The sequence below is a fragment of the Marinobacter fuscus genome (assembly GCF_003007675.1).
GTDB classification, from domain to species: domain Bacteria; phylum Pseudomonadota; class Gammaproteobacteria; order Pseudomonadales; family Oleiphilaceae; genus Marinobacter; species Marinobacter fuscus.
Map to the genome: position 1 here is coordinate 114,376 of NZ_PXNP01000104.1, position 55,767 is coordinate 170,142.

Annotated in this window: 54 protein-coding genes and 1 pseudogene; 30 read left to right on the forward strand and 25 right to left on the reverse strand. The window is 57.8% G+C overall.

Annotated elements, in window-relative coordinates; all coding sequences use genetic code 11:
- Positions 1-77: 77 nt before the first annotated feature.
- Complete coding sequence (gene mnmH, locus C7H09_RS16220; RefSeq protein ID WP_106764638.1) at positions 78-1,181, reverse strand: tRNA 2-selenouridine(34) synthase MnmH; 1,104 nt, start codon at positions 1,179-1,181, stop codon at positions 78-80.
- A 113-nt stretch (positions 1,182-1,294) separates the two neighbouring features.
- Here mnmH and C7H09_RS16225 point away from each other — a divergent pair, with 113 nt between their 5' ends.
- Positions 1,295-1,948, forward strand: coding sequence for a class I SAM-dependent methyltransferase (locus tag C7H09_RS16225; RefSeq protein ID WP_106764641.1), 654 nt, complete (start codon positions 1,295-1,297; stop codon positions 1,946-1,948).
- A 452-nt stretch (positions 1,949-2,400) separates the two neighbouring features.
- Here C7H09_RS16225 and C7H09_RS16230 read toward each other — a convergent pair whose 3' ends face one another.
- Positions 2,401-2,805 (reverse strand): VanZ family protein, encoded by a 405-nt coding sequence (locus C7H09_RS16230; RefSeq protein ID WP_106764644.1) that lies wholly within the window; start codon positions 2,803-2,805, stop codon positions 2,401-2,403.
- A gap of 94 nt (positions 2,806-2,899) precedes the next feature.
- Here C7H09_RS16230 and cysZ point away from each other — a divergent pair, with 94 nt between their 5' ends.
- The 5 genes from cysZ (at position 2,900) to C7H09_RS16255 (ending at position 9,986) form a co-directional block, all read left to right on the forward strand.
- A complete protein-coding gene (gene cysZ / locus C7H09_RS16235) occupies positions 2,900-3,667 on the forward strand; it encodes a sulfate transporter CysZ (RefSeq protein WP_106764647.1) in 768 nt (255 codons plus the stop codon).
- 18 nt (positions 3,668-3,685) lie between these two features.
- Positions 3,686-6,547 carry an RNA polymerase-associated protein RapA gene (gene rapA / locus C7H09_RS16240; protein WP_106764649.1) on the forward strand — a complete coding sequence of 954 codons (2,862 nt, stop codon included), beginning with the start codon at positions 3,686-3,688 and terminating at the stop codon, positions 6,545-6,547.
- Positions 6,548-6,680: 133 nt separating this feature from the next.
- Positions 6,681-9,128, forward strand: coding sequence for an acyl-CoA dehydrogenase (locus C7H09_RS16245; protein ID WP_106764651.1), 2,448 nt, complete (start codon positions 6,681-6,683; stop codon positions 9,126-9,128).
- A gap of 13 nt (positions 9,129-9,141) precedes the next feature.
- A complete protein-coding gene (gene crcB, locus C7H09_RS16250; RefSeq protein ID WP_106764653.1) occupies positions 9,142-9,522 on the forward strand; it encodes a fluoride efflux transporter CrcB in 381 nt (126 codons plus the stop codon).
- Positions 9,523-9,779: 257 nt separating this feature from the next.
- The gene (locus tag C7H09_RS16255; protein WP_008172950.1) at positions 9,780-9,986 is read left to right on the forward strand and encodes a cold-shock protein; all 207 of its coding nucleotides are present in this window, start codon (positions 9,780-9,782) and stop codon (positions 9,984-9,986) included.
- 64 nt (positions 9,987-10,050) lie between these two features.
- On the opposite strand, the gene C7H09_RS16260 is transcribed toward C7H09_RS16255, so the two are convergent.
- Complete coding sequence (locus C7H09_RS16260; RefSeq protein WP_106764655.1) at positions 10,051-10,857, reverse strand: dienelactone hydrolase family protein; 807 nt, start codon at positions 10,855-10,857, stop codon at positions 10,051-10,053.
- Between C7H09_RS16260 and C7H09_RS19910 the strand changes: the two genes are divergently transcribed.
- From C7H09_RS19910 to C7H09_RS16270, 3 genes are all read left to right on the forward strand, one after another.
- The gene (locus C7H09_RS19910) at positions 10,820-10,972 is read left to right on the forward strand and encodes a hypothetical protein (RefSeq protein ID WP_165794839.1); all 153 of its coding nucleotides are present in this window, start codon (positions 10,820-10,822) and stop codon (positions 10,970-10,972) included. The two genes, C7H09_RS16260 and C7H09_RS19910, sit on opposite strands and share 38 nt — an antisense overlap.
- Positions 10,973-11,101: 129 nt before the next feature.
- Positions 11,102-11,713, forward strand: a complete 612-nt coding sequence (locus C7H09_RS16265; RefSeq protein ID WP_106764658.1) for a Yip1 family protein — start codon at positions 11,102-11,104, stop codon at positions 11,711-11,713.
- A gap of 239 nt (positions 11,714-11,952) precedes the next feature.
- Positions 11,953-13,683, forward strand: coding sequence for an alkaline phosphatase D family protein (locus C7H09_RS16270; protein ID WP_106764661.1), 1,731 nt, complete (start codon positions 11,953-11,955; stop codon positions 13,681-13,683).
- Positions 13,684-13,689: 6 nt separating this feature from the next.
- On the opposite strand, the gene C7H09_RS16275 is transcribed toward C7H09_RS16270, so the two are convergent.
- A complete protein-coding gene (locus C7H09_RS16275) occupies positions 13,690-16,110 on the reverse strand; it encodes a phosphoketolase family protein (RefSeq protein ID WP_106764664.1) in 2,421 nt (806 codons plus the stop codon).
- A 192-nt stretch (positions 16,111-16,302) separates the two neighbouring features.
- Between C7H09_RS16275 and pbpG the strand changes: the two genes are divergently transcribed.
- Positions 16,303-17,223: a D-alanyl-D-alanine endopeptidase gene (gene pbpG, locus C7H09_RS16280; protein ID WP_106764667.1), complete on the forward strand. Its 921-nt coding sequence runs from the start codon at positions 16,303-16,305 to the stop codon at positions 17,221-17,223.
- A 17-nt stretch (positions 17,224-17,240) separates the two neighbouring features.
- Positions 17,241-17,720, forward strand: a complete 480-nt coding sequence (locus tag C7H09_RS16285) for an asparaginase domain-containing protein (protein WP_106764670.1) — start codon at positions 17,241-17,243, stop codon at positions 17,718-17,720.
- A gap of 14 nt (positions 17,721-17,734) precedes the next feature.
- Here C7H09_RS16285 and C7H09_RS16290 read toward each other — a convergent pair whose 3' ends face one another.
- The 4 genes from C7H09_RS16290 to C7H09_RS16305 form a co-directional block, all read right to left on the reverse strand.
- Entirely contained in the window at positions 17,735-18,463 is a 729-nt protein-coding gene (locus tag C7H09_RS16290; RefSeq protein WP_106764672.1) for a pseudouridine synthase, read from the reverse strand.
- Positions 18,463-19,491: a metal-dependent hydrolase gene (locus C7H09_RS16295; RefSeq protein WP_106764675.1), complete on the reverse strand. Its 1,029-nt coding sequence runs from the start codon at positions 19,489-19,491 to the stop codon at positions 18,463-18,465. Before C7H09_RS16295 ends, C7H09_RS16290 begins: the two co-directional genes overlap by 1 nt.
- A gap of 195 nt (positions 19,492-19,686) precedes the next feature.
- Positions 19,687-20,394 carry a THxN family PEP-CTERM protein gene (locus C7H09_RS16300; RefSeq protein ID WP_106764677.1) on the reverse strand — a complete coding sequence of 236 codons (708 nt, stop codon included), beginning with the start codon at positions 20,392-20,394 and terminating at the stop codon, positions 19,687-19,689.
- Between the two features lie 153 nt (positions 20,395-20,547).
- Positions 20,548-21,774, reverse strand: a complete 1,227-nt coding sequence (locus C7H09_RS16305; RefSeq protein ID WP_420844197.1) for a lytic murein transglycosylase — start codon at positions 21,772-21,774, stop codon at positions 20,548-20,550.
- 194 nt (positions 21,775-21,968) lie between these two features.
- Here C7H09_RS16305 and C7H09_RS16310 point away from each other — a divergent pair, with 194 nt between their 5' ends.
- A complete protein-coding gene (locus tag C7H09_RS16310; RefSeq protein WP_106764682.1) occupies positions 21,969-22,880 on the forward strand; it encodes a response regulator in 912 nt (303 codons plus the stop codon).
- Between the two features lie 3 nt (positions 22,881-22,883).
- On the opposite strand, the gene phoR is transcribed toward C7H09_RS16310, so the two are convergent.
- From phoR to C7H09_RS16335, 5 genes are all read right to left on the reverse strand, one after another.
- A complete protein-coding gene (gene phoR / locus C7H09_RS16315; RefSeq protein WP_106764684.1) occupies positions 22,884-24,188 on the reverse strand; it encodes a phosphate regulon sensor histidine kinase PhoR in 1,305 nt (434 codons plus the stop codon).
- Positions 24,188-24,880 carry a phosphate regulon transcriptional regulator PhoB gene (gene phoB / locus C7H09_RS16320; RefSeq protein WP_106764686.1) on the reverse strand — a complete coding sequence of 231 codons (693 nt, stop codon included), beginning with the start codon at positions 24,878-24,880 and terminating at the stop codon, positions 24,188-24,190. Before phoB ends, phoR begins: the two co-directional genes overlap by 1 nt.
- 85 nt (positions 24,881-24,965) lie before the next feature.
- On the reverse strand, positions 24,966-25,850 hold the full coding sequence (gene ubiA / locus C7H09_RS16325) for a 4-hydroxybenzoate octaprenyltransferase (protein WP_106764689.1): 885 nt from the start codon (positions 25,848-25,850) through the stop codon (positions 24,966-24,968).
- 78 nt (positions 25,851-25,928) lie between these two features.
- Positions 25,929-26,498: a chorismate--pyruvate lyase family protein gene (locus C7H09_RS16330; protein WP_420844198.1), complete on the reverse strand. Its 570-nt coding sequence runs from the start codon at positions 26,496-26,498 to the stop codon at positions 25,929-25,931.
- Positions 26,464-27,021, reverse strand: coding sequence for a hypoxanthine-guanine phosphoribosyltransferase (locus tag C7H09_RS16335; protein ID WP_106764694.1), 558 nt, complete (start codon positions 27,019-27,021; stop codon positions 26,464-26,466). The genes C7H09_RS16330 and C7H09_RS16335 overlap by 35 nt, the downstream gene beginning before the upstream one ends.
- Positions 27,022-27,300: 279 nt before the next feature.
- Between C7H09_RS16335 and C7H09_RS16340 the strand changes: the two genes are divergently transcribed.
- From C7H09_RS16340 to tesB, 3 genes are all read left to right on the forward strand, one after another.
- Positions 27,301-27,468, forward strand: coding sequence for a rubredoxin (locus tag C7H09_RS16340; protein WP_106764696.1), 168 nt, complete (start codon positions 27,301-27,303; stop codon positions 27,466-27,468).
- A gap of 12 nt (positions 27,469-27,480) precedes the next feature.
- Positions 27,481-28,638: an NAD(P)/FAD-dependent oxidoreductase gene (locus tag C7H09_RS16345; RefSeq protein WP_106764698.1), complete on the forward strand. Its 1,158-nt coding sequence runs from the start codon at positions 27,481-27,483 to the stop codon at positions 28,636-28,638.
- A 111-nt stretch (positions 28,639-28,749) separates the two neighbouring features.
- On the forward strand, positions 28,750-29,604 hold the full coding sequence (gene tesB / locus C7H09_RS16350; RefSeq protein ID WP_106764701.1) for an acyl-CoA thioesterase II: 855 nt from the start codon (positions 28,750-28,752) through the stop codon (positions 29,602-29,604).
- Between the two features lie 4 nt (positions 29,605-29,608).
- Here tesB and C7H09_RS16355 read toward each other — a convergent pair whose 3' ends face one another.
- The 3 genes from C7H09_RS16355 to C7H09_RS16365 form a co-directional block, all read right to left on the reverse strand.
- Entirely contained in the window at positions 29,609-32,203 is a 2,595-nt protein-coding gene (locus C7H09_RS16355; protein ID WP_106764703.1) for an EAL domain-containing protein, read from the reverse strand.
- 103 nt (positions 32,204-32,306) lie between these two features.
- Entirely contained in the window at positions 32,307-32,756 is a 450-nt protein-coding gene (locus C7H09_RS16360; protein WP_106764706.1) for a flavodoxin, read from the reverse strand.
- A 67-nt stretch (positions 32,757-32,823) separates the two neighbouring features.
- Positions 32,824-33,870, reverse strand: coding sequence for a GGDEF domain-containing protein (locus tag C7H09_RS16365; protein ID WP_240616625.1), 1,047 nt, complete (start codon positions 33,868-33,870; stop codon positions 32,824-32,826).
- Positions 33,871-34,122: 252 nt separating this feature from the next.
- Here C7H09_RS16365 and C7H09_RS16370 point away from each other — a divergent pair, with 252 nt between their 5' ends.
- Positions 34,123-35,688 carry an inorganic phosphate transporter gene (locus C7H09_RS16370; RefSeq protein WP_106764711.1) on the forward strand — a complete coding sequence of 522 codons (1,566 nt, stop codon included), beginning with the start codon at positions 34,123-34,125 and terminating at the stop codon, positions 35,686-35,688.
- A gap of 99 nt (positions 35,689-35,787) precedes the next feature.
- Complete coding sequence (locus C7H09_RS16375) at positions 35,788-36,054, forward strand: hypothetical protein (protein ID WP_106764714.1); 267 nt, start codon at positions 35,788-35,790, stop codon at positions 36,052-36,054.
- Positions 36,055-36,116: 62 nt separating this feature from the next.
- On the opposite strand, the gene panP is transcribed toward C7H09_RS16375, so the two are convergent.
- Positions 36,117-37,793 carry a pyridoxal-dependent aspartate 1-decarboxylase PanP gene (gene panP, locus C7H09_RS16380; RefSeq protein WP_106764717.1) on the reverse strand — a complete coding sequence of 559 codons (1,677 nt, stop codon included), beginning with the start codon at positions 37,791-37,793 and terminating at the stop codon, positions 36,117-36,119.
- Positions 37,794-38,196: 403 nt separating this feature from the next.
- On the opposite strand from panP, the gene C7H09_RS16385 reads away from it, so the two are divergent.
- From C7H09_RS16385 to C7H09_RS16405, 5 genes and pseudogenes are all read left to right on the forward strand, one after another.
- Positions 38,197-38,379: a hypothetical protein gene (locus C7H09_RS16385; protein WP_133166244.1), complete on the forward strand. Its 183-nt coding sequence runs from the start codon at positions 38,197-38,199 to the stop codon at positions 38,377-38,379.
- Between the two features lie 161 nt (positions 38,380-38,540).
- A pseudogene (locus C7H09_RS16390) lies at positions 38,541-38,765 on the forward strand (transposase); the annotation flags it as partial.
- A 25-nt stretch (positions 38,766-38,790) separates the two neighbouring features.
- Positions 38,791-39,441, forward strand: coding sequence for a hypothetical protein (locus C7H09_RS16395; protein ID WP_106764723.1), 651 nt, complete (start codon positions 38,791-38,793; stop codon positions 39,439-39,441).
- A gap of 3 nt (positions 39,442-39,444) precedes the next feature.
- Positions 39,445-39,930 (forward strand): hypothetical protein, encoded by a 486-nt coding sequence (locus C7H09_RS16400; RefSeq protein ID WP_106764725.1) that lies wholly within the window; start codon positions 39,445-39,447, stop codon positions 39,928-39,930.
- Between the two features lie 131 nt (positions 39,931-40,061).
- Positions 40,062-40,550 (forward strand): hypothetical protein, encoded by a 489-nt coding sequence (locus C7H09_RS16405; protein ID WP_106764727.1) that lies wholly within the window; start codon positions 40,062-40,064, stop codon positions 40,548-40,550.
- Positions 40,551-40,702: 152 nt separating this feature from the next.
- On the opposite strand, the gene C7H09_RS16410 is transcribed toward C7H09_RS16405, so the two are convergent.
- From C7H09_RS16410 to C7H09_RS16420, 3 genes are read right to left on the reverse strand one after another with little or no spacing between them, the layout of a single operon-like run.
- The gene (locus C7H09_RS16410; RefSeq protein ID WP_106764729.1) at positions 40,703-41,050 is read right to left on the reverse strand and encodes a DUF503 domain-containing protein; all 348 of its coding nucleotides are present in this window, start codon (positions 41,048-41,050) and stop codon (positions 40,703-40,705) included.
- 42 nt (positions 41,051-41,092) lie between these two features.
- A complete protein-coding gene (locus C7H09_RS16415; protein ID WP_106764731.1) occupies positions 41,093-42,787 on the reverse strand; it encodes an isovaleryl-CoA dehydrogenase in 1,695 nt (564 codons plus the stop codon).
- Between the two features lie 2 nt (positions 42,788-42,789).
- Positions 42,790-43,419 carry a TetR/AcrR family transcriptional regulator gene (locus C7H09_RS16420; protein ID WP_106764733.1) on the reverse strand — a complete coding sequence of 210 codons (630 nt, stop codon included), beginning with the start codon at positions 43,417-43,419 and terminating at the stop codon, positions 42,790-42,792.
- Positions 43,420-43,690: 271 nt separating this feature from the next.
- On the opposite strand from C7H09_RS16420, the gene C7H09_RS16425 reads away from it, so the two are divergent.
- The 4 genes from C7H09_RS16425 (at position 43,691) to C7H09_RS16440 (ending at position 48,637) form a co-directional block, all read left to right on the forward strand.
- A complete protein-coding gene (locus tag C7H09_RS16425; RefSeq protein WP_106764735.1) occupies positions 43,691-43,912 on the forward strand; it encodes a hypothetical protein in 222 nt (73 codons plus the stop codon).
- A 136-nt stretch (positions 43,913-44,048) separates the two neighbouring features.
- Complete coding sequence (hemB, locus tag C7H09_RS16430; protein WP_106764738.1) at positions 44,049-45,080, forward strand: porphobilinogen synthase; 1,032 nt, start codon at positions 44,049-44,051, stop codon at positions 45,078-45,080.
- Positions 45,081-45,130: 50 nt separating this feature from the next.
- Positions 45,131-47,269, forward strand: a complete 2,139-nt coding sequence (gene ppk1 / locus C7H09_RS16435; RefSeq protein WP_106764740.1) for a polyphosphate kinase 1 — start codon at positions 45,131-45,133, stop codon at positions 47,267-47,269.
- A gap of 69 nt (positions 47,270-47,338) precedes the next feature.
- Positions 47,339-48,637, forward strand: coding sequence for a DUF945 family protein (locus C7H09_RS16440; RefSeq protein WP_106764742.1), 1,299 nt, complete (start codon positions 47,339-47,341; stop codon positions 48,635-48,637).
- Between the two features lie 44 nt (positions 48,638-48,681).
- Here C7H09_RS16440 and coaD read toward each other — a convergent pair whose 3' ends face one another.
- Together coaD and C7H09_RS16450 are read right to left on the reverse strand one after the other, a co-directional pair.
- Positions 48,682-49,167, reverse strand: coding sequence for a pantetheine-phosphate adenylyltransferase (coaD, locus tag C7H09_RS16445; RefSeq protein ID WP_106764744.1), 486 nt, complete (start codon positions 49,165-49,167; stop codon positions 48,682-48,684).
- Positions 49,168-49,306: 139 nt separating this feature from the next.
- The gene (locus tag C7H09_RS16450; protein WP_106764746.1) at positions 49,307-50,752 is read right to left on the reverse strand and encodes a coniferyl aldehyde dehydrogenase; all 1,446 of its coding nucleotides are present in this window, start codon (positions 50,750-50,752) and stop codon (positions 49,307-49,309) included.
- 191 nt (positions 50,753-50,943) lie between these two features.
- Between C7H09_RS16450 and C7H09_RS16455 the strand changes: the two genes are divergently transcribed.
- The gene (locus C7H09_RS16455; protein ID WP_106764748.1) at positions 50,944-51,603 is read left to right on the forward strand and encodes a TetR/AcrR family transcriptional regulator; all 660 of its coding nucleotides are present in this window, start codon (positions 50,944-50,946) and stop codon (positions 51,601-51,603) included.
- 205 nt (positions 51,604-51,808) lie between these two features.
- On the opposite strand, the gene yihA is transcribed toward C7H09_RS16455, so the two are convergent.
- Positions 51,809-52,438, reverse strand: a complete 630-nt coding sequence (yihA, locus tag C7H09_RS16460; protein WP_106764750.1) for a ribosome biogenesis GTP-binding protein YihA/YsxC — start codon at positions 52,436-52,438, stop codon at positions 51,809-51,811.
- Positions 52,439-52,621: 183 nt separating this feature from the next.
- Here yihA and C7H09_RS16465 point away from each other — a divergent pair, with 183 nt between their 5' ends.
- The 3 genes from C7H09_RS16465 to C7H09_RS16475 all read left to right on the forward strand — a co-directional run bounded on the left by C7H09_RS16465 (position 52,622) and on the right by C7H09_RS16475 (position 54,935).
- Positions 52,622-53,230 (forward strand): c-type cytochrome, encoded by a 609-nt coding sequence (locus C7H09_RS16465; protein ID WP_106764753.1) that lies wholly within the window; start codon positions 52,622-52,624, stop codon positions 53,228-53,230.
- A 159-nt stretch (positions 53,231-53,389) separates the two neighbouring features.
- Positions 53,390-54,022 (forward strand): thiol:disulfide interchange protein DsbA/DsbL, encoded by a 633-nt coding sequence (locus C7H09_RS16470; RefSeq protein ID WP_106764755.1) that lies wholly within the window; start codon positions 53,390-53,392, stop codon positions 54,020-54,022.
- A 52-nt stretch (positions 54,023-54,074) separates the two neighbouring features.
- Positions 54,075-54,935, forward strand: coding sequence for an endonuclease/exonuclease/phosphatase family protein (locus tag C7H09_RS16475; protein ID WP_106764757.1), 861 nt, complete (start codon positions 54,075-54,077; stop codon positions 54,933-54,935).
- A 279-nt stretch (positions 54,936-55,214) separates the two neighbouring features.
- Here C7H09_RS16475 and rpmG read toward each other — a convergent pair whose 3' ends face one another.
- Complete coding sequence (gene rpmG / locus C7H09_RS16480) at positions 55,215-55,370, reverse strand: 50S ribosomal protein L33 (RefSeq protein ID WP_106764759.1); 156 nt, start codon at positions 55,368-55,370, stop codon at positions 55,215-55,217.
- 11 nt (positions 55,371-55,381) lie between these two features.
- Positions 55,382-55,618, reverse strand: coding sequence for a 50S ribosomal protein L28 (gene rpmB, locus C7H09_RS16485; protein WP_106764761.1), 237 nt, complete (start codon positions 55,616-55,618; stop codon positions 55,382-55,384).
- Positions 55,619-55,767 lie beyond the last annotated feature (149 nt).

Here is a 55,767-nt window from a genome sequence, read left to right on the forward strand (position 1 = left end):
TGATATAAGTCAGGTGGCAGCGGATGCGGCCTGACACCCTGTTATAGCAGAGATTGCCATGGGTTGTATTGTCGGGATCAGGTTGCGGTGTGTACTCTGGCCCATTGCAGAATGGCGCCCGGCTCGCCCCGAACCAGAATCCGGCCCTGTTTCTGGCTGAGTTGATAATCATACATCGGGTCGTAGTAGTCGTTGAGAAGTGCTTCAATCCAGAGGTGGTGTCCCGCCAGGCTACCTTTTGCTTCCTGTTCATCCAGGGCGTCGAGCATTTTTTGCCGGAGTTGCCTGTAGCGATCGCCGCCCAGGCGTTTGCGAATGCGGTCGACCGCGCTGAGAAGGTAGTCCCGGAAGTTCAGCCAGCCCGCAGATTCGCCATCGCGGGCCACATAACTGGCCAGCATGTCTTCAACGTAGTCGGCCCGAATGATGGCAATGCGCTCTGCCATGGGCCGCTCAAGAATCATCAGGGGCGCTTGCGCCATTTTCTCCTTCATGGCTTCCGGCAGAGCACAGCGGCCGATCAGCCGGCTCTCGTCTTCCAGATACACCGGCCCGCCAACCTGATGGTGGGCTTTGAGCATGGCCACTGCCAGGCGGTTCTCGAAGTCTATCTGAGAGGGCTGCGGCGTTACCTGGCGGCCAAAGCTGGAGCCCCGATGGTTTGCAAGGCCTTCGAGATCCACAGGGTTGGGAAGCTCCAGCAATACCCGGGTTTTTCCGGTGCCGGTTCGGCCGCTGAGAATCCGGAAATGCCCGCTTTCGATCTGTTGATCCAGGCTGTCGATCAGAAATCGGCGAAGGGCCTTGTAACCACCCTTTACCAGCGGATAGTCGATGCCGGATTCTTTTATCCACTGTTGCGTGAGGTGGGAGCGCAAACCGCCGCGAAAACAGTACAGGTAGCCGCTGGGATGCCGGGTGGTAAACCGTTTCCAGGCTTCGATGCGCTGGGCTTTGATGTCACCCGAGACCAGTTGGTGGCCCAGTTCGATGGCCTTTTCCTGACCCTTTTCCTTGTAACAGATACCGATCCGGTGGCGCTCTTCGTCGTTCATCAGGGGCGCATTTTCTGCCGTGGGAAAGCTGCCTTTGGCAAACTCCACCGGAGCGCGCACGTCCATGAGCGGGGTGTCGTTCAGGAACAGATCAAGGTAGTTGTCTGTGTCGGGTCTGCTGGCCATGCTATCGGGTCGCTGTCGTTCCGGATGTGCGGGCAGTATACCGGACGGGCGATACCGCGACATCCTGAAGGCAGGTACAATGCCGCCGGATTTTGCAACCGTAAGGAACCCCCATGTCTTCTGACAATCTGGATCGCCACTTGCAGAAAACCCTGAGTCGCGGGCGAGTGGCGGTATCGAGGCCAGCCGGATGTCCGGGGTTGGCGCTGTACCTGTTTGATCCGGGTGTGCTGGAGGGGCCGTTGAGCCATGATGAGGCCCAGGCTGTGGTGGCGGAGCCTGCATACTGGTCCTTCTGCTGGGCCAGTGGCCAGGTACTGGCCCAGTGGATACTGGATCATCCGGAGCAGGTGGCGGGCAAAACGGTGTTCGATTTTGGCAGCGGCTCCGGTGTCGTGGCGGTGGCCTCGGCGCTGGCCGGTGCCGCCCGCTCTATTGCCTGCGATAGTGATCCGGCGGCGCTGGATGCTGTGTCTGCAAATGCCCGGCTGAACGGGGTGGCGGTGGAACTTTGCGAGGACTGGCATCAACGGCCACCGGAGATTGACCTGATTACCGCAGCAGATGTGCTCTACGATCCGGAGAACAGGTCGCTGCTGGGGGTATTCCGGTCTGCAGCACGGCAGGTGTTGCTGGCGGATTCCCGGGTAAGAGATCTGGGCAATCCGGATTACCGACTGCAGGGCAGAATCGAGGCCAGAACCTGGCCGGATTTGCACGAATTCGAGGAGTTTAATCAGGTGCGGATTTATCGGGCGGGCGCCTGAAAAGCAGAAAAAATAAAGGGCAGCCCGCAGGCCGCCCTCAAGTACTGATCCGCCGTCCTGAGCAGATCAGATTCGGAACAGGTAGGCGCCTCCATGCGCAAAGGGCAACAGCCATGTTACCAGTCCATGCTGCCATTCCCTGGTGCCAGCATCCTGGCCGGCGATCCGATTCGTTATCCCTTAAGCCAGAAATCCATCTATCCCTGCTTCTCCCCGCTGTCCTTGCCGGGGTGCATCCGGTGCGTCGTCCTTTTCCCTGTCATCCTTGACGACAAATATAATACCAATAACTTTGTTGCTGGCGTGTGACCTGATCACGCCAGTGATCACGGATTTTTATCGCATCAATAGAAATTCTTTAAGAATCAGAAGAATACTCGGGGTTAATGCGTGTTTTTCGTGTTTGCGCACGGGACGATACCGCGAGTTCTCACGATCTTGTGCGATATTTCCTACACGTTGTCTGGCGATTTTCGCAAGTGGGCGTCGACTACGGTTTTGATGCCCGGCCAAGGCAGCAGGCCCAGCCCGATGCCGAGAGCATCTGCGGCCACGTCGCTAAGGGCGAAATCCCTGTAGGGCAGGGTTGCCTGCACCACTTCAAGGCTGAAGCCAAACGCGAGCAAAGCAGGTGCATACCAGAGCGCAGGGAGTCTGGGCCAGGCCAGTCGTGTTACCAGGGTCAGCTCCAGAAAGGCAATCACGTGATTGATTTTGTCGTTGGCCGACGCCGGAACAGGGTAGGTGTTGCTGGTGGTGGCCAGGAACAGCACAGCAGCGACGGAGACCAGCACCATGGCCTGCCAGAGCCTGCGCTTGGCCAGCAGGTTGATGATCAGGTCTCGGATACGGGGCATGGTGAAATCCGGCGATCCTTGTGGGCTGTGGGAATCATCCGGTCATGATATGCTTTGCGCCCCGTATTTGTCATGGCACGGAGGATCACCGGTAATGCTCAAGGGTAACTTTTTTCGAGGGCTGGGCTATCTGGGTGATGGTTTCGGGCTGATACGCCAGCCCGGTCTCCGGCTGTTTGTGGTTATTCCGCTGGTTATTAACGTTCTGCTGTTTGGCCTGCTGTTCTATTTCCTTGCCGAAGGTTTCACCGTAATGATCGCCACTGCCATGGCCTGGCTGCCAGACTGGGCCTGGTTGCAGGCGCTGGACTGGTTGTTCTGGCTGCTCTATGGCGTGTTTATTCTGCTTCTGCTGGCTTACGGCTTTGTGATTGTTGCCAACCTGATCGGCTCGCCTTTTTATGGCTATCTGGCGGAATTGACTGAAAAGCATCTGACCGGGCAGGAGGTGACGACCGATGACAGCTGGGCGGCGATCCTCAAAGATATCCCCCGGGCGTTCTGGCGCGAGGTGCAGAAAATTCTGTATTACCTGCCCAGGGCTTTGGTGCTGGTTGTCATCGGGTTGATTCCTGTGGTCAATCTGATCGCTGCGGTGCTGTGGTTCGGCTTTAACAGTTGGATGATGGCGCTGCAATATGTGGACTATCCAGCGGACAACCACAAGGTCAGTTTTCCCGCGTTGCGCCAACTGCTGGCGGATACCCGGCTCTCGGCGCTGGGATTCGGGCTGCCGGTGGCACTGGCAGCCATGGTGCCCATATTGAATCTGGTGGTGGTGCCTGCGGCGGTCTGCGGGGCCACGGTCTACTGGGTTCGGGAGAACCGGTCTGCAATACAGTCACCTGCTTTAACACGCTAAACACTCACTGGAGGTTTCTTGGAAACATCGGAATTTGTCATCGGCCAGCGTTGGGTCAGCCACAGCGATACCTCTCTGGGCCTGGGGATTGTTACGGATATCTCCGGCCGCAGAGTGACCCTTGGGTTCCCGGCCGCTGACGAGGAACGCACTTACGCCATTGATAACGCGCCCTTGTCGCGGATCATCTATCAGCAGGGAGAGGAAATCGAGACCTTTGATGGCGAGACGTATATCGTGCGTGCGGTCGAGGATATCGATGGCGTTTTGATGTACCACGCGGATGACGGGGAAAACCTGCATCCGGTGTCAGAGGTCAAGCTGGCGGGGTCGGTCAACTTTTCGGCGCCTCATCAGCGCCTGTTCGCCGGTCAGTTTGACCGCAACGGCGCGTTTCGTTTGCGGGTTGCAACGCTGGAACATCTGGATCGGTTGCGGGCATCCCCGGCCCAGGGACTGATTGGCGCCCGAACCCAGCATTTGCCGCACCAGCTGTACATCGCCCATGAGGTGGCACGCCGCCATGCGCCCCGGGTACTGCTGGCAGATGAAGTTGGCCTGGGCAAAACTATTGAAGCCGGGCTGATCCTGCACTACCAGTTACAGACTGGCCGGGCACGCCGCGCCCTGATTGTGGTGCCGGATTCGCTGGTTCACCAGTGGCTGGTGGAAATGCTCAGGCGGTTCAATTTGCGCTTTTCCATTATCGATCAGATCCGGTACGACGATCTGAAGGCCGATGAAGGCGATGTCGATGCACTGGTGAATCATATTTTCGGAGACGACAGCGCGATCAACCCATTCGAGTCTGAGCAGCTGGTGCTGTGCAGCCTTGATTTTCTGATGGCCAGCAAGCAGGCCCGGAAAGACGCGTTCGCTGCTGGCTGGGATCTGATGGTGGTGGATGAGGCTCACCATCTTGCCTGGTCGCCGGAGCAGGCCAGTGAGGAATATCAGGTGGTGGAGCAGTTGTCAGCCGCCAGCCAGGGCCTGCTGTTGCTGACCGCTACGCCGGAACAGATTGGTGTAGCCAGTCACTTCGCCCGTCTGCGCTTGCTTGATCCCGCCCGTTTCCACGATCTGGAGGCGTTCAGGCAGGAAGAGCAGCATTACGAAGCCATCAACACCGTGGTTCGCCGCCTGCCTGCAGACCCTGCCAGCCTGTCCTCAGAGGATCGCGGAGCGCTGGAAAACTGGTTGGGAGACCAGTTGCCAGAGTTACTGGCCAGAGACGATGCCCGTCAGGCCGTTATCGATGCCTTGCTGGATCGCCACGGTACCGGCCGGGTGCTGTTCCGTAATACCCGGGCGGCAATCCAAGGCTTCCCGGAGCGGCAGCCGCTGCCGGTGCCTCTGCCGTGTCCGGATCTCTATCAGGATGTCTGTCGGGGCTTGCCTGGCCTGGCACCGGAAGTGTCGGTGCCCGAGGAAGACTGGCTGGCCGGTGACCCCCGTGTGGCCTGGCTGGAGAAGACTCTGGCCAGCCTGCGCCCGGCGAAGGTGGTGGTGATTTGCGCCAGTGCCAGCACCGCCATGGCGCTGGAACATTATCTTCAGCTGCGGGCGGGTATCCGCAGTGCGGCGTTTCATGAGCACCTGAGTCTGATTGAGCGAGATCGTGCTGCGGCTTATTTTGCAGACACCGAGCAGGGTGCCCAGGCACTGATCTGCTCTGAGATTGGCAGCGAAGGCCGTAATTTCCAGTTTGCCCACCACCTGGTTCTGTTTGACCTGCCCGCGAACCCGGATTTGCTGGAACAGCGCATCGGCCGACTGGATCGGATAGGCCAGGCCGAGACGGTGCGCATCCACATTCCGTACCTGCAGGGCTCCAGTCAGGAGGTTCAGTTCCGGTGGTTCCAGGAAGGACTGAATGCCTTTGCTGAAAGCTGCGCTGTGGGTGTGGCGGTACAGGAAACGGTAAAACCGCACTGGCAGCAGGCGCTGGAGGGTGATACTGCGGCACTGGAAAGCCTGGTGGCAGAAAGTATTGAAGAAAGCAGTCGACTGAAAATTCTGCTGCACAATGGCCGGGATGCACTGATCGAGCTGAATTCGTGCCGAAGGGCAGAAGCTCAGGCGCTTATCGAGAGCATCGAGCAGGAAGAAAATGCGGCCGCGGTGAACGATTATATGGTGCAGGCGTTTGACATTCTTGGTGTGGATATCGAAGACCATAGCGAACATGCGGATATCCTGAAGCCGGGAGAGCAGTTCCAGGCCGGGATGGTTTCGGGGCTCCCGGAGGATGGCCTGACTGTCACCTGGGATCGACAGCAGGCCCTGCAGCGAGAGGACATGGCTTTTATCAGCTGGGAGCATCCGCTGGTGACCGGTGTCATGGATTCGGTAACCAGTTCTGGTCTGGGCAAGGCTGCACTGGCGAACCTGTCGGTGAAGGCGTTACCACCGGGCACTCTCTTGCTGGAAGCGGTGTTTGCTGTGCATTGCCCGGCACCGGAGTCTCTGCAACTGACTCGCTATCTGCCGGTATCACCACTGCGACTGGTGGTGGATGTGAACGGCCGGGACCTGTCGAAGGCGTTGCCCCATGATCGCCTGAACGACCTGTGTTCGAATATCCGGCGGCGCACTGCTCAGGCTATTGTCCCGAAAATCCGCGCCGAGGTAGACACCATGGTGGATCATGCCGAGCGGTTGGCGGAGCCCAGCCTTTCACCGCTGAAGGCGCAGGCACTGGCCAGAGTGGAAGAGGGTTTCTTGCCGGAAATACGACGCCTTGAGGCGTTGCAAAAGGTAAATCCGACAATCCGAGACGAGGAGATTGCCTTTCTTTCCGGCCAACTGGCAGCGGCTCGCAGTGCCGTAGAACATGCGTCGCTGGCACTTGAGGGTATTCGTGTGATTGTGACCTCATAGTGCGACCGCGTTGTGTGCAAGCCTGTGTGGCGCCTGACCATCTGTTGGGGTAAGTTGAACGTAACGAAGTGTAGTCAAAGGGCCCCGGCGAAGGCCGGGGGCTCCAATCCATGGAAGACAGAGAGATCCTGAGATGACTTTGATTTTGTTTCTGGTTGCACTGGCTGGCTTGCTGTATGTGATGCGTCGCGAGTCCGGAGCCAAGCCTGCCATTGGCGTGATGCTGGTGGTTGGACTGATTTCACTGTTTGCTGGCTCCGGCGGGCTGGCGTTCGTTCTGCTGGCTGGCGCTGCGATAACCGCGGCGGCGGGCCTGCCGCAGTTCCGTCAGAGCTGGCTGACCCCCCGCGTCTTCGCCATGTTCAAGAAGGTGGCGCCCAAGGTGTCGGACACCGAAAAGGTGGCGCTGGAGGCTGGCACCGTGGGCTGGGACGGCGAGCTGTTTACCGGTCGCCCGGATTGGCACAATCTGCTGATCAACCGCCATACCGGCCTGAGCGAGGAAGAGCAGGCGTTTGTGGACAACCAGTGTACTCAGGCAATTTCTATGTGTAATGCCTGGGATCTGGCTGTGGAGCGTGCGGATTTGCCGGCAGAGCTCTGGGATTTGCTCAAGAAAGAAAAATTCTTTGGCATGATCATCCCCAAGGAGTATGGGGGGCTCGGCTTTTCTGCCAAGGCGCAAACTGCGGTTCTGCAGAAGCTGGCGGCCAACGAAATGCTGATGGTCACGGTGGGTGTCCCCAACTCCCTTGGGCCGGGCGAGTTACTGGTTAAATACGGCACCGAAGAACAGAAACAACACTACCTGCCAAGGTTGGCTGATGGTCGGGAAATCCCCTGTTTTGGCCTGACCGGGCCTCGTGCCGGATCCGATGCCACCTCGTTGCCAGACACGGGCATCGTCTGCAAGCAGCAGGTAGAAGGAGAAGAAGTGATTGGTATCCGGCTAAATTTTGAAAAACGCTGGATTACCCTGGCGCCGGTAGCGACGGTGGTTGGCCTGGCGTTCCGCATGTTTGATCCCGACGGGTTGCTGGGCGACACAGAGGACTACGGCATTACCTGCGCGCTGATTCCCAGAAACACCGACGGTATGGAAATTGGCCGCCGTCACTGCCCGATCGGCACGCCGTTTATGAATGGCCCGATTCGCGGCAAGGATGTGTTTATTCCGCTGGACTATATTATCGGTGGCCAGGAAATGGCCGGTCAGGGCTGGCGTATGCTGGTCGAGTGCCTGTCGGTCGGGCGCTGCATTACTCTGCCGTCCGGTGCCGCTGGCGCAGCGGCCTACTCGGTGGGAACGGCCGGTGGCTTTACCCGGGTGCGCCGCCAGTTCAATACGCCTGTCGCCGAGATGGAGGGCGTACAGGCGCCGCTGGCGCGGATTGCCGCGAAAACCTACATCGCCCAGTCTGCGGTTAACCATACCGCAAACATGATTGACCGTGGCGAGAAACCCGCGGTGCCCTCTGCCATCCTCAAATACCACCTTACCGAGTTTCAGCGGGATGTGCTGACCGATGCCATGGATGTTCATGGCGGTAAGACCGTGACCCTGGGGCCGCGCAATTACCTCGGTATCGGTGCCAGTGGCGCGGCGGTATCGATAACGGTGGAGGGGGCCAACATCATGACCCGCAGCCTGATGATCTTCGGTCAGGGTGCTATTCGCTGTCACCCCTATGTGTTGAAAGAGCTGGCCGCCAAGGACAATGATGATATCCAGGCGTTCGATGAAGCGTTCTTTGGCCATGCGGGGCTGATTTTCGGTAATGCTGCCCGGGCGTTCACCCAGGCGTTGGGTCTGGGCAAGGCGGATGTGCCTTTTGATAATGCGTCACGCCAGTATGCCCAGGCGCTTGCGCGCTTCAGTTCCGCATTCGGCTTGTGTGCGGATGCGGCCATGACCACGCTCGGTGGCGAGCTTAAGATGAGAGAGCTGATTTCCGCGCGGCTGGGCGACATGCTTTCCAACCTGTATCTCGCGTCGATGGTTCTGAAGAACTGGCATGAGACCCAGCCGGTGGAAGGCGAGAAAGAGCTTATGCAGTACAGCCTGAGCTATCTGTTGCACCGCACGGAGCAGGCGCTGAACGAGTTTCTGCAGAATCTGCCGAACCGCCCTGTGGCTCTGGCGTTGCGCGCGATCACTCTGCCGCTGGGGTGCCGCTGGGCGGCGCCGCGGGATGACCTGTCCCGTAATCTGGCACGTGCAATCAGTACCGACACGCCTGTACGGGCGAAACTGATGGCCGGGGCCTGGACGACAGACGGTGACAATGGCGTTGATAACCCGGTCGCGCGCTACAACGCGCTGTTGCAGGATTACGATAAAGCTGAGCAGCTGTATCGCAAGGCTTCCAAGGCGTATGCCAAAGGCGATTTGCCCACAACCGCGCTGCATCCGGAAGAGCGATTCGAAGCGGCATTGGAGGCCGGGGTGTTTACGGCAGAGGAAGCCGAGTTCATGCGTCAGTATGAAGCCGTGGTGCTGGAAATGCTGACGGTCGATGATTTTCCGTTCGATGCGTTTGCACGGGATCGGGACACCCTGATCGAACATACGCCAGCGTGAGGTAGCGGCTGATATGTGGCTGTCTGTGGCCGCGGTCAGTGTTGGCGCCATCATTGGCGCCAATCTGCGCTGGTTGCTGGGGCTCTGGCTGAACAGCAGTTACCATGCCATTCCCTGGGGGACGCTGGTGGCCAACCTTGCTGGCGGGTGGCTGGTGGGCTTGCTGATGGCGTTTTTCAGTCAGTCTACGTCGCTCGCGCCGGAATGGCGCCTGTTTGCAGTCACTGGCCTGTGCGGTGCCCTGACCACCTTCTCAACCTTTTCGCTGGAAATGTTTGCCGCGCTGCAGGCGGGCCGGTGGGGTGTGGCGGCCATGGGGGTGGCGGCCCACGTCATCGGCTCCCTTGCAATGACCGCAGCGGGCTTTGCCACCTTTTCGATGCTTCGTGGATGAGGGGGTGCGGAGAAATTGACCGCTGGGTATCACTACCTATACAAATTCTTGAAAATACGCTTGGCAACGACGGGTTTCCAGAGTACAGTGACTCGGTAGGAAAGAATCAGCAAAGCAGTTCATGAATAAGACGTACCTCAGAAGTTAGTAGTGACCGTCCTGTTTTTGATCCCGCGAGTTCTGTTTTTCCGTAACACGCTGACCTTGACCATTCAGGTGAGGCGGCAGATAAACGATTGATTTCAGGAAGTTTAAGTATGTCTACTACTACCGGTACTGTTAAGTTCTTCAACGAAGCAAAAGGCTTTGGCTTTATCACTCGTGAAGGCGGCCCGGACGTATTTGTTCACTACAGCGCCATTCAGGGTTCAGGTTTCAAGACCCTGGCCGAAGGCCAGCAGGTTGAGTTCACCGTAACTCAGGGCCAGAAAGGTCCTCAGGCGGAGAACGTTGTTGCTCTGTAATCCTTACCGGATTCAGCAATAACCGAAAAAAGGCAGCGAAAGCTGCCTTTTTTGTTTCCGGGTACTACTGATCTTCGAAAAGTTCCCGGTAAAATTGCAGGGTACCCCGCCAGGCGCGTGTCGCTGCTTCCTGATCATAGGCCACCGGCATACCGAACTGTTCGGCAATCCGGTCGGCATTCGGGTTGGTGAACGAGTGTTTCACTCCCGGGAAGCTCACCAGCGTTAAGTCTGCCCCCGCGTTCTGCATTTCTCTTACCAGCCCTGCCACCTGATCTGATGGCACCATGGCATCAGCGCCGCCGGTATAAACCTGTACTTTTGCCCTGAGGGTTTCCGGGTTGGCCTGAATCGGGCTGGCCAGAGCTCCGTGGTAGCTCACTACGCCATCCAGATCCAGCCCAAGGCGGGCCATGTTCAGTACAACAGCGCCACCGAAGCAGTAGCCCTGGGCGGCGATACGTTCGGGATCCACGCTTTCATGGTGTTGCAGCAGAGCCATGGCCTTGGTGAACCGCGCCTCTACCCGATCCATGTCAGCGGTGGCTTCGCGCATGAACTTCTGGGCTGTGTCCGGGTGTTCCGCCTGCTTGCCAGAGCCGTACATGTCCAGTGCAAAGGCGGTATAGCCTTCTTTGGCCAGTTTGCGGGCCTGCTCCCGGGCAAACTCATTGTGCCCCCACCATTCATGCACAACCAGAATACCGGGCCTGCGCCTTTCGAGCTGGTCATCCCAGGCCAGATAGCCGGTAAAGGTTTCACCGTCCACGACGTATTCGAGTGTTTCTGTCTGCATTTGTGCGGATACCTGTGTGCTAGTCAGAAGGGTGGCAATGATTATTGCTGTTGGGGTAGAGCGCAATCGGTTCATGATCTCTGATGCTCCTTTGGCTGGATGGGCGGGCATGAACGAAGCTGTCGCCCGCTGCCGGGTGCCCGGACTGACTCAGAACAAAATGGTCTTAACGCTGGTTTCTGATGAATAAATATGCCGCCAACGGGCCTTCCCCGGCGTTCGTTCTTGACTATAGTTAAGTTCAGGAACGGTTTTAAGTCCGAATTTCATCGGGCGCCGTATCCACCCATACCAACAACAGCGAGAAAAGGGGTGGCTTATGCTTCTGTCCCATGCATTCGGTCTCTTCACCCATCCAGGGCAAGAGTGGGATTCCATCAGGCGTGAACACGAACATCCAACCCGGCTCTACGTGGCCTATGTGTTGATTCTGGCGGCCATTGCGCCGGTCTGTGCCTACATTTCCACAGCCCACTTCGGATGGTCCGTGGGGAACGATCGGTTGATCAAGCTGACGGAAATCAGCGCGGTGCAACTGAGCGTGCTAACTTACGCTGCTATGCTGGTCGGGGTTTTTGCCCTGGGCTATGCAATCAACTGGATGGCCCGTACCTATGGGGCCAAGGAAGAGTATGTTCCTTCAAACGGCGTCGCTTTGGCGGCATATTCCTGCACCCCCCTGTTCCTGGCCGGTTTTGCCCTGCTGTACCCGGTACCCTGGCTTAATGCGCTCGTCTTTCTGGCGGCGGCTGGCTACGGTGCCTGGCTGATGTATGACGGTCTGCCGATTGTTATGGGCATCGAAAAGGAGCGTGCCGTCATGTACGGTGGTGCTTTACTGACGGTCGCCCTGGTGATTCTGGTGTCCACACGGGCTGGGTCGGTGATTCTCTGGAACATGGGTTTGGGGCCGGTTTTTATCAGCAGTTGATTCTTCAGGCCTTCCTCATTGTCTGCGGGAGCTTCGGCTCCCGTTCTGGTTTCTAATGCAACTCCACGTCATACAGCCTTCGCTCCCAGACTCCTGCAGTCATGTCGGAATTTGCCACAGATTTGTCGCAATTCAGCAGCGCATTCTTCACGATCCTGGCCTAGCCTGAGGCATATTCCGCGATCGCCGCGGACAAGGGTTTTTGCCCGACACAATAATGACCAACGGAGAGTGAGAGCATGACTCGATGGACGCGCAGAGACTTTCTGAAAGCCTCGGCACTGGGAATGGGGGCCGTGGTGGTCTCAACCGGCCTTGCCGGGTGTGTTCTGGACAGTAACGACAAACGTAACGTCCGGTTTACCCATGGTGTCGCCAGCGGCGATCCATTGCAAGACGGTGTGATTCTGTGGACCCGGGCGGTGCCGGATTCCGGCGGAGCAGTTAGCGTGGGGTGGGAGGTGGCTACGGATGCTTCCTTCGAGTCTCTGGTGCAGTCGGGTACAGCCGAGGCTTCGGCAGAGCACGATTTCACCATCAAGGTGGATGCCCGCGGGCTGTTGCCGGGCCAGCGTTATTATTACCGGTTCCGCTCTGCAAGCCAGGTATCAGCCACGGGCATAACCCGGACTCTGCCCGAAGGCAATGTAGATCAGGTTCGGCTGGCCGTCGTGTCCTGCGCTCATTATCCGGCAGGTTTTTTTAATGTTTACAGAGAGATCGCGAGCCGGGATGATCTGGATGCCGTGGTGCACCTTGGCGATTATATCTACGAGTACAGCAGCGAGACCGAAAGTTACGCCGCCGGAGATGCCGATGCTATAGGCCGCCGCTTCCCGCCAGACAACGACAGGGAGCTGCTTACCCTGGCGGACTATCGTGGCCGCTACGGTATTTACCGGCGGGATGAAGACCTGCAACTGGCGCATCAGCGTTTGCCCTTTATCGTGGTGTGGGACGACCATGAGGTGGCGAATGATACCTGGCGTGAAGGCGCCGACAACCACAACGCAGATGAAGGCGATTTCCGCGAACGCAAACTCATGGCTCTGCAGGCATTTTTTGAATGGATGCCGATTCGCCCCATGGTGGAGGGCAGTGACGAGGCCATATTCCGCAGCTTCCGCTTCGGCAATCTGGTGGATTTGCATATGCTCGATACCCGCATTATTGGCCGGGATCAGCAGCTCGATTATGCCGACTATCTGACGGCATCGGGGCTGGATGCTGCCCGCTTCCGGGCGGATGTGTCAGACGCCAACCGCACCCTGTTGGGGGCTGAACAGTTGTTGTGGCTACAGGCCAAGATGGCGTATTCCACAGGTCAGTGGCAGGTGCTCGGGCAGCAGGTGTTGATGGGCCGGATGAATCTTCCGGCGGAGCTGCTGCTGGCGATTGCCACCGAGGATTTCAGCAACTTGCCTCAGTCGCTGCAGGCACTTGCGGCATTGAAAGCCCGGCAGTTGCAGGGTGGCAGCCTGTCGGCAGCGGAGTTGGCGCGCCTTGAAACCGTGGCACCCTATAATCTGGATGCCTGGGATGGCTATCAGTACGAGCGGGAAGTAGTGCTGGGCACCGCGCGCCAGCTAAACAAGAACCTGGTGGTTCTGGCCGGTGATACCCACAATGCCTGGGCGAATAACCTGAGAGACTTTGAAGGCAATCAGATCGGGGTGGAATTCGCGACTGCTTCGGTGTCTTCGCCAGGGCTTGAGGATTATCTGGAGCTACCCGATGAACTGATTGCCGGAGCTGAACAGGGTATCGGCCTGCTGGTGGATGATCTGGATTTCCTGAACATCAGCCAGAGAGGCTATCTTGTGGCCACCTTTACTCCGGAGCAGGCAACGGCCGACTGGCACTTTGTTGATACCGTCAAAAGCCGGGACTACCAGGTGGACACCTCCAGAAGCGCTTCCCGTCGGGTCAGGCCGGGAGCCGGTTATCGCAAGGTAGAGCGGCTTCCGTAAACAGCCCTAGGATAGCCCTCGGGTAATCACTGATGGATCACCCCGGCCTTCGACGGCTGCGAGTTCAGCGCTGTTGAGCCATTCTCCCGGAGGCTTGTCGAGAACCTGGGCGCAGGCCGCCAGTGCGTGCCCCCAGGAACAGCCGTTGGCGAACAGCATGCCCGCCTCGTTCAGGGTACCGCCGCGGTTAGTGTAGCCCAGAACCCGGGAATGGGCCGGTTGCGGGAACAGGTTGTGCAGGTGTCCGCGAAACACTTCCGGGCGCATATGGGTGAGGGCCACGCGGCGGTTCATCCGGTGCGGAAGCAGGCGCTCCTGCTCGAACTCCGACAGACAAATGGCAGCTTCCATGGCGTCTCTGGGCTGCCGGAATCGGCCTGGCTCCTGGATATAGACAAGGCGGAACGGCGTGTCGGTGTCTCTAAGGCGCTCGCAGGCCCGGATGGCCTCTGACAGCTGATAGGCGCCACTGGCAATCAGCAACACGGGCTCTTCGCCACTTGAGGTATCCTCGTCGACGACCAGTGCGCCATGCTGTGCCAGGGTTTCGGCCTCACTCTGGTTGAAGACGCAGGGACGCTCTCGTTTTGGAATCACCAGGCAGCTGATCTGGCCACGCTCCTGATAGACCGATGGCAGCACTGCCAGGGTGCTGTTGTAGTCGGCAGGGAATAGCACCCGCGACACATCGTTCATCTCGCCCAGCAAAGCCTCACAGAAACCGGTGTCCTGGTGGGATTGTTCGTTTTTGCCGTTTTCCCAGGTATGGGACGTGGCAACTACTGGCAAACCCAGCCATTGCGCGGGCCGGCCCACGGCCTTCTGGTGCCTGGCAAAAATCAGTTCCTGGCGGATGGCACCAAGCATTTTTACGCAAAAGGCTTCGTAGCTGGCCACCAGGTTGAGCCCGGCCTTATTGGCCAGGCAGGCAGACACAACAGCTTCTTCATTGAGTGCGGTAATGATTTTGCCTTGTACCGACTCACAGTCGTTTTCCGGGTCATTCACCCGGTGTTTCAGGCTGCTCAACACGCCCGTCAGGCGGTTGCTGGCAAGCTCGTCGGGGTTTCCGACCCGGGGCCTTAGCTCAGGGTTCTGTGCCACAAGCGCCTGAAAAAACTCGTCCACCGCCGACATGGGGGAGCTGCTTCCCTGGTGCCAGGGCAAGCGCGGAATACGGGGCTTGTCAGGACGCCTTAGTGCCAGTGGGTGATCCCGCTCAAGAGCGCGGTTCTGGGCCCGGTGACCGGCCAATTCAGACACCGCCGACTGCAACTCACGGGGTGCTACCCACAGAGGTTGGCAATGTTCGTTGAACAGAGCCCGAGAGTGTGCGTCCAGGCGGGGGTTGTCCGGCAGGGGCAGATTGTGCGCCGGGTTTTCTCCGGCACCGTAGAAGCCGAAGCCTTTGACAGTCTCTGCAATGCCGTAGGGCATCCGCACCGGATACGCGCTTTGCCCCTGCCTGGCGGCATCGCCGTGATGCGCCAGAGCGGTTTCCATATCATAGAGAGCACACACAAATGCCGCCGGGTCCCGGCCATCGAAGCGGATCGGATCAAAGCCGTGGAGGCGGAGGTGTTCTTCAAAACGCTCCAGCCCTTCCCGGGTTCCGAGTTCGGTGCGCTGCTCGATACGGCGGCCATTGGCGATCATGACGGGCAGCACGGTGCCACAGTCTTCGGCCCGCCACCACCTGGGTGTCCAGTCGCTGCCCCGTTGCTCTTCGGCGGCGCCGTCAGAAAGAAATGCCACCAGAGACTCGCCAGGCAAGGGCATATGGGCGTATTGCAGTTCGGCAAAGCCCAGGTAGCCGCCTTCAAGGATGCCTCCTGCCGTGTGAGGGTTTACATGGCTGCCCAGAGGGGCAGCCATCGAGCCATCTGGGTTCTGCTGATAACTGTAGAAGTCGGCCACAAGTCGCGATAGTCCGTCCGGTGTCTGGTAGCGGGCCTGCTGTTCCGGGTGCAGGTTGCCGGTCAGCACGTTCAGCGCATCCACAGCGGCAACGCAGTGGCCCTGTCCCATCAGCCAGCTCCGGGTCTTTCCTGTCAGGTTGTTCAGGGCCAGATAAGCCGCATAGGCAGTCACCATATTCAGTGCGCCGCCGGTATGGCCTTCCGGGGCAGGTTTGAAGTCCTGGGCCTTCAGTGGCGCGCCACCGACATCCACCCGGTGGCAGTAAGTCATGTGTACGACCAGCCATAGGCCAGCACTGGTGAGCCGGTCCAGGGCGATGAGTTTGCGGTAGACTGAGTCCGTATCCGGTTGATGGCCCGCGCAGACCAGGGCGCTTGCCAGAGCTTCTACCCGGGTAATCGTTTGAGGCGTGTGCCGGATTACGCCATAGCCTTTTTGCCAGCACTCGAACAGGGAACCGTCTGGCGATCCGCAGAGTGTGTGCGTTGATTCAGCGGGCGATGACATCCAGGCCTCCATGGCATTTAATGTGTTCGGATAGTGTAGGGCTTGCGACCACCTGTACCTTTGATGCAGGTCAGTCGGGTCTGCATCTTTTTTCGCCATTCACTCATCCCGGGCCTGCGTTCGGGTGCCTGGTGCTGCTATAGTTGCGGCCCTTATTGATGGTGTTGATTTGCTTCAGGGCTGGTAGGTTTTATGCGTTATTTTTGTACTCTTCTGGGCACTCTGTGGCTGATGTCGGTGTCGATGCTTGCGGCCGCAGGTGCATCTTCCCAGCCTTCACTGGCGTCGGTTCAGGCGGCGGCCGCCGAGGTTGGTGCCAGCGAGTTGCTGGTGTCAAAGAATGCCCGGCGACAGGTGCCGATTGCGTCGCTGACCAAACTGATGACGGCTCTGGTGATCATGGAATCCGGCCTGGATCTGAAAGAGTGGCTGACATTCGAAAAGCGTCATGTGGAGGCGTCTGCCAACGCCTGGAGTCGTATTCGGGTAGGTTCTGAATTACCCCGGGGCGAGGTGATGAAAATTGCCCTGATGTCTTCTGAGAATTTTGCTGCCTACACATTGGCGCGCACCTTTCCCGGTGGCTTTGAGGCCTTTGTCACCGCCATGAATGCCAAGGCAAAAGCGTTGGGCATGAGTGGTACACATTTTGTCGATCCCACCGGACTGTCCACCGACAATGTGTCTACTGCCGCGGATCTGGTCAAACTGGCCAATGCGGCTTTGCAATACCCGGAGATTCGGGAGGCCTCTACCACCGGCTATCATCGGGCCTGGTTTCGGGGGCCGCGATACAGCCTGTCATTCGGCAATACCAATGCGCTGGTTCACCAGGACAGTTGGGGCGTCACGCTCAGCAAGACCGGCTATCTGAACGCAGCCGGACGGTGCCTGGTGATGGTCTCGAAGATGAACGGCAAGCCTGTGGTGACGGTGCTGCTCGATTCTCTCGGCACCCACTCTCCTCTGGGCGATGCTGGCCGCATCAAACGCTGGCTGGCGACGGGCCAGCCGGGCAGTGTGGCCGCGGCGGCCCGGCGCTATGCCGAAGAAAAAAATCAGGCACTCAGCTCGCCTGCCGGGCAGGCCACCCAGGCGGCGCAACTTCACTGACAGGATAAGACAGACCCATGATCGAGATACTGACCACCGGCGGAACCATCGACAAAGTTTACTTCGACGCCAACAGTGCCTTTGAAATCGGTGACAGCCTGCTGCCGGAGTTGCTGGCGGAATCCAATATTCACGAAGGTTACGAAATGCGGTCGTTATTGCGCAAAGACAGCCTCGAGATGACGGATGCCGATCGCGCGGAGGTACTGGCGGCGGTCGAGGGATCGCAATCTGATCGTATTCTGATCACCCACGGCACCGATACCATGGCCCAGACCGCCCAGGTGTTGAAAGCGGTAACGGATAAAACCATTGTTCTGACCGGTGCCATGCAGCCTGCCCGTATGCGCAGCAGTGATGCCGTGTTCAACATTGGCTTTGCCTGGGCAGCGGTCTCGCTGTTACCCGCCGGTGTCTACATTGCCATGAACGGCGAAGTGTTCGAGGCCGGAGCTGTACGCAAGAACCTGCAGGCCCAGAAGTTCGAGCGGGCCTGAGCCGGTACTGCAGGTTAATTGGTGATTCCGTCGGGTGTCCTCTGGCCCTCCGGGGACACCGACAGGCGCTCTTCGGGGGTCAGTGGGCGAAAGCCGCCCGGGGCCAGATTGCTATCCAGTTCGATACCGCCGATGCTGTGCCGGTGTAACGCCACCACATGGTTGCCCACCGCCGCCAGCATACGTTTGACCTGATGGTAACGGCCTTCACTGATAGTCAGCGCTATCTCCCGTTCACCCATCACCCGGACGTCGGCCGGTCGGGTAGGCATGTCCTCTCCGTGCAGGCTGACGCCGGTCTCAAGCGCTTCAATGGCGCCCTCGGAAATCGCTTCCGCCAAGGTTACCCGGTAGCACTTTTGGCATTGGCGCCTGGGCGAGGTCACACTATGGGACCACTGGCCGTCACTGGTGAGCAGCAACAGGCCGGTGGTGTCTTTGTCCAGGCGTCCGGCGATGTGAACCCGTCCCGCCAGCTCCGCCGGTAGCAGGTCGACCGCAGTTGGCTGGCTGCTGTCGGTGGTGGCGCTCAGAATGCCTGCGGGCTTGTGCATCATCAGGTACAACTCCCCCGGCAAGGCTACCGGCTGCCCGTCAAAGTGCACCGACTGGGTGGGCGCCAGCTGAAGGTTGGCCTGTTTGCAGACGGCCTTGTCTACCTGAACCCGGCCTGAGGTAATGGCTTTCTTGGCTTCTTTGCGGGACAGCGAGGTGCCGTTGGCGAGAAACTGATCCAGGCGCATTAGCAGCTGCCTCCCTGCGGCGGTACCGACAGTGTGGCCAGGCATAAAACCGGGGTCTCGCCGGTGATGCGCTGCCACAGCAGTGGTAAGGCTTCCCGGTTAAGTGGTGGCCGGGGTGCCCGGGCGCTGGTCACCGGTTGCCAGCCTTGCCCGCTGTCCTGGGCAAGGGTAAAGGTAAAGGGATGGGCGCCGGGAATGCCAAGCCGGATGTCGGTTGCCAGAATGTGCTGGCCAGCCTGCTGGTATTGCACAAATCCGTGGGTAAACCAGGCTAGACGTTCGGCTTCCGGAAAACCGGTGACAGCCTGGGCCAGGTCGGGTCGTCGCGGGAAATACTCCAGTGACGGGCCGGTGTCGCCATCCAGCAGCCCGACAACCGCTTCTGCCCGCTGCTCGGGGGTCACCGCTGTCACCCGCCAGAGCAGGGTGTTGAACGGCATGGGCTGCACCAGAAGCTGTGCCTGCTCAAGCCCTGCCTGAGCGAGTACCGGCCGGATTCGTTCCATGACTGTCTGTTGTGCCGCCAGCGTCCAGGCGAGATACAGTGTGGATAGAGTCAGCCCTGCATTGATCACCCGAGCTGCCGGAGGCTGGTAGAGAAACGCAATGCAGCCTGCAAGCAGTGGCAGCGTGTAGAGCGGATCGATGATAAAGATACTGCTGACAGCCACCGGTTGCCCGAACGGCCAGAATAGCTGGGTGCCGTAGGTGGTGAAGGCATCGAGTAAAGGGTGGGTAACCAGAATAAGGCCTACCAGTGCCAGCCACCGACCGTACCCGAGCAGCGGCTTCCAGCGCCACAAACCCCAGGCGATAAGGAACGAAACCGGCATAAGAACCAGCAGCGAATGGCTGAAGCCCCGGTGCTGGGTGAAGTTTGCCACGGCACTACCGTAGTCAATGATGACGTCGAGATCCGGCAAGGTACCTAACAAAGCGCCGGTTAACAGTGCCGAGCGCCCTAACGTTTTTCCGGCAATCGAGCCAGCAATGGAGGCGCCAAGAGCAGCCTGGGTGATGGAGTCCATGAGTTCCGCAACGTATTGTTGGTAGTTCCTAGTAGTATGCGGGGAATGAAACCTCAGATCACGGAAGACTTCAAATATCTCAGGGGTAGGTGTTAAAAATACCGGCACCTCGAGCACTGCGAGTGCTTCGAGGTGTCGTTTTTACCTCGTTGCAGAGCCGGAGTTCAGGCCTGTATCCAGTGATACATTGACAGCTCAGCTTCTGCGCAGACGAGTCATGCCAAGCCCAAACAAGCCCAGCCCCAGAAGAGCAAGAGTGCCAGGTTCGGGGACTGGAACCGCGGCGGCATTCAGCTTGGCAAACAGATTGAAGTCTCGAACTTCATTTTCCGGAGTGCTCGCAACGTTTGTGCTGCTAAACCCAATCAGCTCCAGGGAGTATTCGAAGCTGCCAAGCGTGAAGCTTGAGCTTGAAACCGTTTTGTCGAGCAGGGTAAGCGTATCATCGACGTTGCCGATGGGTAGAAAGCAGATTCCGAAGAATCCCGCAATGCAGGCATTGTTGGGTGTCTCATCGTGTGAGAACAGAAAGTTGCCAGCCGCAGTGCCCAGATCCCCTGAGCCGGAGAACCCGAGTGTCACCGCAAGATCGGTGGACAAGAGGGTTGGGCCCGTGATTTTGTTGTTGGTGTGAGTGAGGGTTCCAAGAGAAAAAGCACTGTCGTCATAGAGGATCGGCAGTGGGCTGGCTCCTGAAAATTCGAGGCTGCTCTGTTGTTTGAATATGCCGGTGTCACCCCACTCAATACGACTTGTTCCGTCGCCTGAAGCGCTGCTGCCATCGGCCTTTTGTGTGTTCTCGAATGCCCCGTCTATTGACGTGACCGTTACCGGATATGCCGCGACACCCGTGGCTGCAGTGAGTAAAAAGGCGCTTAAAGAAACTTTCGCCAAGAATTCCATGGCACTACTCCTCGCTTGGTCTGTAGCGCAACACAACGCACCCGTGTTGCGGTCGGCATACTTAAAGCGATTTTCGTGCCACTTAAAAAAATATATAAAAAACAGAGAGTTATGTTTTCAATATTTGCGACGTGTAAACTATGTCGACAGTGGTCATATATTTATCTTGAGTTGCTCTAATAGCCCTCTGGCTGGAAAGCCATCGGCCGTGAGCCCCTGATCCTGCTGATAGCTGCGAATTGCTGCGCGGGTTGCGGGCCCTGCAATGCCGTCTGGTTTACCTGCACCGTACCCCTTCTTGTTCAGGGCTGTCTGCAACTGCATGATGGTTTTTCTGGATAGTGCCGGTGTGTCTTCCGGTGGTGGGTTTTGCAAGCCGCCTGCGCCTGCAATACGGTCTGCCAGATGACCAACGGCAATCGCGTAAAACTCTGAGCGATTCCAGCCCATGATGACCTTGAAATTATGATAGGCGAGAAAGGCAGGGCCCTTGTGGCCCGCAGGTACAATCAGTGCTGCCTGGATGTCCTCCCTGGCAAGAGGTTTTCCAAAAGCGTCTGTGATGCCCAGTTCACGCCACTTGCCCAATGCCAGGCGGCGGCCATCGGAAAACGAGTAGTCGAAGTTGTCTGGAAGTAGCACTTCCCGCCCCCAGCGATAATCTCCGTCCCAGTTCATGGACTGGAGAAACCGGCCAGCCGACATCATCGCGTCTGGCAGGCTGTTCCAGAGATCCCGGCGACCATCGCCGTCAGCATCGACCGCATGTTTTAGGAATACCGTGGGCATGAATTGCACATGCCCCATGGCGCCCGCCCAGGAGCCCTCCATTTGTTCAACCGGAATGGCGCCCTCATCGATAATTTGCAGCGCGGCGATCAGTTGTTCGGTAAAGAACGTGCTTCGGCGTGCATCACAGGCCAGGGTGGTGAGTGAATCCGGGACCGACATCTTGCCGAAATAGCTACCGAAGTTGGTTTCCAGGCCCCAGAATGCTACCAGGTAGGGTGCGGGAACGCCGGTTGCCTCGGTGACCCGATGCAGGAGCTTGTGGTGCTCCCTGATCAGTTCGCGGCCTCTGGTTACCCGGGCGTCATTCACCCGGCGGTTCAGGTAATCGGCAAAGGTTGTGGTGAATTCGGGTTGCCGTCGATCAAGCTCGATGACCTTGTCCAGATGGCTAACGCCAGCCATGACATTTCGGGCTGTTTCAGCGCTGACGCCAGCCTGTACGGCCTTTTCCTGCAACTGGAGTTTGCACTGTTCGAAGGCCTCCGGGCTGAGGTTGGTGTTGGCCTCGGCGGATACCGCCAGGGGGAGCATGCCCAGAGCGAGCCCCAGGAAAGAATATCGAACAACACGGATGATCGGGTAAGGCACGGAAAACCTCGCAAAACAGTCAATGAAGCCATCCGGTCATCTTAGCCTTTTTTCCCGGCGGGAAAATACCGTCAGAGTCGACAGTGGCAGCCGTGAGTCTCTGTTTCGGCATTGCTGCGTGAAAAAACGGCGTACCTGCAGGGGGTGAATGTTCTATAGTGGTGAAAACGCACAGAGCTGAGGCGAGCAGTAATATGGCAATTCTGAAGGCGCTGGTGGTGGATGACGCCAGTTTTGTGAGGGATCTTGTGAAGCGTACGGTGCGCCAGCGATTTCCGGTTATCGAGACAACCGATGCGCCTAATGGCCGCCGTGCCCAGTCGCTGATGACGGCTAGCAGTTTTGATTTGGTACTTTGCGATTGGGAAATGCCGGAAATGACCGGCCTTGAACTGCTGCAGTGGATGCGCCAGCAGCCAAAATACCAGTCTGTTCCGTTTATCATGATCACCAGCCGGGGCGACAAGGATCACGTTATCGAGGCCGTACGGGAAGGAGTGTCGGAGTATCTGGGCAAACCGTTCAGCCCGGATGGCCTGAGTAAGAAGATCATCAAGGTGATGGGGCGGCAGTTGAAAGAGGCGATGGATCGCGGTGGGCGTTCTCTGAGCGGGCCAGCTGATGCGTTCAAAGAGTCCGCGGCCCTGCTGACCCAGAAGCGGGAAGCTCCGGCCCGTAATCCTCAGCCAGAACCGCAGAGCCCGCTGCTGCAGCCGCAAGCACCCAAACCGTCAGCAGCTGCCGGTTCTTCCTCTGCAAAGTTTTCCTCCAGGAGCGGAAACAAAGGTGCTATGAGCATGGCCTCTGTCCGGTTTTCGGAGAGCACCCTGGCGTCGGTGGTCAAGGATATCAACCTGACTGAAGTCCGGGTGATCGCCAAACGGGATCAGCTGTTTCCCGGCATTCTGGATCAGGCTGTGGTGGATATTGATCTCGGGGATGGTCAGATGGCAAGGTTGAATGGCTATGTGCACCAGTTGCAGGCCGTTGATAAGCGCCAGGATACCGATTTCGTCAGTGTGACCGTCCGTTTTGTGGATGAAGATCCGAAAAAACTGGAGGATCTCTCTCGCTTTGTTGCCAGGTTCCGTGCTGGCGGCCGCTAGGAGTCATTGCTGAGGGCTGGTCAGGCGCTCTTCCGGAAATTGACAGATAAATTCGCTGCCTTCCCCGGGCTGGCTGTGGATGGCGAGGGTGGCGTCATGGTTCAGCAAGGCGTGCTTGACGATCGCCAGTCCAAGGCCGGTGCCCCCTGTGTCTTTGTGGCGACTGGGGTCGGCCCGGTAAAATCTCTCGGTCAGCCTCGGAATATGCACCGGGTCGATGCCGACACCGGAATCGCATACCGACAACCAGGCGCCCTCGATACTCTCGCACCATTCAACTGTAATGACGCCACCGGGTGGCGTGTATTTGACAGCATTGAAGACCAGGTTGGAGAAGGCACTGCGTAGCTGGCTTTCATCGCCTATTACGCCATGGTCGGTGCTGGCGGTGAACCGGATCTGGTGTTGCGCATCACCGCTGAGCGCCCGGGCATCGGCGCAAATCTGTTCCATCAGAACCGGCACATTGATTGGGCTGTGATCCGGTGTTGCGTTGCCGGTCTCGATCCGGGACAGCAGGATCAGATCGGTAATCAATGCCTCCATGCGGTTGCTCTGGGTCATCATGGCTTGCAGCGGCCGTTGCCATTTTTTCGGCAACTCCCCGCTGTGTTCCAGCAAGGTTTCCAGGTAACCCCGTATCACGGTAAGCGGAGTTCGCATCTCGTGGGAGACGTTACCGACAAAGTCCCTTCGCATCAGTTCCAGTTGATGGATGCGGGTCACGTCCCGGGCAACGATCAGGCGATCGTCTTCACCGAACAGGCTGATCTGTACTTGCAGATGGATGTGGGGTTTGGCGGGTGCGTGAATAGCCAGCGGCTCCTGGTAATCCCGGCTGTCAAAATAGGCCTTGAAGGCGGGCGTTCGGATCAGGTTATGAATGTACTGGCCCTGATCGGAGTGGCGGCGAAAGCCGAGTAAGCGCTCGGCGGCGTCGTTCCACCACTCCAGAGTGCCCCGGGCATCGGTCATGATGACGCCGTCGCGCATGGCGTTGGTGGATTCCTGTATCCGATCCAGAGTGGCCAGCAGTTGCTGTTGCCGCTGGCGGTGGCTGCGATGGAGCTTGTTCAGTCGATCAAAGAGATCGCCCCAAAGGCCAAGGCTCTCCGGTGCGTCGGCGTCGGAGTCGGGGTGATCAAGCCACAGGTACAGGCGCCGGGCCTGAACCAGCGTCCACCAGAGGTAGGCCGAGAGGCCAGCCAGCAGGCCCTGCAGAGGGTATCCGAAATACAGGCCGATGACGGTGGTACCGGTAATACCCGCAAGAATCAGGCGCAGATAGCGAGGCCAGCTATGCCGCATCAGCCAACCCGGGTCGAGAAACGGTAGCCTGCTCCCCGCACGGTTTGCACCAGGTAGTCATGGTCTGGTCCAAGGGCTTTGCGTAACCGCCGGATATGAACGTCAACTGTGCGCTCTTCAACGTAAACATTACCGCCCCAAACCTGGTCCAGTAACTGGGCCCGGGTGTATACCCGATCCTGGTGGGTCATGAAAAACTGTAGCAGACGATATTCGGTGGGCCCTATCGAGATTGCGCCTCCAGCATTGCTGACCCGGTGTCCGACCGGATCCAGTACCAGCCCCTCGACGTCAATGGGGCTATCCACACCGGGAGGTGTTGCACGACGCAGCACTGCTTTTAGCCGGGCAACCAGCTCCCGTGGGCTGAAAGGCTTGGTGATGTAATCGTCTGCACCTACCTCAAGGCCCTGGATTTTGTTGTCCTCTTCACCTTTGGCTGTGAGCATGATGATGGGAATATCGGCAGTGGTGGCGTCTTTTTTCAGCCTGCGGGCCAGCTCGACACCACTGGTGCCGGGCAGCATCCAGTCGAGCAGGATCAGATCCGGCCGCTGGTCGACGATCATCGAGTGGGCTTGCAGGGCGTCTTCCGCTTCCATGTAGTCAAAATCTGCCATCTCCAATGCTACCGCAATCATTTCCCGAATGGCGGACTCGTCATCGACGATCAGGACCCTTTTTTCATTCATAGCTTCCAACCTGTTAAGGCCTCCATGTCATATTGCAGGGCTATTACAACCTGTCTTTATGACAAGCGTGTGACATCTCCAAAGGTCACAGCAGCAGATCAAGGGCCAACCCGAGAAATACCGAAAAACCAGCCCAGTTGTTGTTCAGGAAGGCTTTGAAGCAGCCGTCTCGGGCCCGTTCCCGTGTCAGAAATTGCTGGAACACAAAGAGCGTGGCCATACCCACGACACCGAGATAGAAGAAACTGCCAAGTTCAGCCTGGCGGCCCAGCATTACCAGAATGATCACCACCAGCGCCTGCAGGATGCCGATGATGGTTCGGTCGGCGTCGCCGAACAGAACTGCCGTCGATTTGATGCCGACCTTCAGGTCGTCGTCACGGTCTACCATGGCATAGAAGGTATCGTAAGCGACCGTCCAGAGTACGTTGGCAGTAAATAGCAGCCAGGTCATCTGGTTTACCTCGTTCGCTTCGGCGGCCCAGGCCATGGGTATTGCCCACGAGAAGGCCGCGCCCAGAAACAGCTGGGGCAGGTGGGTGTAGCGTTTTGTGAAGGGGTAGATGAACGCCAGCACGGCGCCACCGAATGACAGGTACAACGTGAAGCGGTTGGTGAACAGCACCACCATCAAGAACGAGATGGCGCAAAGCCCGGCAAATAGCGCCACCGCTTCCCAGGGTTGGATGCGCCCGGAGGTAAGTGGCCGGTCTTTGGTGCGTTTTACATGGCGATCCCAGTCCCGGTCGGCAAAATCGTTGATGGCGCAGCCGGCCGCCCGCATAAAAAATACTCCCAGTGTGAATATCAGCAGGTTAGCCAGGGATGGCACGCCGTCTGCGGCCAGCCACAGCGCCCAGTAAGTTGGCCAGAGCAGGAGCAGGGTGCCGATGGGACGGTCGATGCGCAGTAGTCGGGCATAGTCTGTCAGGCGCGCCTGAACATGGGCAGGCAAGGCATTCTGCAGCATAGCGTTGATCGTCCACGAGCAATGATGGGTTTAGGGATTCCGATTATAGCCACCGGAAAGGGGCCCATAAACCCGGTGTCAGTGTTGATAAAGAATCGGCAGCAGATATTCGGCGACCATCAGCGCATCCGGCCCGCGGTGAAACAGGGAGCGCCTGGCCAGTTGTGGCTGCGCAGGGTTGGCCGGCTGACACAGGCCGGTTTCGAGGGGGCCGCGTTGCCATTCGGGATTGCTGAACAGGTAGGCGCCGAGCGGCTTGCTGCCGAGGCCGGACAGGCGTTTGCCGTGGCCGGTCAGACAGTTTTGCGGAATGACAGTGCGGGCAAGAACCCAAGGTTGACCATCGCCGCAGAGCCGCACTTCACGAATCCAGGCCAGTTGCCGGGGTGGCAGTGCTAGGCGGCGGGCCTCTTCGGCGCTGGGTAAGGCGAAACCTTCACGAACGACTTCAACGTGAAAGCCTTCCCGGCATTCCTGTTGCAGTGCCCGGGTAAAAGACCCTTCCACGGTCAGCCAGTAGCGGGCCGAACCGTGGACGTCCGGACAACGAAGCCCGGCTGCGGCGAGTGACCGGTACCAGGTGGTCGGTGGAATACTCTGCCCGAAGGTTTGCTCAGAGTCCTTTAACAGCATAGATGCCCGGCGCATTACGCCAGTATCCCTTGTAGTCCATGCCAAACCCGAACAGAAAGCGATCTTCCACTCGCAACCCTGTAAAGTCAGCGGCAAGGCCCGGGGCGGCTTTGCGGTCGTGCTGCTTGTCTACCAGAACCGCGGTCAGCACCTCACTGGCTCCGTGAGCCCGGCAATAGTCGGCGATGGCGCACAAGGTGGTGCCTTCATCGAGAATGTCGTCGATGATCAGAACGGTACGGCCTTTCATTTCGGCTTCCGGCTGCAGTTTCCACTCCAGAATACCGCCCGTGGTTTCCTGGCGGTACCGTGTTGCATGCAGGTACTCGGCCTGCACCGGGAACTTCAGCTTGGGCAGCAGTTGACCGGTCACTATCAGGCCGCCGTTCATGACGCAGAACAGCAAAGGATTGCTGTTTTTCAGGCGTTCGGTGATGGCTCTGGCCATGGTGTCGATGGCGGAATACACCTGCTCTTCGGTCACCAGGCAGTCTGCTTCTGCCATAACCTGGTTCATTTCGGCGACGGTATCGGTCATAACGATAGGGTCCTGTCCAAAAGCGCGGATTATACCGAAGTGAGGCCGGTGAGGGGAGAGGCAGGGCGCATTGGTCGGGTCTGTAGTTTCTGCTATTGGCAGAAAAACTCCGGGACTTCCGGCCCGCTGGCATTGGTCATCGCTCGGGGGGCAGTTATCATGTTGGTTAATTCCTGTCGCGAACCGGAGCTGGCGGACTGGGAGCCTGCGCGGATACCGCAGGCATCCGCAAGGCAGCTGGTTCGTAAATGGAATCAGACATTTATTCGGAGAGTGCGCATGAAGAAGTGGCAGTGTGTGGTGTGTGGCCTGATTTACGATGAAGCCGAAGGCTGGCCGGAAGACGGCATTGAGCCCGGAACCAAGTGGGAAGATGTGCCCGAGGACTGGGAATGCCCGGACTGCGGTGTGGGCAAGGAAGATTTTGAGATGATCGAGATTGGCTGACGGAGTACAGGCATGAGCGAACAGGCCCCTATTGTTATCGTGGGCACCGGGTTGTCCGGCTACTCACTGGCCAGAGAATTTCGCAAGCTGAACCGGGATGTGCCGGTGGTTCTGGTGACCGCCGACGACGGCATCAGTTATTCCAAGCCAATGCTGTCCACCGGGTTCACCAGGAATAAGGATGCAGACGGCCTGGCACAGGCAGACCCCGACACCATGGCAGAACAACTGGGGGTAGAAATTCGCCCCTGGTCCGTGGTGACCGGCATTGATACCGAAGCCCGGGAGCTGCGACTGGGTGACCGGAGTTTGCGGTATGGCAAGCTGGTTTTGGCCTGGGGGGCTGATGTGATTCGCCTGAGCCTGGCGGGTAACGGGCTGGATCGTGTGTTTTCCATCAACGACCTGATGGATTATCGGGCCTTTCGCAAGACGCTCGCAGGTGGTAAGCGTATCGCCATTATGGGGGCCGGGCTGATCGGTTGTGAATTTGCCAACGATCTGCGCAATGGCGGGTATGAGGTCGACGTAATCGCGCCAGACACAGCATTGATGCCCTCCCTGCTGCCAGAGCCTGCAGCGGCGGCGGTGCAGCAAGAGCTGGAAGCACTGGGCGTGCGCTTTCATCTTGGCACGGTGGTCACGTCGGTCAATCATGCCGAGCAGGGTGTGACGGTTGCGCTGGACAACGGCGAGCAGCTTGCGGCAGATCTGGTGGTTTCAGCCGTGGGCTTGCGGCCGCGCACCGAGTTGGCGAGAGCGGCCGGGCTGGAGACTGCGCGCGGCATTTGTGTGAATCGGGCGTTGGAAACCTCGGCGCCCGACGTTTATGCCTTGGGCGACTGTGCTGAAGTGGATGGCCAGGTTTTGCTGTACGTGTTGCCTTTGATGGCGTGTGCAAGGGCTTTGGCAAAGACACTGGCCGGTGAGCGCACAGAGGTGGCTTATGGCACCATGCCGGTGATGGTAAAAACTCCCTGCTGCCCGACAGCGGTCTGCCCGCCACCGGTGGGTGCGGATGGAAGCTGGCAGATTGAGCGGGATGGTAGTCATGTGAAGGCCCTGTTTCTATCGGCGGCAGGTGAGACCCTTGGCTTTGCGGTTACCGGGCGTTTTGCCATGGAAAAGCAGGCTCTGGCGCGGGAAGTTCCGCCGATTCATGATCGCTGAGTGGGTGATCCCGTTGCTGGTGATTGTCACGTCTCGGGCAACTTTGCGTTGCCAAAAGCAGTTGTCTGGGGTAGAAAATCCGTTCGTGAGCTAATAAAAACAGGAGCAGGCATGCTGGAAGTAACCCGAAGATTACTGGAGCTTTTGGATCTGTCACCCATCGGTGACGACCATTTCCAGGGGGATAGCGAAGACCTGGGGTTTCCCAACGTTTTTGGCGGGCAGGTGCTGGGGCAGGCTCTTATGGCTGCCAGCAGAACCGTAGAGGATCGCTTGTGCCATTCACTGCACGCCTATTTTCTGCGTCCGGGCAATCACAGTATGCCGATAGATTATGAAGTCCAGAGAGTGCGGGACGGCGGAAGCTTTTCTGTGCGCCGGGTCATTGCCCGCCAGGATGGCAAAGAAATACTGACCGGAGCCATGTCGTTCCAGACCACAGAGCCCGGCCTAGCGCATCAGGTTGCCATGCCGCCAGCGCCAGAGCCTGAGAGTCTCAAGTCTGAACTTGAGTTGGGCAAAGAAATTGCCAGCCAGTTGCCAGCGGCGGTACAGGAAATGCTAACCCGGGAGCGCCCCATCGAGATTCGCCCAGTGGATCCGTTAAACCCGATCCAGCCGGAAAAACGCTCTCCGCAAAGGCAGAACTGGCTTCGTGCTCTGGGGCCCTTGCCCGATGATCCGGTGCTGCATCGCTGTCTGCTGACTTACGCATCGGACTTCAGCTTTCTGGAAACATCCATGGTGCCGCACGGGCTGAGCTTCATGGACAGGCGACTTCAGGTAGCAAGCCTTGATCACGCTATCTGGTTCCATCGGGATTTTCGCATGGATGACTGGCTGCTGTACGACAAGGACAGCCCGAGTTCGTCGGGCGGGCGCGGTTTCAATCGCGGCAACTTCTTCAATCGTGACGGTGTGCTGGTGGCTTCCACGACTCAGGAAGCGTTAATTCGCCAGCGCTGAAGGTTTATGACTGCCCGCCCAGGCCGGGGGCGTTGTCTATGGCAGCCCTCGCCCTGCATGCGGGGTAGTGCTCGTCGAGCCATTGCATCATCGCTGTGAACGCCAGGGGTGGAGTCAGGTAGTACCCTTGAATCAGGTCGCACCCCATGCTTTCCAGCAGGGCCAGAGTCTGCTGGTCTTCAACGCCCTCTGCCACCACGGTGTATCCCAGGCTGTGACACATCTCGATAGTGGTACGCACGATCACTCTATCCTGTTCCCGTTCCGGCAGATCGGTGACCAGAGAGCGGTCAATCTTGATTTCACCCGCAGGTAGCCGCTTGATGTACGAGAGTGAGGAATAGCCCGAGCCAAAGTCGTCAATAGACAGCGGAATACCGGCCGCATGGAGGGCGTTCAGGGCTCTCAGGGAGTTGCCCGGATCCTGCATCATGGAGGTCTCGGTCACTTCAAAGGTAATGCCGCCGGCGTGGGCTGGGTAGCTTTGCATCAAGCGCTGGACAAAGAGCGCAAAGTCCGGCTCCCGAAGGTTGTTCGGTGATATGTTGACTGCCACATTGGCTTCCCGGCCCTGTTTCATTAACCGCGTGCGCAATTCCAGGGCTTCCTGCAATACCCAGCGGGTGAGTGGTTTGATCAGGCCGGTTTGTTCGGCAATGCTGATGATTTCATCCGGGCGTACCGGCTGTTGACGCCGGGGCCAGCGAATCAGGGCTTCAAACCCGGTGATCCGGTGGCTTTTCAGGCAGAGTTTGGGTTGAAGGAACAGCGTCAGCTCATGGTTTTCGATGGCTGAGCGAAGGTCCGAGACCAGCGTCAGGCGCTCGGCGCTATAGGAATCCCGGGATGACTTGTAATACGCGATGCCGCGGTCCCGGGCCCTGTCCGATTCCTCGGCAATAATGGCTCGGCGGATCAGTGTGTTGGCATCTTTGCCGTGGTTCGGATAGAAGGCTACGCCGAGTTGTGGTGCCAGCGGCACCTGCATTCCCAGAAAATCCACCGGGTAGCGCAACTCGTCGATGCTGCGCATGATGGTGCGCGGTGATGCCAGAGCCCGGTCGGCCTCCACTACGAACGCGAAAGTCTGCGGATCCAGGCTTGCCAGGAAAAATCGACGTTGTTCCGTTACTTCGATCGGCAGGGCGCCAGCGACGTCCTTGATGACTGCGTTGAAGTGTTTCGCGGCCAGTTCCAGTATTCGATCTGTGTTGCGGTGCCCCAAAGTTTTGGTAATCGGATACAGGTTATTCAGGTGAACGATCACAACCCCTAACTGCCGGCCCGGGCTTTGGCGTACCAGTTCGTTGACCCGCAGTTCAAAGCTGTTGCGGTTGGGCAGGCCGGTCAGGGGATTGTGCAGAGCCTGATCCATCAGTTTCAGTTCGGCTGTGCGCCGATCCGCCAGTGCTTTGATCTCGGCTTCCTGGGCTAGCACCTTGCTCTGGCGTTCATAGTAGATACGCAGGGCCAGAGCAAGGCTGAGCAGCACGACCTGCAGAGCCGAGCCGATCTGCATGCCATACACCGTGATGAAGCTGGATGGGATAAGGCCGTATTTGTTCGCTGCAGTAATGGCGCTGCCGAGTGTGACTGCGCCCCAGGCCAGGGTGTAATAAACCGCCTGAGGGTTTCGCCGGGCCCATTGCAAGGGGCCAATGACCGTCAGCAGCAGGCAGGTGGGAATAGCCAGGGCAACCGTGAGCCGGATGCTGGAGCTGTAGTCGATGAAGAACGTGGCAACAGCCAGCAGGGCATTCAGCCCGGTGGTCGCCAGCATCAGGCGGTCTGCCAGTGGGCTGTACCGTTTCAGTTTGAGAAAATCCCGAGAGAACAACAGAGTGAAAACCATCGCCAGAGGAATGGAGATCAACATGGCGCTGTTCTGAACTGCAGGCAGGGAGGGCCAAAGCAGCTGATAGGTAATGCCGTTGAGGTTTCCAACCAGCAGGAGATAGCCCAGGGTGGAGAGCACATAGAGCAAATAGAGGCGCTCTCTCAGGGCCAGGAAGACGAACAGGTTGAACCAGATGGCGGCCAGCAAGATGCCGTAGTAAAGGGCGTGGATCTGGCTTTCAATAGAGGTGTGCTCAAAAAAGCTCCGATTGTTCCAGAGTTTAACGGGAATTTGCATGGCGCCGGTGGTTTCGATCCGCAGCAGAATCAGTGTGTTGTCATTTTGGGCTGCCGGGAACGGGAATAGAAAATACGGGTATTCGACCGGGCGCTCGGCAAACGGCAGATGGTCTCCGGTATGATAACTCTGGGTGATGGTTTGCCCGGACACCAGGTAGAAATCAATAGTATCCAGTTGCGGGTAAGCAATTTCCAGGAGGTTGACCGGGCGCGTGTCGGCAAGCCTGGGGCCGGTGACCGGAATGCGCAGCCAGATATGATCGAAGGTATAACCGAAGTTCGCGGTCTGTTCCTGCAGCGGTTGCCAGTTGTTGCTGTTCAAAGCCTGAGCCGGAGAGAGCGGCTGCCCGGGGGGCGTGCGCAGAAACTCCATAGCGGGTGTCTGGCCGTTGTCGTAGGCCATGGCGGGAGTCGATAACAGCAGCAGGCATAACAGCCCTGCCAGAATACGGGCCAGATGCATGGATAGTGACGGATACCGTTATTGTCGTTATTGCCAGAGTATGGCCCCTGACAACGAACCACACAAGCGCCGGATATCCGTCCCTGGATCGAATGTTCAGCTTTTACTGCAGCTGGTTTACCCACTGTTTTGCCCAGGTAAGGGCATCCGCTTCTGGTTCCATGGTCTCGAGGGCGTCAATGCGGAGGGTCTCGCCCACTTTCCGGGCTCCGGTCTCCAGCAGGGCTTCCTCCATCAGGTCGCCGGCACCACAAAAGGTGTCGCCGTAAGAAGAGTCACCCAGCACAATCACGCCGAACGGACGCCCCGGTTGCTGTGGTAGCTGATCCCGCAAATCCAGATAGAACGGCAGCAGGTTGCCCGGCACTTCGCCCTCGCCGGTGGTGGACGTGCATACCAGCAAGGCGTCGTCATTGCCCTGTATGTCGCCCAGAGTGGCTTCTTCAATAACCGTTATCTGGTGCCCCATGGGTTCCAGCACCTGTTTCAGGTGTCGGGCGGTCAGCAGGGCGCCGCCGTATACGCTGCCGGTGAGAATGCGGATGGATGCCATAACAGGTGCCTTTTCCCGAGAATGGTGTAAATGGAAGGTCGGATGATAATTATGCGGTGGTTCCGGCTCAAGCCGAAGATGGATTTGGCGTGGCTGCAGTTTGGGTGCGAACCCTGGGTGCAATGCGGTTCCGGCCTTGTTCCTTGGCGTTGTATAGCTGGATGTCAGCCTGTTTCAGCAGCTCGTTTACTGAGCCTGCCGAGGAAATGGAGCAGACGCCAGCGCTGATGGTCACCGGGAGCTGTCGCCCTTGATGGTAGAATTCGGTGACGGCAACTTCGCTTCGCAGGCGCTCGGCCAGGCTCAGAGCCTGCAGCAGAGTGGTATCCGGCAGCAGTAGCAGGAATTCCTCTCCCCCCCACCGTGCGGCCACATCGGACTGGCGTATGACTTCTTGTACCAGGGCGGAAAACTGCCGCAGCACTTCGTCACCCGCATCGTGGCCGAAGTCGTCGTTAATGCGTTTGAACAGATCCAGATCGATCAGCACAATAGAAAAATGATGGCCCGAGCGCTGGTATCGGGACAGCTCTTTATTCAGGCGGGCTTGCATGTCCCTGCGGTTGGCCAGTTGAGTCAGATCATCTGTCCGGGCGGCCTGCTCGTGCAGCTGAGCCAGCTCTACCAGGCGATTGCGGGCGTGCAGCCGCCCTGCTTCAAGTACAAAACAAAAGATCGATACAAAGGTGAGCGTGGCAAAGAAGCGGATTTTGAAATCTGCCGTGTAGCTTGCGGTCACGCCTGGAAGATCCGGAAACTGGAACACGAGAACGGCGAGCAAATAGCAAAACAGCAGAATCGCCGTGCCAGCTTTCAGGCCGGTCAGAAAAAAAAGCAGGGGAGGGAATACATAAAACCATAAAGGCCCCGTGTTGCCTTCGCCTCCGGAAGCAATCAGGTAGGTGAACAGTACACCGACGGTGATCAGCAGCCCCCGAACCAGAACCTGTTGATTACGGCTCCAGGTATACCAGAGAACGTTGGCAATGACCGGTATGTTGAACAACCAGAGCACCCAGGCATGAAAGGTGTGGTCGGCGTACCAGGCTTTGGCGCCGATGCCGGTCAGAAACAGAACCGCCATGGCAGACAACCCGCTCAGCAGTCGGGACATCTGTATCGTTTCCTGCGCACTGAGAAAACTTCGGCTTTGTGTTTCGGTGTCCGTCATGACCTGTTGTTCTTTTTGACAGATTTGCCCGGATTATGCGTCAAATGTACGCACAATTGCAGTGTCTGATTCCCGTACTGTGATCCACTCCTGATGTCCTGCCTTTGTTCCAATTTCATGGCAAAAAATTTATAGTTTGCCCCGCTTAGCTTTGTGCAAATTCCTGATGTCCACAAGACAAGAGAACTTATCGGTATGGCCCGTTCCAGCAGCTTTCTGGATAGTATTCTCACCAGCCCCACCACGGAACGGTACAGGGTCGGCCTCAGTGTCCTTTTTCTGATCGGCGTCTGGGTGGTCGTTGGCTCGTTCAGCCATGAGCTGCCCAACGGAATGTTGCTGATGGCGGCGGCGGTGATCGGTGGCTATATGGCGATCAATATCGGTGCCAACGATGTTGCCAATAATGTCGGGCCTGCGGTGGGCTCGGGCGCGCTTTCCCTGGGCGCGGCCGTGCTGCTGGCGGCGCTGTTCGAGGCGGCCGGTGCGTTGATTGCCGGTGGGGATGTGGTCTCCACCATCAAGGGCGGCATTATTGACCCTACCTCCCTTGAAGACCCGCGAGCGTTTGTCTGGCTGATGACGGCGGCCCTGCTGGCTGGCGCGCTCTGGCTCAACCTTGCCACCTGGATGGGCGCGCCGGTGTCCACCACTCATTCCATCGTCGGTGGGGTGCTGGGTGCCGGCATTGCCGCTGGTGGCTGGGGTATTGCAGACTGGGCGGTGATGGGGAAAATCGCCGCCAGCTGGGTGATTTCGCCGGTCCTCGGTGGTGCTCTGGCGGCCCTGTTTCTGCTGTTGATCAAGAAAACCGTACTGTATCGCCGGAATCTGGTGTCTGCGGCCCGTACCTTTGTGCCCTGGCTGGTGGCGATTATGGCCTGGGCCTTTACCACCTACCTGATGATCAAGGGCGTCAAGCAGATTGTGAAAGTGGATATGCTGTCCGCGTCGCTGATCGGGCTTGGCGTTGCGGCGGTGGTGTTTTTCCTGATGCGCACGCTGGTAGGCCGTCGGGCTGCCACCATGGAGAACAGTGCGCAGGGCGTGAATACGCTGTTTACCTGGCCGCTGATTTTTGCTGCGGCGCTGTTAAGTTTTGCCCATGGCGCGAACGATGTGGCCAACGCCATTGGTCCGCTGGCGGCGATTAATGACGCGATTCAGGCCGGTGGCGGTGTGGTTACGGCCGCCAGTATTCCGCTCTGGGTGATGCTGATTGGTGCCCTGGGGCTGGCGGTCGGACTGATGTTATTCGGGCCCAGGCTGATCAAGACGGTGGGCAGCGAGATCACCGAGCTGGATAAAACCCGGGCCTTCTGTATTGCGCTGTCCGCGGCACTGACGGTAATCCTGGCCTCGCAATTGGGGCTGCCGGTCAGCTCTACGCACATCGCCATTGGCGGAGTCTTCGGAGTTGGCTTTCTACGAGAGTACCTCAAGTCGAACTACGCAACGCAACTGCACAAAATTGTCGAAGACTATGAGGAGGCGGATCAGGAGCGTCTGAAGCCATTCCTGGATGATTTCCGCAATGCCTCTGTGGAGGAGATGGAGAAGCTGCTCAAGCAGGCCAAGAAAAAGAAGAAGCAGGTGCCGTTGAAAAAGGCTGAACGCAAGCGCCTGAAGAAAATTTACCGGGAAGAGATGGTCAAGCGTTCGCATCTGGTGCGTATTGCCGCGGCCTGGATCATCACGGTGCCGGCATCGGCGTTCATGGCGGCGTTTCTGTTCTTCGCGCTGCGCGGCATGATGGTCTGATCGGGCGTCGGGGCTGGCTCTGTTGTTGCGGTTTGGCCATACTATTGTTCAAGTCCGGCTGCTGATTGCAGGCCGCCATCCATTTTCGGGGTATGTTGTATGAGTTCACCGGTTGAGAGCCGTCAGGCAAAGATGATTGATGAGCTTCGGGTGTTCATCAAGAAGGTGATGAGTGATCCGACTATTGCGGTCAAGTCGATGGAAATTGCCCGCAAGTACCGTGGGCAGTCGGATGCGGATGAGGCGATGGCACGGGAGATCAGTGCCAATACCACAATCCGGATTCCGGAGGCCTGGAGCGAGGCCGACAAGATGTTTCTGGAGATCCTGCACGAGGTGCTGGATGACGAAGAGGCGCTTTACTGAGTTTTGAGCTTGGTAGGTGTACGTCCCCGTTCCCTTCCTCAAGCCTGGCCAGGGCTTCCTGATCAGGCTCGTCGAGCCGCTTGCTGATTCTGTTTGAGCACGGCGTCTGCCATCTGCTGCAGAATCGACATTTCGTCTGCAATGTCTTCTTCTTTTGACAGCTCGCGCTGTTCCCGCAAGATATCTTCCAGAATTTCCGGCGTGGTCAGAGGGTTGGCCAGTACCACCCGGAAGACGATGCAGGGGAAGTGGTAGTAGCGGGCCGGTTCCAGTCGGGTTCTGGAGACAAAGGCTTTGCCCCGTTCCCGCTGGGTTTTCTGGATGAACTTGGTGATGCGGTTCAGGCAGGCGTTCATTTTCTCGGCCTGCAGTTCATCGGCGACCGCCAGTGCATCGCGAACCTGTGCCGGGCAGTAGCGGTAGGTCAGGATATTCAGTTCCGGGCGGGTGACCAGTTCGAAGTCGGCTTGTTCGTTGATCAGCCGGGCGAAGATCCGGGCTTTTTCGATGCCTTGGTCGATCAGCAGTTCGTAGCCTTCCCGGGCCAGGATTTTCAGGCCGGAATGGATCAGCATGGACATGCCCGGCCGGGAGCCTTCCAGCGTGGTGCTGCCCAGGTCCCGGGAGCCTTTGCGGATGATGTACTGGGCGTGATGCTCAACGGCGCTGGCCAGCCCGGGTTCTTTGAACACCACCAGCCCGGCGCCCATGGGCACGTAGAGCTGTTTGTGGGCATCGAAGGTGACCGAGTCGGCTTCTTCGATGCCTCGCAGCAGGTGTTTGTAGGTGCGGGAGAACAGGGTTGGCCCGCCCCAGGCGGCGTCGACGTGGAAGTGGGCGCCAAACTCGCGGGCGATGTCGGCCATGGCGTCCAGCGGGTCAACGTTGCCGGTTTCGGTGGTGCCCGCAACCCCGCAGATGGCCATGATCTTGATTTTCTGCTTCTGCAGTTCCAGGCATTTGTCGCGCAGGGCGTCGGTGTTGATGCGGTTGTATTCGTCAGTGTCTACCGCCACCAGGGCGTCGCGGCCCAGGCCAAGTACGTCGGCGGCCTTGCGCAGGGAGTAGTGGCCGCGTTTGGAGACGACGATGGCGGCGCCTTCCTGACCATAATATTTCAGAGCCCGGAACAGGCCTTCTTCATGCAGGCCCCGGAAACTGCCCTCTGGCGGGAAGGCCCGGTTGCGGGCAACCCAGAGTGCGGTCAGGTTGGCGACGGTGCCGCCGGAGCACATGGCGCCCAGGGCGTGCCGGGGGTCGTGCATCCATTTCCGGTAGAAGGCACTGTCCTGCTGGTATACCAGGCGGTGAATCTGGCCCAGTACCTGGCGCTCCATGGGCGTGAAGGCCTTGGAGGTTTCGGTTTTTACCAGGTTCTGGTTCAGTGCGATCATGATTTTCGACAGCGGCAACATGAAGTACGGCAGGGCCGAGGTCATGTGGCCGATGAACGAGGGCGCAGCCGTGTGTACCGAGTTGGCCACCAGTTTATCGAGCAGGAACTGGGTCTGCTCTGAGACGAAGATGGGTTTTTCCGGTATCGCAGACTCGGCGAAGTCTTTCTCCACTTCGGCCAGATCGCGCTCGATGGCAACGATGTGGTTCTGGAGGAAGCCTGCGAGGTTGCTGGAGATGTCTTTGTCGATGCGGCTCAACGTGGATTCCGGCGCCTCGGGCACCGTGAATACGCGATACATGGCTTCCAGCGAGGCCTTGGCAGTTTTTTTCTTTCCGGTCATAACACCACGCACGTTCAGCGGTATCCGAGGGGTCGGGTCCGGAAACCCTTCGGACGAAGCCGGGCCTGGCCCGGTTGCATTTGTGTCGGCCTGCCGTCTGGGCGGGCCTTATATTCCCTGAGGGTGCGTAGTATAAGTCGGGTCAGGGGCAGGATGCCATGCCTTCTGGGTATGGCGGCTTGGCGGGTGCTGAATATTGACTACCGCTGTCTTGAATCCACAGACGAGGGCTATCCGTTCGCCCGCTGGTATGTCCATCGGAGCCCTCGATTGGTGATAGGCTCACTCTGAAGTTTTTGCTGATGCGCGCCAGCTTATAAGAACGATATTCGATACGGAGTTCAGTTGGAATTTTCGACATTCTTGGTTTGTAGCCATTGCTGCAGGCATGCTCCTTAGCTTGGTGGATGACAAGTTGGGGTTAACAGAGAAGCTTGTCGATGCGCTGGTTCAACATAAAGAGTCATGGGCTACGGCTATGAAAGAAAATAAAAAAAGTGTTGAGCTGGTCAGGAGAGAAGCCAATTACTATTTCGGTAGCACGCGAGGTAACCTCGATTTTATTCGTCGTTTTGGTGGTTTGTGATGGGTGCGAGTAATGATTCATTGCCACCCATCAATCGCCCCATTGCATTTTGGGGAGGGGTGCTTGTATTAGGTATGGGTGTTGGCCTGACAGCTTCCCCCTCTGGCAGGATAGTTGGCACTACTTAATTTTTAACCAGTTGGGCGGTTCAGGTGTTGATAGTGCCTCGTTATTCCGAAGAACGTAAAGCCGCAGTACTGGCAAAGTTATCGCCGCCACAGAGCATGACGATATCCGCCCTTTCGCGGGAAGAAGGCATTTCGGAGCAAACCCTTTACAATTGGCGGACACAAGCCAGAAAAGAAGGACGCCCGGTGCCCGGTTCAAAAGCCAAGTCAGACCAGTGGTCAGCAGAAGCAAAGCTGGCAACCGTCATTGAGACCGCCGCGCGACGTGCCAGCTACCGAGTATGTGAGTGAGGTCAAAGCGAACCAGCGTGAGAGTGAAATGGTGCTGGAGGCCGCTGGGGCTGCATTGTCATGCGGAGCGATGGTTCTGGGGTGGGTCGTTGTCCTGACATCTGGAGCCGCTATTTCCTTCAGCGGCGGAGCCAGCTCCGTTCTGACGGTAATAGCTTATGGGGCGGCGTCAGCTAGCACCGCTCAATGTATTAATGGGGTGGCTCGAACAGCCATTGAGGCGAATAACCCCGAATGGAACGACATGCTAGATAGCCAAGAGTGGTACCAGAATGCCACATTGGCTATTGATGTGGTGTCCATTGGTGGAGCAAGCGCCGCAGGACTGATGACGATTCGAGGCATTAAATTGCTGAATGCTCAGGGAATTACGGTCAAAGAGGCACTAAAAGGTCTGAATCGCCAGCAAAGGAAGCGACTGTCCAAAGAGATTGCACGGTCTAATGCACCTGGCATTTCCAATACTATGATCAAGTTTTTCGAACGGGCTGGCCAGATTGAGAAACGCTGGTCCAATCAGGCCATACGAACCACAACATTGCGTCAACTTAAAGACGCGATCGGAGCCAGCCTTACGTTTGCTGGCAGCGCACTGGGTGGATCGATCCGATCGATTGCCGTAGCGGTCGTAGCGGAGGAATGACCTGTGTCGACAAGGGATTCTGATGGACTTGATGACGGGGCAGTCGAAATCCAGATATTCCCCCGAGGAATGTGGCATGTCGTTGGCGCAGTAGTGTGTATGGCCACCTCGCTAGCCATTGTGTTGGTGCTGATAGCCCTGTTGACCTCTCCGTGGTTCAGCACCCAGACGGTGCTTGTTATTGGGCTTTGTCTCTTTGTGCTGGCCGTTTTTTTACTGGTGACACCCACCTTCCTGCTCACCAGAGGCAGCGCCAAATGGCACAGCTTCCTGAAGCGGTTCAACCTTTTCGTCGTAGGAATACTTATCGTTGCTGGCGCCATATCTCTGATTGTAGGCGACTCTAGCATGGCCACGACGTGTGCCTCCGGTCTTTTCTTCTCTTTAATCGCCTACTGGTTGTATAGAGCCAGTGCCCACGCTGAATGCGTGGAGTACTACCGAAAAATATGTGAATACCGTCGTCACCATATGGCTCAGGATAGGTGATGCGGGGCTACGTTTTATCGGACAACAGAAATTGATCAATTATCAGGCTGGTGATGGCTACGACTAATGACTCATCAAGACCTCCCATAAATCGCCCCGTGGCATTATGGACCGGAATGGTTCTGTCAGCTATGGGTGTTGGGCTGACAGCCTTATCTATTTGGATTCTTTGGTTAAATCATAGGGACTATACTCAAGCTATACAAACGGGCGCGCCTATTTTTTTGGAAGATACGGGAATTACAGTCCTATATCTTGCACCGATCACCTATTTAGGCCTCGCACTATTGGGTATGTGTGGGATTATTGTTGCGATCCGAGGTAAGGGGTTCACAAAATCCATCGGTGGAAAGTTAAACAAAGCAGTAGCGTTATTAGTCATTACCGGCCTTTTCGGGATGTTCTTTGGCTCTCATATCGCCAATAAACTGTGGGCTGAACATTTCGAGAATCAGGGCTATGTAGAATGCTCACAGCCATTCAGAATGACCAGCAAATGGTTCAAAGCAGTATGGGTTGATTCGATACCCTTATGCAATGACAGACGAGTTCTGAAGATGTTTGGTGCTGGCAAGCGTGTTTCGGACATCAATAGAATTATTGAGGAAAGCCGTCACTAAGAATCTACAGGCCGAGAGGTTTTTGGTCATATGTTTGGGAAGGGTTGACACTCCCTCGGTTGTCGGTTTCGGCTGCTGAGAGCTATTTCTCTTTTATTACGAGTGGCGACTATTTCGGCCTTGCCTTCGAGCTCTGGGTCCAAGTAGTGAAATCAAATTATTTCCCGATGTATATCGAGTATCGCAGCATCGATTTTTTCTTCGATGGCCTTTTCTACCTGATCCAGACGTTGAGTGATTTTTTGCGAAGAGGTACCGAGGGCAGCGATGGTCCAGGTGGCGCAGTCGAGGGCGTCGTGGTCGGCGGTTTCGCTGACCGCCAGATCGGGTTCGCGGCCCCAGATGGCTTTCATGGCGGTGAAGGCTTTGCGTTTGGCTTTGAGGTCTTCACAGCCGTAGAGTTGGAAATGCAGGGTGAGCAGGCCCACGTGGGGGGTGATGTTGTGTTGCTGTTGCGGGGCTTTGCCTTCTTTCAGCAGCTTTCTCAGGGTTTCTGACATTGCGGGTTCCAGTTGGGGTGCAGGAGCAAGCGGGGATGGGCTTTAGCCTACTACAGGCGTACCCCGTTTGATAATCTCTGCCGGATTGGTGCCGGAGGGCAGGTTGCCGTAGTTCAGGCCGCCGTGGCTTTGCAGACGGGCGGCGCAGTAGGCGTCGGCCAGGTGTTTGTCGCTGTGGCGCAGCAGCAGGGAGGCCTGCATAACCATGGCCAGGCGATCTACCAGGTTGCGGGCGCGGTACTGGAGGTCGCTGGTGTCGGCGAAGTCGTGTTGGAGTTGGGCCAGGAACTGGTCGAAGCGCCGGTCGCTGCCCTTGGCTTCGGCGGCTTCTTTTAAGAAGGCGTCGAGGGTTTCGGGTTCTTTTTGCAGGGCGCGCAAGGTGTCGAGGCACTGGACGTTGCCGCTGCCTTCCCAGATAGCGTTGATCGGGGATTCCCGGAACAGCCGGGGCATGATGCAGTCTTCCATCACGCCGCTGCCGCCGATGCATTCCATGGCTTCGTAGGCGTGGTTGGGGGTGCGTTTGCAGATCCAGTATTTGCCAACGGGGGTAGCCAGGCGGGCCAGCAGGCGTTCGTGTTCGTTGGCCTGGTTGTCCATGGCCCGGGCCACCCGCAGGGTGTAGGCGAGGGCGGCTTCGCTTTCAAGGGCCAGGTCGGCGAGGACGTTCTGCATCAGCGGCTGGTCGCTCAGGCGGGCGCCAAAGGCGCTTCGGTGGCGGCAGTGGTGGCTGGCCTGGGCGAAGGCCTGGCGCATGCCAGCGGCGCTGCCGATCATGCAGTCGAAGCGGGTCATGGCGACCATGTCGATAATGGTGCGCACCCCACGTCCTTCGTCACCCACCATCCAGGCCAGGGCGCCGCGCAGTTCGACTTCGCTGGAGGCGTTGGCGACGTTGCCCATCTTGTTTTTCAGTTGCTGTACCTGCCAGGGATTTTTACTCCCGTCCGGGCGCCAGCGGGGCATCAGGAAGCAGGACAGGCCGTTACGGGTTTGGGCCAGTACCAGAAAGGCGTCGCACATGGGGGCGGACACGAACCACTTGTGGCCCACCAGTTCGTAGGGCTGTCCGGGGCCTTCAGTGCCCATCGGGTGGGCAAGGGTGGTGTTGGTGCGGACGTCGCTGCCGCCCTGTTTTTCGGTCATGGCCATGCCGATGGTGACGGCGGTTTTGTCGGTATCCGGGCAGTTTCGGCGGTCGTAGCGGTTGGCGAGGATTTTCGGTATCCAGGTGTTGGCCAGTTCTGGTTGATTGTGAAGGCTGGGAATGGCGGCGAAGGTCATGGTCACCGGGCAGCAATGGGCCGCCTCGACCTGGGAGTGCAGGTAGTATTTGGCGGCCCGGGCTACGTGGGCACCGGTTCCGGGGTTGCGCCAGGGCGCACTGTGCAGGCCGTTTTCAAAGGCAACGGTCATCAGCTCGTGATAGGCCGGGTGAAAGCTGACTTCATCGATCCGGTGGCCGTAGCGGTCGTGGGTGCGAAACTCGGGCTTGTGGCGGTTGGCAAGGTTGCCCAGTTCAATGGTGTCGGCTTTGCCCGCCCAGTCGCCAAAGCGGCTCAGGTCGTTGTCGGCATGGTTGGCACCTTCCCGTTGAACGGCTTCCCGCAGCGCGATGTCCTGCTGGTAGAGGTTGTAGTTTGCCAGCGGCAGCGGCTGGTTGATGACCTCGTGGGTACTGGCCAGGTGTTGCCCGGCCACCGGGTGGTTTGCGGAATCACGCGGCGTTTGGCTCATGCTTAGCTCCTGGTGCCGGTTAACCCCTGTATGCAGAAGCAAACGATGGCGTCGACCAGCGTATTGTTGCGATTGTCGGTATCCTGGAGGCTGCGTGTCTGGGTGGGTGACAGCGGCCCTATCAGGGATTCGGAGATGGCGCCTACCAGGCAGGTGCTGGCGAGTCGGGCGTTCTGTTCCGGAATGCAGCCTTCTTTGATGCCTTCGTTAATGGCCCGTTCGAACAGGTCGGCGTACGCCTTCCGGTACGCCAGGCGTTCTTCCTCAACGGTCGGGTCGACGGGCTCGGCGATCAGGGCCCAGGCTTTCATCGGCCCTTTCAAAGCGCGCCCGGCAAATTGTCGGAGGGCGCTCTCCAGCCGTTCAACGGCGTTGCCGGATATGCCCAGTGCTTCGGCCACCTTGTCGACTTCCCGCTGCGTCGCCAGCCGGAAAATTTCGGCGAACAAATGTTCCCGGGATTCAAAGTGCCGGTAAATCGTGCCGGTAGCCACGCCAGCCAGGCCTGCGATGCGGGTGATTCTGGCACTGCGAAAACCGCCTTCTGCGACACACTCCCAGGTACAGTCGATAATCCGCTGGCGCGCCTCGGCTTTACGTTGGCGCATCTTTTCTGTTTCGCGATAGGCCATAGTGGCTCCTCAAAATAAGTGAATCATTATTCATTTTTTGTGTCAATTTGTTGTGCCTTTGAAGACTCATTATGGGCTCTTTAAAATCAACCACTTGCTTATGTTTACAAAAAATTACAAAAAAATTGTTGTCAGGAAATAGCGCGGTTATGAAAAGCAGATTATAAAGACGCCAAGGCAGGCGACCATGAGGGCCGCTTGTCGAGATTGGGTGCGGGTTTCAGGCTGATTTTCGCTCCCGTGGTTCTGTTTTCGTTGATGGAGAAAAGCGATGGGTGAATTCGACGAAAGCAATCTGGAGCAGTCCGGTAACTGGACGGGCGACAGCGGCGATAACCATTCTGTTGCAGGGCGTGCTCGTGTGAGGGCCCAGTTGCAGTCAGATATCGAGGCTTTTTTGCAGGGGGGCGGCACGATCCAGGAGGTTGGTACTGCCTTTCAGGCCGATCCGTTGCGCAAGGTGGGCACGGGCTTCAACGGCCGAACTGCCTGAAACAGTAGGTCGGGCTCAGGCCCGGCCTCTGCTTTGTATACTGGCCCGGGCGTTCGGTACCGGGCCTGCACTGAACGGTCTCCGACGTGTATGATGTAGCCGGTATTCAGGGCTTTTCATATTCAGGAGGTTACCCGTGTCAAAATCGCGTCCTGCGCACTCAAGCCGAGCCTTTCCCCTTACCCGCCTGCGTCGAACCCGAGCCCATGACTTTTCCCGTCGCCTGGTGCGGGAGAACCAGTTGCGACCGGATAACCTGATTTTTCCGGTTTTTGTGCTGGAGGGCGAGGGCCAGCGTGAAGCGGTGCCTTCGATGCCAGGCGTTGAGCGGGTAAGTATTGATCTGCTGGTGGAGCAGGCGGCAGAGTTGGTGGAGCTGGGCATTCCCGCAGTGGCTCTGTTCCCGGTGGTGCCTGCCGAGAAAAAGAATCTATCCGGCTCCGGTGCCTGGGATCCGGACGGGCTGGCACAGCGGGCGGTTCGGGCGCTGAAACAGGCGCACTCGGAGTTGGGTGTAATTACCGATGTGGCGCTGGATCCCTTCACCACCCATGGTCAGGATGGAATCATCGATAACGAGGGTTACGTGCTGAACGATGTTACGGTTGAAGCCTTGGTCAACCAGGCGTTGTCTCATGCCGATGCCGGTGCGGACGTGGTGGCGCCCTCGGATATGATGGACGGCCGTATCGGCGCCATCCGTGAAGCGCTGGAGAAGGCCGGGCACATCAATACCCAGATACTGGCTTACTCCGCAAAATATGCATCCAGCTACTATGGCCCGTTCCGGGATGCGGTGGGGTCGGCTGCCAATCTTGGCAAGAGCAACAAGGCCACGTATCAGATGGATCCTGCCAACAGTGATGAAGCGATTCATGAAACCGCAATGGATCTGGCGGAAGGTGCGGATATGGTCATGGTCAAGCCGGGCATGCCGTATCTGGACATTGTCCGCCGGGTAAAAACCGAGTTGCAGGTGCCCACTTTTGTGTATCAGGTCAGCGGTGAGTACGCCATGCACATGGCGGCGGCACAGAACGGCTGGCTTGATGGTGATGCCGTGATGATGGAGAGCCTGATGGCCATGCGCCGGGCCGGTGCCGATGGCATACTGACCTACTTTGCCGTGCGGGCTGCCCGGCTGATTCGGGAGCGGGAGCGCGCCTGATCCGGGGGCGCTTTGCCGCCCCAACCCATGAACCAAGGATGCATCCAGCGATGAAAACTGAGTTTTTGAGCGTGGCAGACAGTGACCAAAGTGTTCCGGCACCGCTAGAGGTGGCGCCGGTGGGCGAAACGGTGCAGCTTGAGGCCAGCGAAAACTATTTCAATCGCGAACTCAGCCAGCTCCAGTTCAATTACCGGGTGCTGAAGCAGGCGCTGGATCCGGCGCACCCGCTGATCAACCGTCTGACCTATTGCTGCATTTTCAGCAGCAACCTGGATGAATTCTTCGAAATCCGGGTGGCCGGTTTGCGCCAGCAGCTCAAGTATGGACGCGAGACGGTCGGTGTCGACGGGATGTTGCCGGAGCAGTTGCTGGCGGAAATCAGTCGTGTGGCCCACGACTATATTCATGAGCAGTACGATATTCTCAATAATGTTCTGATTCCGGAATTGGAAAAAGAGAACATTCACTTTGTCCGGCGCCGGGAATGGACACCGGCCCAGGCTGACTGGGTACGGACGTATTTTGACGAGGAAATTCTGCCGGTGGTCAGCCCCATCGGGCTGGATCCTTCTCATCCATTCCCCCGGCTGGTGAACAAAAGCCTGAACTTTATTGTTGAGCTCGACGGCAAGGATGCGTTTGGCCGGGAAACCGGCATGGCGATTGTGCCTGCGCCCCGATCGTTGCCACGGTTGGTGCGGCTGCCGGATAACGTCTGCAGCGGTGGCGATAACCTGGTGTTCCTGTCGTCGATGATTCACGCTCATGCCGATGAGCTGTTTCCAGGCATGGAGGTAAAAGGCTGCTACCAGTTCCGGCTCACCCGCAATGCCGACCTGGAGCTGGAGGACGACCTGGAAGACCTGGCCTCTGCGTTGCGCGGCGAGCTGCTGAGCCGACGGTTCGGTGACGGTGTTCGGCTGGAAGTGGCGGACAACTGCCCGGATGAAATGGTGCAGTTTCTGTTGCGGGAATTCGGGTTGACCGAGCGGGACCTGTATCAGGTGAACGGCCCGGTGAACCTGACCCGGATTATGGCGGTGGGTGAACTGGTGGATCGGCCGGACCTGTCCTATTCCCATTTTTCGCCCTCGATTCCGCGCCAGATCCGCAGCAAGGACTCGATGTTCGACGCCATCCGTAAGCGCCCGTTGTTGCTGCTGCACCCCTATGAGAACTTCAGCCCGGTGGTGGACCTGTTGCGCCAGGCGGCGAAAGACCCGCAGGTGCTGGCGATCCGGCAGACCTTGTACCGCACCGGCGCCAACTCCGAAGTGGTGGAAGCACTGGCAGATGCGGCCCGCCGGGGCAAGGAAGTAACCGCGGTAATCGAGTTGCGGGCCCGGTTCAGCGAAGCGGAAAACCTGGAGCTGGCCAGCCGCTTGCAGGAAGCCGGTGTGATTGTGGTGTACGGTGTGGTGGGTTATAAAACCCACGCCAAGATGATCCTGATTGTGCGCCGGGAGGAAGGCCGCTTGCGCCGTTACGTGCATCTGGGCACGGGTAACTACCATGCCGGTAACGCTAGGATCTACACAGACTACAGTTTCATGACTTGCGACGAGTCCATCGGCGACGACGTTAACAAGCTGTTCCAGCAACTGACCGGTATGGGCAAAGCTCTGAAAATCAAGAAGCTGTTTCATGCGCCCTTCACCCTGCACAACCGCCTGATCAGCCTGATTGAGCGGGAAGCCGCCCACGGTAGCAACGGGCGCATCATCTTCAAGTTTAATGCGCTGACCGAGCCCCAGATCATCAAGGCACTGTACCGGGCTTCCCAGGCCGGGGTCAGTATTGATCTGATTATTCGGGGTATTTGCTGTTTGCGGCCGCAGGTACCAAGGCTGTCAGAGAATATCCGGGTACGCTCCATTGTCGGGCGTTTTCTCGAGCACACCCGGGTCTACTATTTCGGCAATGACGGCAAACCCGATGTTTACTGTGCCAGTGCCGATGCCATGGAGCGTAACCTGTTGAGCCGTGTCGAGGTTGCCTTTCCTATTGAAGAGCCGATGCTGGTTGCCCGCCTCAGGGACGATCTGGAAGTGTATCTAGCGGACAATTGCCAGTCCTGGGTGTTGCAGGCGGATGGCAGTTATCTGCAAAATCAGCCCGCCGACCAGGAAGAGCGGTTGGCGGCCCAGTTGCTGCTGCTGGAGCGACTGACCGCCAAGACCGGTTAACCGGGCGGAACCCCATCCGGCGCGGGGCGTGATTCGTGCTGAGTATTCAATAAGCGACAGGAAGACACTTTGATCAAAAAAAAATGGATTGCAGGCGGCCTGGCCGTATTGGTGGTAGCCGGGGCCGCGCCCTGGGCTGTGGGTTATATGACGGAGCAGCAGTGGCAGGAGGCTGCCAGGGAGGTAAATCTTGGCCAGCCGTTCTTGCAACTGGAGACCGATGAATATCGGCGGGGCCTGTTTGGTGCCGAGGCCGCGCTGACGGTAACCGTGAAAAATCCGGAGACAGCCGAAACTCATGTGGTGAACATGGATGTACAGGTATCCCATGGTATTACCGGGAGCCTGATGAGCTTTCGGCCCAGCGGGGGCTGGCAGCCTGAGGGTGCTGACTGGTTTTCGGAGGGTGAGCCGGATCTGACCCTTGAGACCCGTTTGTGGGGCAGCGCGATACTGGAGCTGGTGGCACCGGCAATGCGCATCGAAAACCCGGAGCATGGCGAGGTGATCAGCAGCAGTGGCGGTTTGCTGCGCCTCGATTTCGGCCGGTATGGCAAGGCCGCAGATCTGCTGGTTGTGGTGCCCGAAGTGGCGATTGCAAGCCCGGTGCTGGAAGCCCGCATTGTCGATGTTCAGGTAGAGCAGAGTATGACCTGGCTGACCGGCGACATCTGGACCGGTGGAGGGGTTGCGACCATCAGTGAAGTGCGACTGCAGGATGTGGATACCCCACCGGTTTCGGTGGCGGGCCTGAGCCTTCAGGGGGACACCCAGGCACGTGATGATGACAGCCGGCTGGATTCCCAGGCGACTCTGGAGGTCGAGTCGGTGGACGTGGGCGAAGAGGCCATAGGGCCGCACCGCCTTGAAATCGCGTTCAGCGATCTGGATGTGGAAAGCTGGAACCGGTTGAATACTGTGCTGACCGAAATGCAGGCACAAGCCATGGCCAGCACCGCGGATACTGACCCCCGCGTTGCGTTCGAGCAGCAGATGGCTATGGTGCAGGGGCTTAATCAGGCTGCCCGGGGGATTGCCATGAATGGCTTTTCGGCAGGTATTCGGGAGCTGAAGCTAGAGACCCCCGAAGGCAGTATTCGCGGCCATCTGGATATCTCCCATCCCCGCCTGTCGGCGGCTGAGCAGGGGCAGATGCTGATGGTGATGCAGGGGCTGACGGGTGAGGTTAACCTGAGCCTGCCGGTGTCCCTGGCGGAAGACTATCCGGCAATCCGGATGCAGGTGGCGCCGCTGGTCAAGCAGGGGCTGCTGATTCAGGAAGGCGATCGGCTGGTGCTGGACGGCAGCATGGAAGACCTGATGCTGACGATCAATGGCCAGGATATCCCGCTACCGCCGCTGTTGTAGTGGTGATCGGAGCAGTCGCTGGCTATCAGGGCTGCTCCTGCGTATCAGCTTTGCTGGCTGAATTTTTTGCGCAGGGCATCAGCCACTGCCGGATCGACAAATTCCGAGATGTCACCACCGAGGGAAGCTATTTCCCGAATCAGGGTGGATGAGATGTAGGACAGGTGGTTGGCGGGGGTCAGAAATACGCTTTCCACTTCCGGTGCCAGTCGACGGTTCATGTCTGCAAGCTGGAACTCGAACTCGAAATCGGAGACGGCCCGCAGGCCCCGGAGAATGACCGTGGCGTTTTGCTCCCGAACAAAATCGGCCAGCAGGTTGCTGAAACCGGTCACAGTAACATTGGGCACGTGGGCGGTTGCCTTGCGAACCAGGTCGCAGCGCTCTTCAAGATTCAGCAGCGGTTGTTTTTTCGGGTTATACGCGACCGCCACAACCACTTCCCCGAACATTCGCCCGGCACGTTCAATCAAGTCGGTGTGGCCATTGGTGATGGGATCGAAGGTACCGGGATAGATAACTTTGGGCATGGTCTGCTCCTTGTTCTGATGGAGCGTAGGATAGCAGGATCGTTCGCGTTGCTGTAGTCCGCGCCGTTTCTGGTTTTACACGGCGATAGGCCGGGCAACGAGGGTCGTCACCCGGGCCGGGTACGTGCTTGTTGCCGGGTCAGCGAATGAATAGTTTGTACACCAGCTTATGCACGGCTTTGCCGTAAGGTGCGTAAACCAGCTTGCCGCTGTTGAATTTTTGCTTGGCGAAGATCGCCCGGTGGTGAGAGAACGTCAGGAACCCTTCCTTACCGTGGTAATGCCCCATCCCGGAATCACCTACACCGCCGAAGGGCAGGTCGTCCTGAGCCACATGCATCAGGGAGTCGTTAATGCACATGCCCCCGGAGTGGGTATTGTTGACCACGTGCTGTTGCTGATCCTTGTCGTAGCCGAAGAAATACAGCGCCAGCGGCCGGGCACGGTCGTTGATGTAGTGGATTGCCTCGTCGAGGCTGTTGTAGCCGACCACCGGCAGAATGGGGCCGAAGATTTCATCCTGCATTACTTTCATATCCGGGGTGGTATTCAGTACCAGTGTCAGCGGTAGTTTGCGGGTGCTGTCTTTCATGTTTTCATTGGCGGTATTGAGCTCAATCAGCTCTGCCCCCTTGGCTAGCGCATCCTCCAGATAGCTCTGCAGGCGTTCATATTGCCGTTCGTTGATAATTGCCGTGTAATCGTTGTTGTCTTTCAGGCCCGGATACATTTCAGTAAAACGGGCGCGGAAATCGTCTACAAAGGCCTGTATCCGGTCGGTCGGGCAAAGCACGTAGTCCGGTGCCACGCAGGTTTGCCCGGCATTAAATGCCTTGCCGAAGGCGATTCGCTCGGCGGCATCCGCCATAGGAACGTCTGGCGAGATGATTGCGGGAGACTTGCCGCCAAGCTCAAGCGTAACCGGTGTCAGGTTGCGGGCGGCGGCACTCATCACCAGTTTGCCCACGGAGGTGGAGCCGGTAAACAGCAGGTGGTCGAAGGGGCGCTCGGAAAAATCGGCGGCTACGTCGGCTTCGCCGGTAATCACAGAAACAAGGTCTTCGGCAAAGATCGAGTCGATGATCTCTTTGAACAATGCGGACGTGTGCGGCGTAAATTCCGACATCTTGATCATGGTGCGGTTGCCAGCGGCCAGCGATGCCACCAGCGGCCCCACCGCCAGATACAGTGGATAGTTCCAGGGTACGATCACGCCCACCACTCCCTTGGGCTGATACGACACTTTGTTGCTGGCAGGCTGAAACAGTATGGATACATGGCGTTTGGAGGGTTTCATCCAGCCGCTCAGATGTTTCAGGGTGTAGTTGATGCCCTGAATGGATGGCATGATCTCGGCAATCAGGGATTCGTCTTTCGAGCGGCAGGTGAAGTCGCGGTCAATGGCGTCTACCAGGCGATCCTTGTTGGCCAGCAGTGCCCGTTTCAGGCGATTGAGGTTTTCCTTGCGCTCAAGCAGTGAGGGCATGGGGTTATTCCGGAAGGCCTGCTTCTGGGTATCGAAAACCTGGTGCGTATGCTGGATCTGCTTTTTGCTCTCGGTGAGCTGGACGACCGTGGCAGCCATCGTAATCCTCCTCACTGCCAGCCCCGGGCCGCAGTGGTCTGTTGTTGTCTGAGACGCTGGTTATCGGGGAGTAATTCCCCGGTATTTGCACTGACCATCATTATTAGAGTATATACTCTAGGCAGTCAAGAAACCCGGGATGGCTCTTCGGGCCATCTGTGATCCAGATATCAACACGTGTCTGCACTACCATGAAAACCCGAGACAAGATCCTGCTCAGCAGCCTGGAGCTGTTCAACGAAAGGGGTGAGCGTAATATCACCACCAATCACATCGCGGCGCACCTGGCGATTTCCCCCGGCAACCTTTATTACCATTTCCGCAACAAGTCCGACATCGTTTACGAAATTTTTCAGGAATATGAAAAGCTTGTTGATTATTATCTGGATATTCCGGAAGACCGGCCCATGACTCTGGATGATCTGGCTTTTTATCTGGAATCTGTTTTTGACGGGTTGTGGAGTTACCGGTTTTTTCATCGTGATCTGGAATCGTTGCTGGATAGCGATCCCCGCCTGCGCTTGGGGTATCGGGCGTTCACTGATCGTTGTTTGGTGTCGATTGGGCGGATATTCAGCAAACTGGCGGAGGCGGGCATTATCGAGGCTCAGCCCGACGCGCTGCGGTCTGCCATGTCACTGAACGTCTGGTTGGTGATTACCAACTGGATGGCATTCCTTAAAACTGCCCATGCCTCCGGGCAGGCCCCGGAGCTGTCGTTGAGGGAACTCAAGCAGGGCATCTATCAGGTGCTGACACTGGAGCTGCCCTATCTGACGCCCGAGTATCGGGAGCGGGTGCTGACCTTGCGGGAGAAGTACCGGCCGGCACTGGCGTGCCAGAATGGGTGATGACAGCTTCGCTGGTCAAATTATGATCGCCCTGTGAACTTTTTCGGAGAGATTACGTCAAAGCTGTAAGGTGCGGGAACATCGGACATTCCTTGCATCTCCTGAGAGTAATCTCGGGTTTTCGGCCTCTGCCATGCAGAGGCTTTTGCACGTCGCAAACCCTGACGATTTGCCAGCCGGATTCGTTCACGGCTGGCTTTTTTGCTTAGTTTTCGGGTGCGTCCAGCCAGTTGGCCAGTGCCTGTCTGCAGTCGTCGACGCCCCGCTTGGCAGTCGACGAGAACATGATCAGATGCTCCACGCACTGATAGTCCTTAAGCTTTTTCGCGATTTCCAACATGCTGGTTTTGGCTTGTCCAAATTTCAGTTTGTCGGCCTTGGTGGCAAGAATCATCAGCGGCAACTGGTTATGTTCGCACCATTCCACCATCATTTGGTCGAACTCGGTCAGTGGATGCCGGATATCCATCACCAGCACCAGGCCCCGCAGGCAGCGCCGGTCGTTCAGGTAGTGGCCCAGATGCTGTTGCCAGTCGTCTTTCATGTCGCGGGAGACTTTGGCGTAGCCGTAGCCGGGAAGATCCACCAGCCGGGCATTCTCGCGGTTCAGGCTGAAGAAATTGATCAGCCGGGTTCGCCCCGGGGTTTTACTGGTTCGGGCCAGCTTTCCATTGGCGGTGATGGCGTTCAACGCACTGGATTTGCCAGCGTTGGAACGGCCCGCGAAGGCGACTTCCGCGCCATGGTCCGGCAGGCATTCGTCGAGCCGGGATGCACTGATCAGGAATCGTGCACTATTGAAGGAGATGCTTTTTTGAGTCAGATCAGAGTCCACGACGGTAGGCTTTCCTTTGGATTTCAGTTATCGGCGATTAATGTATAATGCTACACCAATTTCCGGCGGGACGCTGCGCGTTACCGCTGTCAGCCCCGGTTGTGCGCCTGTTCACTCAGTGCCTGGCCGGCTGCACAACGAAGAATACTTTCAAGATGCAAAGATGAGAGAAGCGGAGCGAGCATGAAAAGACTGATCGCAGGAGTTGTTCTCGGAGTAGGCCTTACAGCTATGGCTCACGGGGCAGGGGATCCGGCAGCAGGTGAACAGAACGCAGCAGTATGTGCTGGCTGTCATGGCCAGGACGGTGCCAAGCCCATTATGGGGACTTACCCCAAGCTGTCCGGGCTGGGTGAGAAATATTTGTACAACCAGCTGGTTGACATCAAGTCGGGTGACCGCGCGATTCCGGAAATGACCGGTCTGCTGACGGCCATGTCGGATCAGGATCTGCAGAACCTGGCGGCCTATTACAACAGCAAGGACATGGTGGTTGGTCAGGCTAACCCTGATCTGGTTGAGGCGGGGCAGGCACTGTATCGCGGTGGCAACATGGCCTCGGGCGTTCCGGCTTGTGCGGGTTGTCATAACCCGAAAGGTATCGGCAACGAGCCAGCAGGTTATCCGGCACTGGGTGGCCAGACAGCGGAATACCTGGCCAAGCAGCTGAAGGCCTACCGTGCCGGTGAGCGGGCGGTTGGCAGTAACGCTGCCATCATGATGGACGTAGCCTCCAAGCTGACCGATGCGGAAATCGAAGCGGTGGCCAGCTACGCGTCTGGATTGAACTGATCCGACCCTGCTGGTCTCTGAAAACCCCGCCTCGGCGGGGTTTTTGCGCTTTGGCTGTCTTACTTATCGGTAATTCTTTGCTGATGTCCCGCAGTGGAACTTTTTGCCTTGCTCGGGTCATACTTTGTCTAAAATCCATTTACGCCTCGGAGATCTTCGATGATCAGACCTGTTTTGGCTAGTGCTCTGCTGTTGTTGTCACTGTTTTCGGCCGGTGCCTTTGCCCAGACCTGGGTGGCCGGTACACACTATAAGGTGCTGGACACCCCGGTACGTACCGCCTCGGACACCGGTGTGGAAGTGGCGGAAGTGTTCTGGTATGGCTGCCCCCATTGTTACAGTTTCAAACCCATTGCCGAGGCCTGGAAGGCGCAGGCGCCGGACTATATCCAGTATGTTCATCTTCCGGCGGCTCTGGGTAAGAGTTGGGAGCCGCATGCTTACGCATTCTATGCACTGGATGCCATGGGAGAACTGGACAAGGTGCACGACGCCCTGTTCGAGGCGCTGGCCGGTGAGCGTCGGCCGCTGAACAGTCCGGAGGCGCTGGCAGACTTCGTGGCGGGCTATGGTGTCGATGCCGACCAGTTCCTGGAGGCCTACAAGAGTTTTGGTGTGCGCGCTAAAGTGCAGCAGGCCCAAGCGAAAATCAGGGGTGCGCGCATCACCGGAACACCGGCTATGCTGGTAAATGGCAAGTACGTGGTGAGCGCGTCCATGACCGGCAGCCACGAAAATGTTCTGAAAGTTGTTGAGTACCTGGCAGAAAAAGAGCTCGAGACTGCCCGGTAAATCCGGCCCCGGGTAATGGCGCCATACATTGCTGAACAGGAAGCCTCAGGCCATGTATAAGCGAATCCGTAATCAGCTGGACGGCATTCTCAAAGCCCGGGAGAATTCCCGGGGCTCCTGTTCGGGCAGCGAACATGTTCCGGACTTCGAGCCCCACCGACACATCCGTTTGCTGACGTTCAACATTCAGGTCGGCATCAACACTTCGTCGTACCGTCACTACTTCACCCGCAGTTGGCAGCATGTGCTGCCGCATCGGCGACGGTTTGAAAACCTGGATCGGATCGCTACCCTGCTCAGCCAGTACGATGTGGTTGCCTTGCAGGAGTGTGATGGCGGCAGTCTGCGCAGTGGCTACATCAACCAGGTTCAGTATCTTGCCGAGGCTGCCGGGATTCCTTACTGGTATCAGCAGCTTAATCGTAATCTTGGGCAAATTGCCCAGCATAGCAATGGTCTGCTCAGCCGCTTTCGGCCGCTGGATGTGACCGAGCACAAGTTGCCCGGGCTGATACCGGGCCGTGGCGCCATTGTGGCCCGCTATGGCCTGAAAGAAGATCCTCTGGTGTTGGTGCTGATGCACCTGTCACTCAGCAAAACGGCCCAGCAGCGGCAGTTGGGTTTTATCCAGGAGTTGATCAGCGAGTATCGACATGTGGTGCTGATGGGGGATATGAATGCTCATGCGGAACAATTGTTAACGCGGACACCGCTGCGTAACAGTGACCTGGTGCCCCTCCCGGACACCGCCCATAGTTTTCCCAGCTGGCGCCCCGAAAAGGCGTTGGATCATATACTGGTCAGCCCCTCTCTGGAGATTCGCCAATCTGGCGTGGTGAGCTATCCGGTGTCTGATCACCTTCCAATTGCGCTGGATATTGCCTTGCCCAGAGGCTACCTCGAGACCTTCTAACGGTTCCTGCCTTTATCACCTGTCTTAATGCGCTAAGCTTTTGGCTATGGCGCTTGTAGCTTCATGCCTGAGACGTATGCTTAGAAGTCTATGGATTCTGGTGGGCGATCAAATCGCCTGGCCTGGTTCGTGAGGCGTTATGGCGAACCCCGAGCGGGTGGGCGGGCGCTTCAACAACGGTCCATGCCCTGTGTGAAGCTGGGTGAATATAAGTCGGTAGTGCGCGCCAGATACAAAAAAACCCGGCCAGGCCGGGTTTTTTGTGTGAAACCGGATCAATTACTTGATCTTGGCTTCCTTGTACTCAACGTGCTTGCGAACCACCGGATCGTACTTCTTGATTGCAATCTTTTCCGGGGTGTTACGCTTGTTTTTGTTGGTCGTGTAGAAGTGACCAGTGCCTGCTGAAGATACCAGCTTGATTTTCTCGCGCATGATGCGGCTCCTTAAACTTTCTCGCCGCGGGCACGAAGATCGGCCAGCACAGCGTCAATGCCTTTTTTGTCGATGATGCGCATACCCTTGGTGGATACGCGCAGCTTCACGAAGCGCTTCTCGGACTCAACCCAGAAGCGGTGGTTCTGCAGATTCGGCAGAAAACGACGACGAGTGTGGTTCATCGCGTGGGATACATTATTACCGGTTATCGGGCGCTTACCGGTAACCTGACAAACTCTGGACATACTTGCCTCCGACCTGAGCAATGGTCTCTATCAATACGAATTCGTTTTAAATGCGTCTCTGGTTGCTCCGGAGCCATACCTGCTGCCGGTGTGCGCTTCTGAAACAGAACGCTGCTCGCCAGACGCCGCCAGAAAGGGACGCTTTTATA

Excerpts from the sequence above, each read along its gene's own strand:
- C7H09_RS16245 (WP_106764651.1), top strand. The coding sequence starts at position 6,681 with ATGACTTTGATTTTGTTTCTGGTTGCACTGGCTGGCTTGCTGTATGTG.
- C7H09_RS16470 (WP_106764755.1), top strand. The coding sequence starts at position 53,390 with ATGATCAGACCTGTTTTGGCTAGTGCTCTGCTGTTGTTGTCACTGTTT.
- cysZ (WP_106764647.1), top strand. The coding sequence starts at position 2,900 with ATGCTCAAGGGTAACTTTTTTCGAGGGCTGGGCTATCTGGGTGATGGT.
- C7H09_RS16225 (WP_106764641.1), top strand. The coding sequence starts at position 1,295 with ATGTCTTCTGACAATCTGGATCGCCACTTGCAGAAAACCCTGAGTCGC.
- C7H09_RS16415 (WP_106764731.1), bottom strand. The coding sequence starts at position 42,787 with ATGAGCCAAACGCCGCGTGATTCCGCAAACCACCCGGTGGCCGGGCAA.
- C7H09_RS19910 (WP_165794839.1), top strand. The coding sequence starts at position 10,820 with ATGATTATTGCTGTTGGGGTAGAGCGCAATCGGTTCATGATCTCTGAT.
- C7H09_RS16360 (WP_106764706.1), bottom strand. The coding sequence starts at position 32,756 with ATGGCATCCATCCGCATTCTCACCGGCAGCGTATACGGCGGCGCCCTG.
- C7H09_RS16295 (WP_106764675.1), bottom strand. The coding sequence starts at position 19,491 with ATGGACTCCATCACCCAGGCTGCTCTTGGCGCCTCCATTGCTGGCTCG.
- C7H09_RS16475 (WP_106764757.1), top strand. The coding sequence starts at position 54,075 with ATGTATAAGCGAATCCGTAATCAGCTGGACGGCATTCTCAAAGCCCGG.
- rpmB (WP_106764761.1), bottom strand. The coding sequence starts at position 55,618 with ATGTCCAGAGTTTGTCAGGTTACCGGTAAGCGCCCGATAACCGGTAAT.
- C7H09_RS16370 (WP_106764711.1), top strand. The coding sequence starts at position 34,123 with ATGGCCCGTTCCAGCAGCTTTCTGGATAGTATTCTCACCAGCCCCACC.
- C7H09_RS16265 (WP_106764658.1), top strand. The coding sequence starts at position 11,102 with ATGCTTCTGTCCCATGCATTCGGTCTCTTCACCCATCCAGGGCAAGAG.
- panP (WP_106764717.1), bottom strand. The coding sequence starts at position 37,793 with ATGACCGGAAAGAAAAAAACTGCCAAGGCCTCGCTGGAAGCCATGTAT.
- C7H09_RS16285 (WP_106764670.1), top strand. The coding sequence starts at position 17,241 with ATGATCGAGATACTGACCACCGGCGGAACCATCGACAAAGTTTACTTC.
- C7H09_RS16450 (WP_106764746.1), bottom strand. The coding sequence starts at position 50,752 with ATGGCTGCCACGGTCGTCCAGCTCACCGAGAGCAAAAAGCAGATCCAG.
- C7H09_RS16365 (WP_240616625.1), bottom strand. The coding sequence starts at position 33,870 with ATGTCCCGACTGCTGAGCGGGTTGTCTGCCATGGCGGTTCTGTTTCTG.
- ubiA (WP_106764689.1), bottom strand. The coding sequence starts at position 25,850 with ATGCTGCAGAATGCCTTGCCTGCCCATGTTCAGGCGCGCCTGACAGAC.
- C7H09_RS16335 (WP_106764694.1), bottom strand. The coding sequence starts at position 27,021 with ATGACCGATACCGTCGCCGAAATGAACCAGGTTATGGCAGAAGCAGAC.
- mnmH (WP_106764638.1), bottom strand. The coding sequence starts at position 1,181 with ATGGCCAGCAGACCCGACACAGACAACTACCTTGATCTGTTCCTGAAC.
- C7H09_RS16465 (WP_106764753.1), top strand. The coding sequence starts at position 52,622 with ATGAAAAGACTGATCGCAGGAGTTGTTCTCGGAGTAGGCCTTACAGCT.
- phoB (WP_106764686.1), bottom strand. The coding sequence starts at position 24,880 with ATGAATGAAAAAAGGGTCCTGATCGTCGATGACGAGTCCGCCATTCGG.
- tesB (WP_106764701.1), top strand. The coding sequence starts at position 28,750 with ATGCTGGAAGTAACCCGAAGATTACTGGAGCTTTTGGATCTGTCACCC.
- C7H09_RS16270 (WP_106764661.1), top strand. The coding sequence starts at position 11,953 with ATGACTCGATGGACGCGCAGAGACTTTCTGAAAGCCTCGGCACTGGGA.
- C7H09_RS16425 (WP_106764735.1), top strand. The coding sequence starts at position 43,691 with ATGGGTGAATTCGACGAAAGCAATCTGGAGCAGTCCGGTAACTGGACG.
- C7H09_RS16345 (WP_106764698.1), top strand. The coding sequence starts at position 27,481 with ATGAGCGAACAGGCCCCTATTGTTATCGTGGGCACCGGGTTGTCCGGC.
- C7H09_RS16405 (WP_106764727.1), top strand. The coding sequence starts at position 40,062 with ATGGGTGTTGGGCTGACAGCCTTATCTATTTGGATTCTTTGGTTAAAT.
- C7H09_RS16230 (WP_106764644.1), bottom strand. The coding sequence starts at position 2,805 with ATGCCCCGTATCCGAGACCTGATCATCAACCTGCTGGCCAAGCGCAGG.
- C7H09_RS16355 (WP_106764703.1), bottom strand. The coding sequence starts at position 32,203 with ATGCATCTGGCCCGTATTCTGGCAGGGCTGTTATGCCTGCTGCTGTTA.
- C7H09_RS16290 (WP_106764672.1), bottom strand. The coding sequence starts at position 18,463 with ATGCGCCTGGATCAGTTTCTCGCCAACGGCACCTCGCTGTCCCGCAAA.
- C7H09_RS16455 (WP_106764748.1), top strand. The coding sequence starts at position 50,944 with ATGAAAACCCGAGACAAGATCCTGCTCAGCAGCCTGGAGCTGTTCAAC.
- coaD (WP_106764744.1), bottom strand. The coding sequence starts at position 49,167 with ATGCCCAAAGTTATCTATCCCGGTACCTTCGATCCCATCACCAATGGC.
- C7H09_RS16420 (WP_106764733.1), bottom strand. The coding sequence starts at position 43,419 with ATGGCCTATCGCGAAACAGAAAAGATGCGCCAACGTAAAGCCGAGGCG.
- rpmG (WP_106764759.1), bottom strand. The coding sequence starts at position 55,370 with ATGCGCGAGAAAATCAAGCTGGTATCTTCAGCAGGCACTGGTCACTTC.
- C7H09_RS16375 (WP_106764714.1), top strand. The coding sequence starts at position 35,788 with ATGAGTTCACCGGTTGAGAGCCGTCAGGCAAAGATGATTGATGAGCTT.
- pbpG (WP_106764667.1), top strand. The coding sequence starts at position 16,303 with ATGCGTTATTTTTGTACTCTTCTGGGCACTCTGTGGCTGATGTCGGTG.
- phoR (WP_106764684.1), bottom strand. The coding sequence starts at position 24,188 with ATGCGGCATAGCTGGCCTCGCTATCTGCGCCTGATTCTTGCGGGTATT.
- C7H09_RS16330 (WP_420844198.1), bottom strand. The coding sequence starts at position 26,498 with ATGCGCCGGGCATCTATGCTGTTAAAGGACTCTGAGCAAACCTTCGGG.
- C7H09_RS16410 (WP_106764729.1), bottom strand. The coding sequence starts at position 41,050 with ATGTCAGAAACCCTGAGAAAGCTGCTGAAAGAAGGCAAAGCCCCGCAA.
- C7H09_RS16300 (WP_106764677.1), bottom strand. The coding sequence starts at position 20,394 with ATGGAATTCTTGGCGAAAGTTTCTTTAAGCGCCTTTTTACTCACTGCA.
- ppk1 (WP_106764740.1), top strand. The coding sequence starts at position 45,131 with ATGAAAACTGAGTTTTTGAGCGTGGCAGACAGTGACCAAAGTGTTCCG.
- C7H09_RS16260 (WP_106764655.1), bottom strand. The coding sequence starts at position 10,857 with ATGAACCGATTGCGCTCTACCCCAACAGCAATAATCATTGCCACCCTT.
- crcB (WP_106764653.1), top strand. The coding sequence starts at position 9,142 with ATGTGGCTGTCTGTGGCCGCGGTCAGTGTTGGCGCCATCATTGGCGCC.
- C7H09_RS16275 (WP_106764664.1), bottom strand. The coding sequence starts at position 16,110 with ATGTCATCGCCCGCTGAATCAACGCACACACTCTGCGGATCGCCAGAC.
- C7H09_RS16255 (WP_008172950.1), top strand. The coding sequence starts at position 9,780 with ATGTCTACTACTACCGGTACTGTTAAGTTCTTCAACGAAGCAAAAGGC.
- C7H09_RS16340 (WP_106764696.1), top strand. The coding sequence starts at position 27,301 with ATGAAGAAGTGGCAGTGTGTGGTGTGTGGCCTGATTTACGATGAAGCC.
- C7H09_RS16310 (WP_106764682.1), top strand. The coding sequence starts at position 21,969 with ATGGCAATTCTGAAGGCGCTGGTGGTGGATGACGCCAGTTTTGTGAGG.